Raw genomic sequence first — 42,091 nt, forward strand, 5'->3', positions numbered from 1 at the left:
ACCATGTTGCGTGAACGGAACCAAACGACTACGGCAAGACAACGCTGCTGATCACTTTCCTTGGGTTGCACCAGCGGGCCGCTGGTGCCTGTTTGGTCGACGGCGTGTTCGCGGCTGGCCGCGACGGCTGGGCACGACGACGCCGCGAGGTGGCCTGGGTGCCGCAGCGGCTCACCCCGGGGCATTTCCCGCTGCTGGTCCAGGAACTGCTGGCCAGCGGCGGCGCACCGGCAGCCGCCGCCGACGCGGCCGACGCCCTCGGTGTCGGCGGTCTCGACGACCGGCCACTGCACACGCTCTCCGGCGGGCAACTGCAGCGGGTGTTCCTGGCCCGGGCCTTCGGCGCGGTCGCCGCTGGGGCCCGTGCGCTGCTCGCCGACGAACCGACCGCCGCGCTCGACTTCGGCGGTCAGGAACAGGTCGCCGGGCTGCTGGCCGGGCTGCCGGTCACCGTCATCGTCGTCTCACATGACCGGGCGATGTCCCGTGCCTGCGACCGGGTCGCCGAGATGGCCGCCGGCACGTTACGGGTGGTCTGACCAGGTGGAGCACTTCCTCGAGCTGCTGGCCCTGCCGGCGGTCCAGCGGTCGGCGATCGGGTTGGCCGTCGCCGCCGTCGGGTTGCCGATCGTCGGGGTGTTCATCGTCGGTCTGGACATCATCGCCGTCCGGTTCGCGATCATGCACGTGGCGTTGCTCGGCATCGCCGTCGGTCTGCTCGTCGGGCTCGACCCGATGCTGTGCGGGCTGGTGGCCTGCGGGTTGGCCGGTGCCGGAGTCGCCCCGCTGGCCCGCCGGCCGGCCGGGCTGCCCGGCGCGATGGGCCTGCTGATGACCTTCGCGATCGCCACCGCGCTGCTGGTGCTGTCGGTGTCCGGGGTGAACGCCACCGGTGCGTTCGAGCTTCTGTGGGGGTCGATCCTGGCCACCCGCGACGTCGACCTGGTCGTGCTGACGGTCCTCGCCGTCGCCGTGCACCTGTTGTTCTGGCGATACCGGCGGCAGCTGGCACTGCTGCTGTTCGACCGCGAACTGGCGCTGTGCTCCGGTGTGGCCGCCGGCGGCCTGATGCTCGCGCTGCTCATCGTCGTGGCGGTCGCGATCGGAGCCTCCATCCGGCTCACCGGCGCGCTGCTAGTCGACGCGCTGACCATCCTGCCGGCCCTGGCCGCCCGCAACCTCGGTCGGTCGCTGACCTCGATGGCCGCCTGGGCGGTCGCCTTCGGCGTACTCGGCAACGCGGTCGGCTTCACCGCCGCGCTGCTGCTCGACCAGCCACCCGGCCCCGTCCTGGTCCTGGTGGCCGGCACCCTGACCCTGCTCACCTATCTCATCCCTGAAGGAGCACTGCATGCGCTGGTCACGAACCGTCGTCGCGTTGACCGCGACGACCACACTCGCCCTGTCGGCGACCGGGTGTGGCAGCACTGACGCCGGCCAGACCGCGCCGGACGCCGACGGCCCCCCGGCCGGCGGGCCGGCGATCGTCGCCTCCACCACCTGGGTCGGCGCGCTGGCCAGGGCCGCCGGGGTCGCCGACATCACGGTGATCGCCCCGGCCAACGTGCAGCATCCGCCGGACTACGACCCGAAGCCCAGTGACCTGGCCGCCGTCGCCGACGCCGACTACGTGCTGTATGCCGAGTTCGACGGATTCGCCGACCGGCTGACCGAAGCTGCCGGCGGCGACGCGGAGCTGATCGCCGTACAGTTGGAGAACACTCCCGCTGCGATCACCGCCGAAGTGAACCGGCTCGGTGCGCTGTTCGGCACCGCCGACGCGGCCACCGCCTGGCTCGCCGAGTTCGACAGCACCTACGCGGAGCTGTCCGAGCAGGTCAAGACGGCCGCGCCGGAGCCGGGAACGGCGGTGGCCCAGCTGTTCATCGCGTACTGGGCGGAGTTCGCCGGTCTGCAGGTCGCCGGTACCTACGGCCCGCAGCCGGTCACCGCGAGCCAACTGGCCGAACTGACTGCGGCAGAGCCGACCGTGGTGCTGGCCAACGCGCACCTGCCCGGAGCCAACCCAGACGTCGAAGGGGCCGCCAGGGTCGACATCATCAATTACCCCGGTGACGACCTGGACCTGCTGACGGTGTTCCGCACCAACGCGGAGAACATCAGCGCCGCCCTCGCCTGATCCCGAGCCACCGGGCGGGCGGACCGTTTCCGGTCCGACCGCCCGGTCACGCCGATCGCGAGTCGATCGGGTCTGTCAGTCGGCGTCGTCTGCGCTCGCGGCGGCGCCGCGGGCCGGCAACGCAACGGTACGCGGCAGCAACTGCGCGGTGAGCAGGGTGGACAGTGCCGAGACGTCCCCGCCGCCGGTACCGTCGGTGCGTACCACCACCGGCTGCGGGGCCTTGCCGGCGAGCGCAGCGCCCACCTCCAGCCGGCGCAGCGCCAGCTCGTACTGCAGGACCGCCCGGTTGTCCCGGTACGCCTGGGCCAGCCGGCGTTGCGCCTTGGCCTCGTTCTCGGCGGCGATCAGCCCACTGCGGCCCCGGGTCTCGATCTCGAACCGGACCCGCTGCGCGTTGGTCTCCTGCTCCTCCAACAGCTGCGCGACCTGCTCACGGGCCTTGTTCAGGGCCGCCTTGACCTCGACGAACCGGGCGTCACGCACCTTCTTGGCCCGCTCGATGTCCATCTGCAGGCTGTCGATGCGCCGCTTGCGGGTCAGCCCCCACTCCTGCTCGTACGCGGCGTGCTCCTTGGCGACCCGCTCCCGGGTGGCCAGGTGCTGCTGGTACTGGGTGGGCAGCTGCACGTCGGGGATGTTGCAGCCGGTGATCCGCACGCCGTAGCGGGACAGCTGCCGGTTGAGCAGCTCCTGCATGTCGGCGACGTCGGAGCCACGCAGGTCGTACGCCCGTTCGGTCTGCACCTGGCGGGCCCGCTGCCGGATGGCGTCCTGCACGGCGCTGGACAGCACCAGGTCGAAGTTGCCGGCGCCGATGGCCCGGACGAACAGCACCGCGTCGGTGATCCGCAGCTTCATGAAGAACTCGATCGAGCGCAGCGGCACGTTCTCCCGGGTCGGGCAGGCCATCACCGGCGCCGAGTACGGAATCTCGGTGGCCACGTCGACGACGAAGTCGACCCGAGACCAGGGATGCCACAGGTAGTGCCGGCCCGGTTCCAGGGTGCGCACGACCGCACCGTAGCGGGTCAGCACCCCATGAGTGCCCTGTTCAATCTCCACGATGGACGACCGCCACCACCAGAGCGCGCCGAGCAGCAGCAGCGCCACGCCAGCGAGATAGCTGGCTGTGGCGAGGGCGCCGTACGCGGCGCCGACCAGCCCGTCGGCCCCGTTCAGGGTGAACATCACGCCGGACAGCAGGGCGAGCAGACCGAGCCAGAGCGGCACCATCCAGCCGAGCCGGCGCCGGTGCTTGGGGATCACCACCGGTACGAGGCTGCCCGCGTCACCGCCGCGCAGCAGCTGGGCGAGCTCGCTCCACGGTGCCACCGCCTCGGAGATGACCGACCTGCCGCCGCTGAGTTTGCTCATCACCGCTGTGCCTCCGTCTCGTCGTCGGTCGGCTCCGGCGCACCGGGGGCCAGGGAAACGCCGGCGTCGGTGCCCGGAACGGTCGGTTGGTCGGCCTCGCGCAGTGCGGCGATCTCCGGCTCGCGTTCGGCGATCCGGGCGGCGACCTCGGTCAGCCGGGTGCGCATCGTGGCCATGTCGGTCTCGCTGAACAGTTCGGCACCTCGTTCGCCGACCAGTTCGCGGGCCAGTTTCAGCAGGTCCACGCCCACCGCGCCGTCCGGGTCGGTGGAGCCGCCGATGCGCACCAGCCGGGGCAGGTGGTCGGCGACCTCCTCCAGGGTGTCGAGCACCTCCCGCTGGTAGCGGTAGTCGAGGATCTCCGGTGCTTCGGCGGCGGTGACCGCCCGGATGTCCAGGGCCTGCGCCTCCAGCAGGGCGGCGTTGGCCCGTGCCTCGGACTCGGCCAGCACGTACCGCTGGCGGGCGAGCGCCTCGGCGCGGTTGGTCTCCCGCTCGACCGCGGTGTCCATCTGCGCCTGGTACTGGGCGATCTCGGCCTGGATGCCGGACAGGGTTTCGTGCAGGGTGGCCAGCTCCTTGGTCAGGTCGCCCTCGTCCTGCTCCTTGCGCAGCTGCAACGCGTACTGGTGGGTGTAGGCGTCCTTGGCGACCCGCACCATCTCGGGCGCGGCGAGGTCCATCCGGTACTCCCGGTCGGACGGCTCGGCGTGGGTGATGTTGGCGTTGGTCAGCTCGACCGCCGGGAGGAACTGCTGGTTGAGTTGCTCCAGCAGGCGGCCGGTGTCCTCGCCGACCATGTTGTAGATGTCGGCGGCCTGCTGTTCGTAGATCAGGCTGCGGATGGTTTCGCTGACCGCGTTGCTGAGCTTCTCCTCGAAGCCGCGGACCGCACCGAGGGTGTAGACGAACTCCACCGGGTCACTGATCCGGAACTGGATGAACAGGTCGATGGACGCCTTCACGCCGCCCTTGGTCGGGGCCTCGCGCACCGGCGCGTTGAACGGGTATTCGCGGGTGGTGTTGACGATGTACGACACCCGCTTCCACGGGTTCAGCAGGATCACCCGGCCGGGGCCGACGACCTGCTCCAGCTTGCCGAACCGGGTGATCAGCGCGGCGCAGCCGTCCGGCACCATCACCATGCCCTGGCGCCACCAGACGAAGCCGACGGCGAACAGCGACAGCACCCAGTAGTGGATACCGAACAGCGGGTTGAGTAACAGGTTGCCGCCGGCGACCGCGACCACCGCGGAGCCGAGTACGCCGAGCACCAGCAGCAGCGACACCGGCAGCATGGTGAGCAGCGAACGACCGCGCGGAATCACCATCGGGCAGATGACGTGCGCCGCCCCGCCCTCGCCGCGCCGCTGCTCACTGCGGTTGAGCACCTCACCCGCGTCGTCCAGCGGCACCCGGCGCTGCTCCATGACGGTGTCGATGCTGCCCCCGAGGTCGCGGGCCGCCGGGAAGTCGACCGGGTCCATCCCGTCCTCGACCGGCTGACCGCCGCCAGCCCCACCGGCCCCACCGGTCACGGCACCGCCACGGCGGCGCAGCTCGGCCATGGCCATCTGGCGAGGATCGTTACCTTCAGCTATCGCGTAGGCGGCGTTGCGTATACCTTGTTGGACCCGTGACACGGTTCCCCTTCCGCAGATCTCAGTCGGCGCCCGGCTCGGCCAGCTCGGCGCACCGGTCCCGCGAAATGCTAGCCACCCAGGTCAACCGGGGTGACGGCTACGCCGGGTCGGGCACCGACGCCGGGCGTACCGACAGCAGCAGGTCGGCGACGGGCAGCCGGTGCCGGGCGGCGCGCTCCCTCGTGGCGAGCGGCTCGTCGAGCTCGATGGTGGCCGCCCGGCGGCCGACGGCGACGACGACCAGCGGGTTGAGCGCCGCCGTGGGCAGCAGCGCCGCGACCCGTTCGGCGTCGAAGCCGCCGAGCTGGTGCACGGCGAGCCCTTCGTGCTGGGCCTGGATCGACAGGTGCGCGACCGCCTGCCCGGTGTCGTAGGCGGCCCACGGGCGGGTCGCGCCGCTGTCGGCGACGGTCTGCGCGGCCACCACGATCAACGCGGCGGCGGCATGCGCCCAGACCCGGTTTCCCGGGTCGAGCGCGTCGAGCAGGCTGGCGTGGCCGGCATCGCCACGGCGGACCACGCCGAACCGCCAGGGTTGGCTGTTTCCGCAGCTGGGCGCCCAGCGGGCGGCTTCCAGCAGCGCGGTCAGCTGCCGGTCGGTGAGCCGGTGCTCGGGATCGAAGGCGCGCGGGCTCCACCGGTCGGCGAGCAGCGGGTGCAGTGGCTCGGCCGTGGTCGCGGTCTTCGGGACGTCGGACACCGGGTGCTCCTGTCGGGGTCGGGGTCGGGGTCGGGGTCGGGGTCGACAACAGAGTGTCGAGTATCCAGTGTGTCGGTGCTCAGTGCTCGGTACGACGGTACGACGATCCACAGGTGACCGGCGAGCCATGCCATCGATTCATATCGCTTTTACGCCTAGTCTGGATCGACACACGTGGTGCCGTACGTCCGCGACGCCACATCCGGCCACCCCGAAGGAGGCAGCCGATGCCTGCCGCACCCCGCCCCGGGGAACACCCCCGCCGTTGGCGGCGGCGCCTGGTCCGCACCGCCTGCGCCGCCCTGTCCGTCCCGCTCATGCTGGTCGCCGCGCTCGCGCTCGCCGCCGCACCGGCCGCCGCCGCACCGGTCACCGTCACCAATGCCACCCAGTTCACCGACACCACCGGCGCCGGCGTCCACGCCCACGGCGGCGGCATGATCAAGGTGGGCGGGTACTACTACTGGTTCGGTGAGAACCGCCACGACGACCACACCTTCCGGTACGTCTCCGTCTACCGGTCAACCGACCTGCGCACCTGGGAGTTGCGCAACCACGTGCTGCGACAGTCCAGCAGCCCGGAGCTCGCCGTCGCCAACATCGAGCGCCCCAAGATCCTCTACAACCCGGCCACCGGCAAGTACGTGCTCTGGATGCACTGGGAGAACGGCGTCGACTACGGCCAGGCCCGGGTGGCGGTGGCCACCTCCGACACCGTCGACGGCGACTACACGTACCTGGGCAGTTTCCGGCCGCTCGGGTACGACTCGCGGGACATGACCGTGTTCCGCGACGACGACGGCACCGCGTACCTGATCTCCTCGACCCGGGTCAACGCGGACCTGAACATCTACCGGCTGACCCCCGACTACACCGGCGTCGCCGCCCTGGTGCAGACCCTGTGGCCGGGCAACTACCGGGAGGCGCCGGCCATGTTCAAACGTAACGGCGTCTACTTCCTGGTCACCTCCGGCGCCACCGGCTGGCAGCCCAACCAGGCCCGGTACGCCACCGCCTACAGCATCACCGGCACCTGGACCGCCCCGACCACGTTCGGTGACAGCATCACCTACGGCTCGCAGCCGGCCTACGTCCTGCCGGTGCAGGGCACCGCCACCACCTCGTACCTGTACCTCGGTGACCGCTGGGCCAGCGCCTGGGGCGGCCGGGTCAACGAGTCCCGCTACGTCTGGCTACCGCTGACCTTCCCGTCGAACACGTCGCTGAGCATGGCCTGGCATCCACAGATCAGTATCGACACCGCGACCGGGCAGGTCACCGGCGTCGGCGGCGGGTACGCCTACGAGACGCTGCGGGCCCGGCACAGCGGCAAGTGCCTCGACGTGCTCAACGAGTCCACTACGGACGGCGCCGGCGTCGCCCAGTACGGCTGCCACAACGGCGGCAACCAGCACTGGCTACTACGTGACCTGGGTACCGGCTACCACCAGCTGGTGGCCCGACACAGCGACCGCTGCCTGACGGTGTCGAACGGCTCCACCGCCGACCACGCCGCCGTCGCCCAGTACGCCTGCCAGCCGGGCCGCACCGACCAGCAGTGGCAACTGGTCGACGCGGGCTCCGGCTACCAGCGGATCGTGGCCCGGCACAGCGGCAAGTGTCTCGACGTCGCCGGGTACTCCACCGCCGACAGCGCCCGGGTGATCCAGTACACCTGCGGCACCGGCGGCAACCAGCAGTGGCAGCGGATCGGGGTCTCCTGAATCTGCGCCGTGTCCGCTGCGGGACCGGACGGCGCGGTCACGCCGTCCGGTCCCCCGGCGGTACGGGTCAGTCCCGCAGCGGGTACGGAATGAAGGTGCTGCGGTTCTCGTCGACGTCGAGCCGCCGGCTGATCGGCGGGGCGGCCCGCTGCGGGCAGGTCATCCGTTCGCAGGTCTTGCAGCCGGGGCCGATCGGGGTGGCGGCGTCGGCGGCGTGCAGGTCCATCCCGGCCGAGTAGACCAGCCGACCGGCATGACGGGTCTCGCAGCCGAGTCCGATCGCGTACACCTTGCCGGGTTGACCGTAGCCGCCGTGGTGGCGGATGACGGTCCGGGCGATCCACAGGTAGCGCTGGCCGTCCGGCATCGCGGCGACCTGGGTGACCACCCGGCCCGGCGAGCCGAACGCCTCGTAGACGTTCCACAGTGGGCAGGTGCCGCCGGTACGGGAGAACGGGAACCCGGTCGCCGACTGGCGCTTGGACATGTTGCCGGCCCGGTCGACCCGGACGAACGAGAACGGTACCCCGCGCGAGCGGGGCCGTTGCAGGGTGCTCAGCCGGTGGCAGACCGTTTCCCAGCCCATCGCGAAGTGCTCGGCGAGCAGGTCGATGTCGTAGCGACGGGTCTCGGCGGCGGTGAGGAACCGCTCGTACGGCAGGATCAGCGCGGCGGCGAAGTAGTTCGCCAGGCCGACCCGGGTGAGGATCTGGGTCTGGACGTCATCGAACCTCTCCTCCTCGATGATCTCGTCGATCACGTCGGCGTACTCCAGCAGGGCGATCTGCGCGGCCATCCGGATCGCCTCCTGTCCGGGTCGCAGCGAGGTGGACAGGTGCAGGGTGCGGGTCTGCGGCCGGTAGCGGTGCAGCTCGCCGCCGAGGGAGTCGGCGTCGTCGCGGGAGATCCGTACGCCGTGTCGCTGCGCCAGCCGGTCCCGCAGCGCCGCCCGCGCCTCGCCCCGGCGGATGCCGATCTGATCGGACAGCCGCTCGGCGGCCTCGTCGACCGCCGGGACGTAGTTCTGCCGCCGGTAGAAAAACTCGGTGACCTGGTCGTGCGGGCTGTGGCCAACCCGCTCCCGGTCACCGACGAGCTCGGAGAGCTGCTCGTCGGCCTGCTGGTAACGACGGTGCAGGTCGAGCACCGCCTCGGCCACCTCGGGCAGCCGGGAGGCGAACTCGGTCAGGTCGCCGATGCCAGTGCGGGAGCCGAGCGCCTCGCGCAGCCCGGCGACGAGTCGCGGGGTGTCGTGCGGGGCGAAGCTGGTCGGGTCGACGCCGAAGACCTCGGTGATCCGCATCAGCACCGCGACGGTCAACGGCCGGGAATCGTGCTCGATCTGGTTGAGATAGCTCGCTGAAATGTTGAGCTGCCGGGCCAACTCGGTCTGACTGATTCCCCGGTCCTCACGCATCCGGCGCAGTCTGGCACCGGCGAAGGTCTTGGCGATCGCCCTCACCTCCACGCTCGTCCCGGCTGCGATCCGCCAACGTTAACACGCGCCCGGCCAGCATTAGCAGGGCTGCGAAGAGATGCTTTTGCAAGTTGGCAAAATGGGCCGACGACTTTTCAGTAATTGGCTACTTCCGTCTCTCGACCAGTCGCCGGCGTCGTGTGACCGTTGGTCGCACGCCACCCGAAGGAGACGACGATGCACACCGCAGTGGAGACCGTGCAGAGCGCAGTGGATCAGTTGCGACACGAATGGGACACCGACCCGCGCTGGCACGGGGTGCGGCGCAGCTACCGCCCCGCCGACGTGGTGCGGCTGCGCGGCGCCATCACCGAGGAGCACACCCTGGCCCGGCACGGCGCCCGGCGGCTGTGGCAGCTGCTGCACAGCGAGGACCACGTCCACGCCCTCGGCGCGCTCACCGGCAACCAGGCGGTGCAGATGGTCCGGGCCGGGCTGAAGGCGATCTACCTGTCCGGCTGGCAGGTGGCCGCCGACGCCAACCTTGCCGGGCACACCTACCCCGACCAGAGCCTCTACCCGGCGAACTCGGTGCCGGCGGTGGTCCGCCGGATCAACAACGCGCTGCTACGGGCAGCGCAGATCAGCACCGCCGAGAGCGGTGCGGACGGCGCCGGACCCGACAGTGCCGGGCCGGGCGGCGGGGACGGCCCGGCGACCGACTGGCTGGCCCCGATCGTCGCCGACGCCGAGGCCGGCTTCGGCGGCGTGCTCAACGCGTACGAGCTGATGACCGCGATGATCGCGGCCGGCGCGGCCGGGGTGCACTGGGAGGACCAGCTGGCCGCCGAGAAGAAGTGCGGCCACCTGGGCGGCAAGGTGCTGATCCCGACCGGCGCGCACATCCGTACCCTCGAAGCCGCCCGGCTGGCCGCCGACGTGGCCGGCGTGCCGAGCGTGGTCATCGCCCGCACCGACGCGCAGGCCGCCACCCTGCTCACCACCGATATCGACGAGCGGGACCGGCCGTTCGTCACCGGCGAGCGCACCGCCGAAGGCTTCTACCGGGTGCGCAACGGTATCGAACCGTGCATCGCCCGAGGCCTGGCCTACGCGCCGCACGCCGACCTGCTGTGGATGGAGACCAGCACCCCGGACCTGGAGGTCGCCCGCCGGTACGCCGAGGCGATCAAGCGCGAGTACCCGGACCAGCTGCTGGCGTACAACTGCTCGCCGTCGTTCAACTGGCGCAAGCACCTCGACGACGCGACCATCGGCAAGTTCCAGCGGGAGCTGGGCCACATGGGGTACAAGTTCCAGTTCATCACCCTGGCCGGCTTCCACGCGCTGAACTACTCGATGTTCGACCTGGCGCGCGGCTACGCCAGTGACGGGATGAGCGCGTACGTGTCGCTGCAGGAGCGCGAGTTCGCCGCCGAACCGGCCGGCTACACGGCGGTGAAACACCAGCGGGAAGTGGGTACCGGCTACTTCGACCTGATCTCGACGGTGCTCAACCCGGCCGGCGAGACCACCGCGCTGCGCGGCTCGACCGAGGAGGAGCAGTTCGCGTGAGGTACGAGATTCTCGGTCCGATGGCCGACCGGTTCGACGAGGTGCTCTCCGCCGAGGCGCTGGAGTTCCTGATCGCCCTGGACGGCGAGTTCGCCGCCCGGCGGGTGGCGCTGCTGGACACCCGCCGCGCCCGGCGGGCCCGGTACGCCTCCGGCCAGCTGCCCGACTTCCTGCCGGAGACCGAACACATCCGCACCGACCCGACCTGGCGGGTCGCCCCGCCCGCACCCGGGCTGGTCGACCGGCGGGTGGAGATCACCGGACCGACCGACCGGAAGATGACCGTCAACGCGCTGAACTCGGGCGCGAAGGTGTGGCTGGCCGACTTCGAGGACGCCACCAGCCCGACCTGGCGCAACGTGATCGGTGGGCAGCTGAACCTGATGGACGCCCTCGACCGGCGGATCGACTTCACCGACGAGCGCGGCAAGCGGTACGCCCTCGGCGAGGAGCCGGCCACGATCGTGGTCCGTCCACGCGGCTGGCACCTGGTGGAGAAGGGCATCGTGGTGGACGGGCGGCCGATCTCGGCAAGCCTGGTCGACTTCGGGCTGTACTTCTTCCACTGCGCCCACCGGCAGCTCGACGCCGGCGCCGGGCCGTACTTCTACCTGCCGAAGTTGGAGAGCCACCGCGAGGCGCGGCTGTGGAACGACGTGTTCGTCCTCGCCCAGCGCCGGCTCGGCCTGCCGCAGGGCACCATCCGGGCGACCACGCTGATCGAGACGATCACCGCCGCGTTCGAGATGGAGGAGATCCTGTACGAGCTGCGGGAGCACTCGGCCGGGTTGAACGCCGGCCGGTGGGACTACATCTTCAGCATCATCAAGAACTTCGGGCAGTGGCCGGACTTCGTGCTGCCGGACCGCGCCGAGGTGACCATGACGGTGCCGTTCATGCGGGCGTACACCGAACTGCTGGTGCGGACCTGTCACCGACGCGGCGCGCATGCCGTCGGCGGGATGGCCGCCTTCATCCCCAGCCGGGACCCGCAGGTCAACGAGGCCGCGCTGGGCAAGGTGCGGGCGGACAAGCAACGCGAGGCCGGCGACGGCTTCGACGGCTCCTGGGTGGCCCACCCGGGCCTGGTGCCGACCTGCCGGGAGGTCTTCGACGCGGTGCTCGGCGACCGTCCGCACCAGGTCGACCGGTTGCGCGAGGAGGTGGCGGTGACCGCGACCGACCTGCTGGCCGTGGACAAGACGCCCGGCCAGGTGACGGCGGCCGGGGTCCGCGCCAACGTCGCGGTGGCGCTGCGGTACGTCGATGCCTGGCTGGGCGGTGCCGGCGCAGTGGCCCTGTGGAACCTGATGGAGGACGCGGCGACCGCCGAGATCGCCCGCTGTCAGGTCTGGCAGTGGCTGCACCACGGCACCCCGTTGGCCGACGGTGGATGCGTCACCGAGGACCTAGTCCGGTCGGTCCTGGCCGGGGAGCTGGTTGCGCTGGTCGACGGGCGGGACGGTCCGGACCGCGACCGCGCCGAGGCGGCGGCCCGGATCGTCGAGGAGACGGCGCTCGGCGAGGACCTGCCGGCGTTCTTCACCACCGAGGCGTACGCCCGGCACCTGTCCCCCGCCGGCGCGGTGGACCGGCGCTGACGCCACCCCCGCGGTCGTCGCGGGTCACCGACGCGCCGCCGGGCTCACGGCGGCGGACCGGCAGCCGGTACGGGCTCAACGACGCGCCCGTACCGGCTGCCGTCGGTCATTGATGGCCACCGAGGAGGCTCAGTGCCCACCTTCGGCGATCTCCTCGACGAGCTTGGCGCTGAACGCTGGCAGGTCGTCCGGTTTGCGACTGGTGACCAGACCGTTGTCCACCTGGCATTCGGTGTCCACCCAGGTCGCCCCGGCGTTGGTCAGGTCGGTACGCAGACTCGGCCAGGAGGTGATGGTGCGGCCCCGCACCACCCCGGCCTCGATCATCGTCCACGGCGCATGGCAGATCGCCCCGACCGGCTTGCCTGCGGTGAAGAACGCCCGGACGAAGCCGACCGCGTCCGGGTCGGTACGCAGAAGGTCCGGGTTCGCCACCCCGCCGGGCAGCACCAACGCGTCGTAGGCATCCGGATCCGCCTTGTCCGCGGTGAGGTCCACCGGGTACGTCCGGGACTTGTCCAGGTGGTTGAAGGCCCGGATCTCGCCCGGCTGGACCGACACCAGTTCGACGGCGGCACCGGCCGCCTCGACCGCTTCGCGTGGCTGGGTGTACTCGACCTCCTCCACCCCGTCGGCGGCCAGAAAGGCGACCCGTTTGCCCTGCAGTGTCGTCGCCATCTGCGGCTCCTCTCACTCGCGTACGGTGTCCAGTCGGTTGATCTGCCCCAGGACCGCCCGCTCAAACCCGCCGTTACGGTGAAGTGCGTGACGCGCGACGTGACGGGTCGCGCGACAACGGCGGTGAGACCTGGACCATCAGAGTATTCTTCACGAAGGGGACGCCGAATTCGAAGATCAATTCCAGGGCGTCCTCACCTCGTCTCCGGCATCTGCGAATACTCGCGTTTGCCGAACAGATCCACCTACTGGCAACATCGATAGAGTGAACGGGATCTGCTCCCACTGGCGCTGCTGTGCCTGCTGGTCTGGCACGGCGAGGCGATCCGCTTCGACGACGACACCGGCTGGGGTCGCTACCGGCCCTGGGCGCGCCCGGTCCTGCTGCTGACGCGGGACCGGCCGGCCGACGCGGCGACGGCGCTGCGGCAGACCCCGGACCCAGCGCGCGACCCGTTGGCCGAGGCGTTGTGGTGCCTCACCGCACAGGCCGCGATCGCCCTCGACGACCGTACGGTGCTGCGCCGCGCCCGGACCGCGCTCACACCGGCCGTCGACGAGCTGGCCGGGGCCGGCAGACATGATCGGCGCGGGACGGGCGGGCGGAGCGGGATCAGCAGGCACCAACCCGTTTCCAGGGGCCCCACCCGGAGGCGGCAGGTTGCTGGTCCCGCGTCCACCACTGTGCGGTCCACAGCTGCCCGTCATGCTCGACGGTCTCGCCGCCGGTGTAGATCCACGACGACGTCCACTCCGGGTAGAAATCGCTGCCGCAGTGCTGGTAGGCACCGAGCTCGGCCCAGGCACCCCGCTGCGTGGCACCCGGTACCTGGTTCCTCGTCCACCACTGGGCCTGGTACGCACGGCCGGCGTGGTACACGAGATCACCCTCGGTGTAAACCTGCGACGGCTCCCAGGTGGGTACCACCGGCGTCCAATGGGCGTACAGCGTCGCCGCGGTTTGGGCCAGGGCCGACACCTCGGTCGCGGCGGTCACCGTGGTGCCGCTGCCGTCGGCGGCAGTGTTCCAACCGGCGAACTCGAACGCGGGCCTGCGCAGACCGGTGCCCGGCGCGTCCAGACCAGCATCGGTCCGCAACAAACCATTGCGCGCCTCGGGTGCCGTGCCGATGCCGCCGTTGACGTCGTACGACACGGAGTAGACCCCCTCGACCGCAGCGGCCCACGACAGCATCGGCGACTGGTTGTTGGTCGCCCGCAGCCGGATGGTCACCGGTCCGGCCGCGGCCAGGTCGATGTCGTAGCTCAACACCCTCGACGGCGTGGCGGTGTCGAGGGTGACCTGCGCTCCGACCTGGTGCGCAGCACCGTCATAGTCCAGGAACACGTCGTAGCCGCGACTGTTGCCGGGCCACCAGGAGTGGCTGCCCGCCACGATCGTGTGGCGACCCGCCGGCAGGGTGAAGGTGTAGCTGAGGATCGCCCCCACCTGGTTGGCCGTGTACACCCCCGTGGTGGTCGTCTTGCTGTAGTCACCAGCGACGATCCCCTTGTACCGGATGTCACGGTCGCCGGCGGCGTTGTACGCCCCGAGGCCCCAGGTCGCATCGCCTTCGAGGACCTGGTCGGGTGCGCCGTTGCGCAGATCGTCGCCCAGCAGTTCGGCGACCGCCGCGTGGGCCGGCGAGTTGTAGCCCAGGGTGCCGGTTGCGGTCCCGTTGACGTCCGCGAAGTACCTCAGCCCTGGCGGCACGACCTCGACCCAGGCGGTCGTGGTGGCACCACCGTGGCTGCCCCGGACGGCGACCGTCGTCCACGCCTGGCTGACGTCGAGTCCGTCGAGATCCCAGGTCACCGCGAGATCCCGGGTGGTGCCGTCGGTGAGCGCGGCGGGCAGCGTCGCCGGCAGGTCGCCCGGCGCCTGGCCGAGGAAGGTCGCCCGCCAGACCTGCGGCAGCGCGGCCACCCGATTGGCCAGCGGGTAGCTGGCCGCCTGAAGCCGGGAGACGATCTGCCGGGCGCCCTCCCCGTCGAGCCGATAACCCGCCGGGTCAGCCACCGCACGACCGGCCATCGCGATGGTGGACTGCAGCAGCGCCCAGTCCCGGTCGGTGAAGTCCTCGGTCCGCTCGATCCGCGAGGCTACCGCCAACGCCTGGCTGACAGCATCGCTCGACGCCGGCTCGGTTGCCGGCGTCCCCAGGACACCGACCGAGTCGACCACCAGCGTCCCGGCGATCACCTCAAAGGTCACAGTGTGCCGACCCCACGGCAGTCCTCGCACGGCCACGGTCTGCTGGAAGTTGGTGACGGACCTGGTCGGCAGGTTCGTCGCGACGAGTTCGCCGTCGACCCGCACGTCGAGCCGGGCGCTGCCGTCGTTGACTCCCATGACGTCGATCCCGGAACCGGTGAACGTGTACGCGAGGGAGGCACCGGGCCCCCGACTGGTCGACGACGAGCGATGATACTCGTACATGCTGCCGCCGTTGGCGTGCCGCCAGTCTCCGCTGTAGGCGAGCCGGGCGGCCGGCGGGTCGGCCAGGTCGTTCATCTCCAGGTTGTCGAGGAGTTCGCGGTAGTACGGCAGGTAGCCCGGCACCCGCTCGATCGTCAGGTTGTCGAACCGGGTGTGGTGGAAGCCGCTGGCGAGGTCGACGCGACCGGACAGGTACGGCAGGTCGTCGGTCCAGCTGAACACCTGGTCGCCGTTGACGAAGCCGGTGATCTGGTGACCGGCGACCCGGATCGCCAACCGGTGCCAGGCGGTGGCGTCGAATCCGGCGACGGTCCCGCCGGAGATCGTCCTACCGGTACGGCGGAACTGCCAGGTCCCGTCGGAGGCCAGCAGCAACGCATAGGGTGTGCCGCTCAGACTGTGTGAGCTGCCGCCGCCGGTCGAACGCGCGCCGATGGCCGCGTAGTTGTCCGACGCCGGGCCCCGGTCGAACCGCACGTCGACGCCCGCCTGGTAGTTGGTCCAGCGCAGATCACCGACGCCGGTGACGGGATCGGCGCTGTTCCAGGCACCGCCGACACCGGTCGTCGCCCGGTCGATCTGCTGGCGCAGCACGTTGTTCCCGTCGCCGGTCCGCACCGTCTCGAAGGCACCGTTCCGGTCCCAGGTGTACAGCGGGATGGCGCCCGTGTCGCCGCCACGGGAGTCGATGAAGCTCTCGGTCTGGCTCGTGACGACGCCACCCGGACCGATCACCGGCACGGTCCGGCCGACGTAGTCGAAGTCGTCGGCCCACAGCACGCCGTGCTCCGGGTCGGCGTCGAGCACCGTGCGCTCGCCCTCGACCGGAAGCGGCGTGGCCCACTCCGGATCTGCGGTGACGTCGAGCGAGGTGACGGTGACGATGGAGTATGGTTCGACGCTGACCTGGTAGCCGCCGGTGACGCCGGGTACCGCATCGGCGACGTGGCGCTTGTAGTTGGCGTCGAACGCCTCGCCGCCGCCGGTAGCCCGGGTCTGCCAGACGGCGAGTTTCGGGTCGACCCCTAGATCGAAGCCGACCGGCGTGATCTCATAGGTCCGTGCGTACTCGGAGTCGTTGACGATCACGGTCGAGAAGTCCGACCGGTCCGGCGCGGCCATGGTGAGGTAGTTGGGCTGACCGTTGCGCCCGACGACCGGGTTGGTGCCGGTGGCGGTGGAGGCGCTGGCCTGCGGGACAGCCCGCCAGACCCCGGCGGTGTTGGAGTCGTTCTCCCAACCGGTCTGCGCGAAGCTGGTGAAGTGCTGCAGCACGGCGAGTCCCGCGTCGTAGTGAATCCACCCTGACCACGGGTCGCGGGCGGACACGAGCTCCTTGAAGGAGTACTGACCGCCTTCGAAGAACGAGCCGATGGCGGGTTGGTAGACGAAGTGCGTCCGCCGCGACATCACGAAGCCCTTGACGATGGTGTTGGCCATCTCCAGCGCGCTGCCCGTGCCGCCGATGCCGGTGCCCGGCACGGTCGGGTCTGCCGTGTTGTTGTTCTGTCGGAAGGACGAGTTGCTGAAGGTGGCCTGCGCTTCGCTGTTCCAGATTTCCTTGTCGAACTGCTCGGCAAGCCGGGTGAAGTTCTGCTGACCGTCGTCGTTCGTGTTGTAGTGGTAGCCGGCCACCGCGACTGCGTCGCGCAGCTCGGCGTCGCCGACCATCGCGCCGCCGAAGCTGCCGATGCCGACCTCGTCGGAGATGACGACCTGGATCTGGTGGTAGAGCTGCGCCTCGCCGGGACGGAAGCCGGCCAGTGCGGGATCGTCGCTGACGTAGCCGGTGGTGTCGCTGCGCACCTGGTTCGCGTACTGCTTGGTCCAGGTGAGATCGGCCGTGTGCTCGTTCACCCCGGGGTTGACGTAGTCGACCATGAAGCCGTACTCGCGGTAGGCCGCCAGGATGGTGTTCTTGTACCAGGTGTAGATCTTGTCGTTGGTGTTCGCCCACGCCGGCGCGTTCCACCGCAGGATGCTGACCTTGACGTCGGGGTTGACCTTCCTGGCGTCGGCGGCCAGTTGGAAGCCCGGGTGCCGGGCCACGTTCGCCGGCTCCGTCTCCCGGCGCATGGTGGCCGGGTCGGGTCCGGTCGAGTTGTTCCGGTCGTTGCCCATCTCGATCTTGACGTGGCTCATGACGGGTCGGTCGCCCCCGAAGAGAACCCGCAGCAGCCGCGCGTAGGTCTCGGGGTGCTGGGCCTTGTAGTCCATCAGCACGGCGCTGGTGCTGTTCGCGCTCAGCACACCGAAGCCCTTGAAGGTCAGGCCGTTGACGTTGTCGGCCGCGACGAGGCTCGCGTCCACGGTGATGTCGACGGTCGCCGCAGCCGCAGGTGCAGCCACAGCGGTAGACGTACCACCGACCAGTTGAGCTGGCGCGATCATCCCGAGCACGAGCAGGGCTGCGACGGCCGATCCACGTCCCATGAATGTCTCCTTCTGCCGACCGCATGTTTCTGTCCGATGCACGGCTGGTCTCGCGACAGTAAATCGATCGAAAGACACCAGTCAATAACAGGAATGAACAGACTCGATCGCGTCCGATCACAATCGACCACACCGCACGGGCCAGGTGCGCCCTCAGGTAGTCCCGGTTGGCATCGTGGTGCCAGTAACCGCAGCCGGCCGCCCTGCGCGGCGGCGCAAGGTGGTCACAAAGAAACAGAACCGATCACGAAGCTTCAGTCGGCGGGAACGCGGTCGGCCAGACAGCAGGCGACGACGCGAAAAAGCTCTGGCACACTACGGGCATGGACCGGCCCACGGCGCACACCACGGCGCCCCGTCACCTGCCCGCCGCCGAGCTCACCGCCGGGCTCACGGAGGTGGCCCGCTCCCCACGCGGCTCCGGCAGGTTGGACCTCGTGGTCCGCCGGCCAGCCGTCGACGAGCGGGAGCTGCTGGCCGAAGGGACGCTCGACATCACCGACGGGCTGGTGGGCGACAGCTGGGCGCAGCGCGGCAGCTCGAAGACCAGTGACGGGTCGGCGCACCCGGATCGGCAGCTCACCGTGATGAACTCCCGGCTCGTCCGGCTGGTCGCCGGCGACGACCCGCAGCACTGGGGGCTGGCCGGCGACCAGCTCTTCGCCGATCTCGACCTGCACACCGACGCACTGCCCGCCGGCACCCGGCTGGCGGTCGGCGACGAGGCGGTCATCGAGGTGACGGCCGAACCGCACAACGGGTGTGCGAAGTTCGCCAACCGCTACGGGCGGGACGCGCACAAGCTGGTCTGGAGTGAGCAGGGTCGCCAGGCCCGGCTGCGTGGCCTCTACGCCCGCGTCGTGGTCGGTGGCGTCATCCGGCCCGGCGACCAGATCCGCGTACTCGGCACGGCGGCCGACGCCACCGAGGGAACCGCCATGACCCTCAACCCGCCGGTTCAAGGGGCATAGCGGTTCCCTCGTCGTGAGGCGCCGGTCGTCAGCCCGGTCGCCGTCGCCAGCCGGGCAACGCCGGCAGTGTCCGGCCCGCACCGGGCAATCTCCGCCACGAGGGTACGGGCGGAGGGCCGGCAGCGGATCTCAGCCGGTACGACGCGGTCCGCCTCGACCAACTACCGTCCCCCCGCTTTGAAGTCGACGGCGGCCGGTCCGAAACTCGCCTGCAGGTAGTTCGGGCCGTCCCCGATCTGCCTGGTGACCTCATCAGCCTGTGCGATCAGCTCGTCGACGCTGCAGGTTTCACCGCAGCCGGCGGCGGCCAACCCGGCCTGCAGCAGCAACGTCCCGTACACCTCCCGGACCTGCGGCGACGCGGCTCCGCCGCTCGACCCGGCACCGGATACACCACATCCACCGGCACATCCGCACGCTGAAACCACTTCCCGTACACGACACCCCCTCACCGACCCGAGCAGGCCGCCAGTGCGATGCGATCCGCTGTGGATGGATGATTCAAGTCCCAGCGCAGCCGCGCCTACTACAGCGTCCGCCTCGGCCTCTTGTTGCTGGTCGAAGGTAACCAGACTGATGCCTGCCAGGTCGTTGCCACGGCACTGCCGCTGTTCACGTCCGTCCGCTCCAGCCGACCTGCCTCACTATCGCCCGCATCTCGTAGACCTCTAGAGGAGTCCTCCCGGCCCGGCTTCTCCACCATCGTCGTGGAGATCAGCACCGACGTAGTCGGCTATGCATACGGGCACACCTTCGCCCCTGACGCGTGGTGGCCAGAAGCAGATCACGAACCCTCAGGGACGACGGGACTCGATGAACTCGCCGTCCTCGAACTGGGGCCGGCAACCCGTCGCGGTCGCCTACCCACCGGGGGCGAAGTCCAGTGTGTCCGGCCGGGTCCAGCGGCACACCGGCCACGAGCACGCCTACATCATGGAGGGTGAGCTGACCTTGCCAGGTCGGCTTCCAGGAGGTCGTGCTCGGCGCCGGGGACAGCATGGTGTTCGACTCGTCCCGCCCGCACCTGCTGGAGAGCCGCAGCGACCGGGCCGTGCACGCGATCTGGTTCATCGTGCGCCTGAACCCGACTCGGGACCGTGAACGTCGACTATTCGGGGTCGGTCACGCCGCTGCGGCTTCGATCCGCGCCACCGCGCTCGCGACGCCGTCCTCGGCCGTGAGCCGCCGCCCCAACCCGGCCGCCGCATCCCGGACATCGACGTCGGTGCTGACCTGGCGGATCGCGGCCGCGAGCCGCTGCGCGGTGATCGTCGACTGCGGAACCGGGGCGCTGCCCGCGCCGAGCGCCGCCACTCGCCGACCCCAGAAGAACTGGTCCAGGATGAACGGGCAGATCACCGAGGGCCGGCCGGCGCGCAGCGCGGCGGCGGTGGTGCCGGCACCGCCGTGATGCACCACGGCGGACACCCGGGGAAACAACCAGTCGTGCGGTGCCTGGGTGATGGGCAGGACGTTGCCCGGCAGGCCAGCCGCGTCCAGCCCGCCCCAGCCGGTGGCGACGATGCCGCGTACGCCGGCCAGGCGCAGCGCTTCGGCGACGACGCGGGTGAGGCGCTGCGGATCCCGCCCGGCCATGCTGCCGAAGCCGACGTACACCGGTGGGTCGCCGGCGTCGAGGAAGTCGACCAGTTCGGCCGGTGGCTGCCAGCCGGTGGCATCGTCGAGGAACCAGTATCCGGTGAGCTGGGCGTGCCCGGGCCAGTCGGCCGGGCGCGGCAGCACATGACCGCTGACCGCGTGCAGCACCGGGATCGGCCGCCCGTCGGGCAGCCGGGTGGCCAGGGCCGCACCCCTACGTCGGGCCAGGCACAACGTCTCCTGGCGGAAGGTGTTCACCATGCCGTCGTACATCCGGTAGCCGGCACCGACGAGCCGGTAGGTGAGCCGGTTGTACGCGCGGCCGAGCGGCAGCGCAGGTGCGCCGATCAGCGGGAAGTCGCCGGTCGCCACGGACATCGGAACGGGGACCGCCTGCACCGCCGGCGCGCCGAGTTTCTCGGCGACGTGCGGGCCGGCCAGCGCCTTGGGGTGATAGACGATCACCTGCGGGTCGGCCTGGCGGGCCGCCTGCCAGACATCGGCCAGCAGGCCCCGGTTGATCGGGTTGGCCCGCCGGGCCAGCCGGATGTTGGTCTTGACCGAGCCGAGAAGTCCGGTGGTGTCCTCCATCGCGGCGCGACCCGCCGCCGAGTCGAGCAGTTGCAGGATCTCGTCGCCGAGGTGGCCGTACGCCAGGCCGTGGTCGGTGACGAAGGACCGGAATCGGGCGCAGGTGGCCAGGGTGACGTCGTGACCGGCCGCCCGCAGCCCGGTGCCGAGCGCCAGGTACGGCTGGACGTCACCGCGAGACCCGACGGTGACGATCAGGACCCGCACCGTCACACGTCCCGTTTGGTCTGGCGCCGGAACTCCTCCATCAGCGCGGGCGTCCGTTCGATCATGAAGGTGTAGAAGTCGCGGGTGTGCCGGAGCCGGTCCGCCTCCGGGGCGTCCGCGTCGCCGACGAGATCGATGCCACGCTGCATCAGGTCGATGAAGGTGCGCATCTTGTCGGTCGGGTCGATCGCCCGGGCGAAGGCGTCCGGGTGCATCTCGTACGCGTGGCCCCGGCCGCTGGTCGGCACCCGGCGCACCATGCCGGACTGCTCCAGCGCCCGCATCCCGGCCGAGACGGATGCCTTGGACAGCCCGACCGCCTCGCACAGTTGCGCGGTGGTCTGGCCCGGCGGGTCGCAGATCAGCAGCCAGCCGAGCAACTTGCCGAACGCAGGGGTGGTGCCCATCTGGGCGAGGGCGACACCGACCTCTTCGGCGTACCGCCGCCCGGCGTCCGGATCCACGTGCATCTCCTTCCTCGCCGAGAACGCCCCATCATGAGGACCGCCACCATCGAAGAACGCCATTATCACGAATGTTCAGGACTTCCCGAACATCAACCGTAACATGGCAGCTGGTGAGGCGACCCGGACCGGCCCCACCCGACTCAACGGCGGGCGAGCGCCTGGTCGATCAGTTGCTCGCTGTCGTCCCAGAGCCGCCGCGCCCGGGCGACGTCGTATGACTCGGGTGACGACGGGGCGACCTTCGGACCCTCCAGGTACGCACCGGTGGTGCCGTCGAACCGGGCGTCGCTGACCAGGTCGGCCAGGTGCCGGGCGGAGGCCCGGGAGCTGCGCGCGCCGGGCAGCAGCGCGCTGATCAGCGGGGCGGCCATCCGAAAACCGGTCCGGACGAGCGTCGGATAGTCGCGGGAGAGGCTGGTGTCGGGCATCAGCCCCGGGTCGTACGCGTTGACGCTGATCGGCCGCCCGTCCAGTCGGCGGGCGAGCTCGTAGACGAAGTAGATGTTCGCCAACTTCGAGGTGGAGTAGCGGACCCGGCCCGCCGTCGGGGTCGCGTCGGCGTCGGACGGGTCGGCGAGTTCGCGGGCGCTCGTCCAACGCGGCTCCGGGAAGCCCATGCTCTTCTCCCGCCAGTGGGTGCCACTGCTGACGATCGCAATCCGGGCCCCGGCGGCCAGGTCGTCGAGCAGTCCGGTGACGAGCAGGTGATGACCGAGGTGGTTGGTCGCGAAGGTGAGCTCGTAGCCGTCGGCGGACCGGCGTACCCCGTCGATGACCTGAACGCCGGCGTTGCCGACGATGGCATGCAGCGGCGGACGCTGCCCGGACCGGCGCAGTTCCCCGGCCGCGTCCGCGACCGATCGCAGGTCGGCCAGGTCGATCCGGAGCAGTTCGAGGCTCGCCGCAGGGGTCCGGCGACGGATCTGCCGGGCCGCCGCTTCTCCCCGGCTCTCTGCCCGGTGACCGAGCACGACGTGCCAGCCCTGGGCGGCGAGCCGCCCGGCGACGCGCAGCCCGAGGCCGGTGGTGGCCCCGGTGATGACGACGGTTCTCATCAGAGTGAACCCTTCGACAGGTTGACGTTGTCAACCTGACCTTACGTCGCCCAGGTTGACAGCGTCAACCTGATCTAGGATCGGACGATGAGCACCCGGGACGACCTCGTCGCCGCAGCGACCGCACTGCTCGACGAGGGCGGCCCGGAGCGGGTCACCCTGCGGGAGGTTGGACGTCGGGCCGGGGTGTCACACAACGCGCCGTACAAGCACTTCACCGACAAGCAGGCGCTGTTGGAGGCCGTCGCCATCCAGGAATTCGACCGGCTCGAACGGGTCATGACGGCGACACCGACGCCACGGACCGAGGCCGCCGCGCTGCTGCGACACGTCCTGCTCGACTACGTACGCTGGGCACAGCACCATCCGCGACGGTTCGCGCTGGTCTACGGGTGGTCGATGCACGCCTCCGCCGACCTGCACGAGCGGGCCGGCGCCACCTGGCGGCGACTCGTCGAGCTGACCGCCGAGGCCCAGGCGGCCGGGGCCCTGCCCGCAGGTGACCCGGAACGGGCCGCCGCTCTGGTCCGCGCGCTGGCGCACGGCGCCGCCGATCTGTCCATCAGCGGCCACCTGGCGGCCGACGGAAAGGGCCGCGCCAGCGCCGAGAACCTGGTCGAGGACCTGCTCCGGGTGCTACGTCAGGCCGAACGGTCGAGCTGACGTCGTTCGCTCAGGATCGGTTCGCCGCGTACAAGCGATCCAGGTCGACGAGCTGGACGCCGGGGTCCGTGGCCGCCACGGCGCGAAGGTCGTCGGCGAAGCCGCCGCCGCTGAACAGCAGCAGCCGGCACCGGTCGGCCCGGACCCCGTCGCGACCGGCCAACAGGCTACGGATGTGTACCAGGCGTCGCAGGTGACCGGTCCCGACGGCCTCCTGCCACTTGGCCTCGCCGATCGCGCGGAGTTCCTCATGGCCCTGCTCGTCACGGCTGAATACCGCCACGTCCACCTCGTGCCGCGTGCGGGCGGCGGGGTCGTTGACGACACCGGCAGCCACCCGGGTCGGAACACCGCCAAGAACGTCCGGATCGGCTTCCCACCGGGCCCATTCGCGGCAGATCGTTTCGAAGTGCGGCCCGACGACCTTGCTCAGGAACGTGCGCTGCAGCCGGGGCCAGACCTGCCGGGACCGACCCGAGCGCTCCAGGTCGCCCCACGCCGGCCGCATTACGGCGTGGTAGAAGACGAGCAGTGGCTCGGCAATCCGGTAGACGCCCCGGTTGCTCTTGAACGCGTCGGTCTCCCGCACGACCAGGCCGACGTCCTTTAGTACACCCAGCGGCTGGGCCAGGTCGGACGGCTGCCGACCCAGGAAGTTGGCGATCTCCCCACGCCGGGTACGACCGTCCGCGATCGCCGCCAGCACCGAGTGGTACAACGCGGGGTCGCGGATGTCCGGCTCCTCCGCCAACAGGTAGCGGGCCTCCCGGAACAGCGGGCGGGCCGGGTTCAACACGGCACGCACCACCCAGTCGTCGAAATCGTCCGGCCCGGCCGGTGAGTCGTCCTGCGTGAACTCGTGCCGATAGGCGGGGGTGCCGCCGACGATCGCGTTGACCTGTAGGGCGGTGCGTGGGTCGGCGATCCCCCAGAACCGGGCCGCAGACCGGTAGTCCAGAGTCCGGACCACCAACTCCAGGCCGGCCCGTCCACGCAGCGGCGCGGCGCCGGACAACAGGTTGCCCATGAACGACAGCGCCGAACCGCACAACAGCAGCCGTACCTGGGTGTTCGACCGCTGTCCCGCCGGGTCGAGCGCCCGCTGGATGATCGAGGGCAGCGCCGGACTGACGCGGGCCAGGAACGGAAACTCGTCGATCACCACCGGCAGTGGCCCGGCAGGGGCGAGTGTCATCGTCCGGGTGACCGCCTCGTCCCAGTCCGCAAACCGCAGCGGCGTCGCCTCACCCAGATAGTCACCGAGCGCCTCACCGTACTGGCGCAGCGCGTCAGCCTCGGACGACTCGGTAGCCGTGAACAAGAACCCGCCAGCCGCCCGTACCAGCGCGTCGAGCAGGAACGTCTTGCCCTGACGACGACGACCGGAGACCACTCCCAGCGTGGCCCCGCCCTGCGGCAGGCGCGCGAACCGGACCAGCTCGTCCCACTCGACCTCACGGTCGAAAATCTCCGCCGGCTTCTCCACCGCGCTGGCGACCGAACGTGCGCGTACCGAGGCATGGATCAGCGCTTTCCACCTCGCCGAGGAACGCGGTGACGCAGCCCACCCGGCTGACGCCGACGAGGGAACCTGCATTGTCGAAGAACTGGCGGGTTGAGGGTCATACAGGTTCCCTCGTCACGAAACGCCGGTCGTCAGCCCGAGCGCCGTCGCCAGCCGGGCGACGCCGGCCGTGTCCGGCCCGCACCGGGCAATCTCAGCCACGACCGTACGGGCGGAGGGCCGGCAGCGGATCTCAGCCGGTGCGACGCGGTCCGCCTCGACGAGCCACCGTCCCGCCGCCGCGAAGTCACCGACGCCGAGGTGTGCCCGCGCGGCATCCACCAGGTACGCCGCCCGATGCTCGGCCGGCAGCCCACGCCATGTCAGCTGCCGGGTGGCAGTCTCGTGCCGGCGTACCGCCTGCCGGGCGTCGCCCGACTCCACGGCCGCCACGACGTGCGCCAGCTCGACGGCCGCCGGGCCGAAGCTCGCAGTACGGTAGTCCAGCCCGTCACCGATTCGGCCAGCGACGTCAGCGGCCCGGCCGAGCAGCTCGTCGACGCTGCGGGTTTCGCCGCAGCCGGCAGCGGCCAACCCGGCCTGCAGCAGCAACGTCCCGTACACCGGGCCGCACTCGACCGATGCCGTCGCGATGCGGTCGGCGGCGGCGACCGTCGTCGTCATCGCCAACCGGTCCTGGCCCAACCCGCGCAGCGCCTGCCCGAGCGGCACCGCCGCCGACCCGGCCAGCACCGGATCACCGCCGGCCACGGCAAGCGCCCGATCGGCCGCCAACCAGGCCAGCTCAGGTTCACCGACCTTGACCAGCACGAGCGCGATGATCCGGTACGCGCGCACCAACAACTCCGCCCCAGGCCCAGGCCGGGTGGCGTGCAGCCGCCGGGCGGCGTCCAGCAGCTCCGGTGTCATCCGCAGCAGCCGGGGATAGTCGCCGTGCTGGTACGTCGACCAGGCGTGCTCGACCCGCTGCGTTGCCTCGCGTTCCACGGCCGGGCCGCTGTCGGCGGCGGTGAACACCTCGTAGCTGGCCAGCGCCGCCCGGACCGCCGCCACCCCGTCGACCGCCCCGCCATGCTCCGATGGCCGGGCCGGGCCGATCAACTCCGCCAGGTCGACCCGCAGCACCTCGGCGACCTGCCGGATCAACGAGAACCGGTCCAACCGCCGGACACCACGCTCGACCTTCTCCACCCAGCTCTTCGACCGGCCGATCCGGTCGGCGAGCACCTGCTGGGTCATCTGCCGGCGGACCCGCCACAAGGCGACCCGACGCCCGACGGCCACGCTCATCGCCTGCCACCCGCGTCGATCCAGGTCCACGACACGAAGCGTTCGTACAACTCGGCCGGGTCGGTGATCCTGGCCTCCTCGGCGGCGACGGTCAGCAGCTCACCGACGTCAATCGACAGCGCCAGCGGCTCACCGACGTACGCCTCCGCCAACTGCGTCCGACCCGGCGGACACGGCCACGGCGTCCCGTCCGGACAGACCGCGCAGCACCACGACGGACGCACCGGCTCGTGCACCGGCCCTTTGCCGGTTCCGGGTGTCCTCATCGCAGGTAGTGCCGGCCGGCGTTACCACCCCGGCGCTGCGCCCGATCGGTACGGGTCGCCGGCCGACGGTCCGGCGGCGGCACCGTACGGTCGGCGTACCGCTGGCGGCCCGGCACCGGATAAACCACATCCACCGGCACGTCCGCACGCTGAAACCACTTCCCGAACACGCTGCCCCCTCAACGAGAGTTGGAAGGGCGGCGACCCGAGGTGGCTCTCCACGTCAACCCCGAGCCGCCGCCCGGCACCCGCCGCCGCAGCTCAAAGGCGTGCACGGCGGCGGGGCCACATGTCCAGGTTGGCCGGTTGAACCCTCAGCGGAAATGTCCGCACGGTGCACTGACGGTGCACGTCCGTGAACCTACGTACGGTTACGATCAGCGGCACGCACCTGAGCCTTGCCCGTCGAAAGGACGTGCAGATGACGACCGTGAGTGCCTGGACCGGTTGGGAAGCGAACGCGCTACGCAAGGCACTACGAATGAGTGTGACCGACTTCGCCGAGCATCTCGGGGCAGCGCGACGTACCGTGGCGAAGTGGAGCAGTCGAGGCCGTGACATCCAGTTGCGTGCCGAGATGCAGGCGGCGCTGGACACCGTCCTGGCCCAAGCGTCGGCGGAGGCTCGTCAGCGTTTCGCACAGCTCTGCGATGCGAGCACCAGCGGTGCACCCACGGGTCAGTCAGCTGCCCTCGTCGCACTCCACGCCGGTTGTCTGGCTCATACTGACGGCGGAGGCAATCCCGATCTTGACCAGGATGAGAACGTGCGGCGCAGAGATTTTCTGACCGATACGGCTGTCAAAGGCGCCGCCGCGATCCCGACCGTGGCGCACCTGCTCGACGTGCTGTTGTCTCCCGGCCGTGATGCTGCCGGACCTGGTTCACCCAACTCCGCGCAGGACCTCGCCGCCCAGGTCGCTCAGGTCAAGGGTGACTACCAGGCATGCCACTACGGGCGCACCCTCGACCGGCTCGTGACCCTCCTCCCAGCCTTCACCGCAGCGAGATCGCAGCAGGCAAGCGAGCGTTCCGTACTCGATGCACTCGCCGCCGACCTCTACCACGTCGTCGGTAGCCTGCTGCTGAAGCACGGCGACACCTCGATGGCGCTTGTGGCAGCCGAGCGCAGCACCCGATACGGACTCGACAGCGGCGATCCTCTCGCGATCGGCACCAGTGCACGGATAATGACCCACGCGCTGATGAGCAACGGCCACACCCGACAAGCTGTCACCTTCGCGCAGGTATCCGCCACTACCGTCAGTGACGTCACCGGGCTCGACTCCAAACACGCCCTCGCCGTCTACGGCGCGCTCCTGCTCTGTGGCTCGATCGCCGCTGCAAGGATCGAAGACCGCGACGTTGCCGCCACCATGCTGGACGAGGCGACTCAGGCCGCCAACCGGCTGGGGCACGACGGCAACGACCGGTGGACCGGCTTCGGCCCTACCAACGTGCTGCAGCACCGGGTCAACGTTGCACTCGCCCTCGGCGACGCCGGCACCGCCATCACCTACGCTCGCCAGGTACAGATCGACAAGATCATCCTCAAGGAACGCAAAGCAGCCTTGTTGGTCGACGTCGCACAGGCGTACGCCCAGTGGGGACGTCATGAGCAGGGGCTGTCAGCGCTACGGACCGCCTTCGGGATCGCGCCGGAGGAGATCTGTGCCCGCCCGGCGGTGCACCGCATCGTCGAGAACCTCGCCGCTCTGTCACGCGGGCACCTACGAAGCCACGTCACCGAGTTCGCCGCCAATGCAGGGATTCGGCTGTGACCTCAGGACACCTCCGGATTGTTGTGTGCGGTGCTGGGCCCGCCGCCGATGTTCTCCGACTCGTTGAAGCGGCACAGGAGCAGTCGTGGGCGACGACGGTCGTCGCAACCACCAGTGCACTCGACTTCATCGACGCCTCCGCCGTCACCGGGCTGACCGGCAACCCCGTACGCAGCACCTACCAGACCCCGGACGTCGGCGGCCGGCGGACCTTGCCACCGGTGGACGCGGTGATCATCGCACCCGCGACGTACAACACAGTCAACAAGCTCGCCTGCGGCGTCGCCGACACCTACCCGCTCACCTCAACCGCCGAACTGATCGGACGCGGTGTCCCCACCGTCATCGTGCCGTTCGTCAACGCCGCACTGGCCGCCCGTGCACCCTTCCAACGCTCCATCGCCGACCTACGGGCCGAAGGCGTCCGGGTCATCTCCGGCCCGGACGACGACTGGACACCACACCCACCAGGCACCGGCACCGACCGACGTGCCGCGTTCCCGTGGAGGAAGGCGTTTCAGCTCGCCGTCGAGCCGGACCAGCATCGTGCTCGCCCGTAGCGAAACTCGGCAGTGACGAGGAGACACGTGACCCGTCATTCACCTGCCGGGAGCACCTGTATGACCAAACAGGTGCTGTCGTCAGTGCAGGCGATCTCCGAGCCGCCGGAAGGTGTCCTCGATCGCCGCGCGGTCCAGGAGCGGATCAGCGGCGCTCACGCGACGTTCAATTCCTGCGGCGATACGTAGACTCCGCGACGGCGGAACGCCGCCGGGGCGTGCACCACGGCGTCGACCCGGGCGGCCCGGGTGTTGAACGGGAACCAGAACCGGCGCAGTGATCGTGCCTCGACCCATGCCGGTGCCCCGCGACCATCCTTGGTCGCCAGGTGTTCCGTCAACGCGGCCAGGAACACGTCCCAGTGTTCGTCGCCGGTGACAGCCGGCTCCTGCTCCAGCAAAGCGGCCCGCTCCTGCGCCGGCTCCCAGCGGTGCTCCTCAAGGAACTCCGCCACCAACCGCCACCGTCGCGCCTCGTCAGCGCCGACGAGCAGCGCGCCCAGCCCCGCCACCGTCAGCGGCTCGTAGCTCTCATCGTTACTCCGCACGCCCTCGACGCTATTACGTCCGAGGCGATTCAAGGGGCAGGGCATCGGACAGTGCGGCGCGGCTGTTGACCCAGACGACCAGCAGCGCACAGCCGGGCAGCGTCGCCAGCGCCAGCAGCGGCGCCTGGTTGACCGACAGCAGGGCGGCCAGCAGCACGACCAGGCTGAGCAGGCCCAGCGGCGCCCGGCGTACCGCCGTCCAGGCCGCGGCCCGGACGGCCGCGCGCACGCCCAGGTCCGGGGCCAGCTCGACCAGGGCCAGCAGCAGGACCGTCGTGGCGGCCACCAGCACGGTCAGCACCACCAGCAGCGGTACGAGCACCGCCGCAGCGCCGGCGTCGTGCAGCCAGACGATGTCGGTCACCAGGACCGCCACCAGCACCGTCGCCGCCGCCCAGCGCCGCGTCGCTGCGGCGAAGTTCCGCCGGTACGCGCGGAAGTACTCACGTACGGGTGCCCGGTCGTCGTCCTCGGCCTGCCGCAGGTAGCCGAACGCTGCGGCGACCGCCGGCCCGATGCTGACCGACAGCAGCCCGAAGAAGACCGGGTAGCGCCACGGCTGGGCGACCACGGCCAGCGCGACCAGCAGCGGCAGGTTGGTGATGGCCAGCCCGAGGTTGACCACCAGCACCCGGTGCACCAGTGACCAGATCGTTGACCAGGTGTCCGCGCCGACGTTGACCCGCGCGGCCAGCGAGGGCCGCAGCGGTTGCCGGACGGGTTGCCGCACCCCGGCCGCCGTCATTTCAACCCACTCGTGGCGATGCCCTGCACGAAGTAGCGCTGGCCGAACAGGAAGACGAGCAGGATCGGCAGGATCGACAGCACCGAACCGGTCATGATCATGGCGTACTCGGCCTCGTAGAGCCCGATGAAGGTCCGCAGCCCGATCTGTACGGTCCACAGGTCGTTGCTGGTCAGGTAGATGAACGGTCCCATGTAGTCGTTCCAGGTGTTGACGAAGGTGAGCAGCGCCAGGCTGGCCAGCGCCGGCTTGGACAACGGCAGCACGATCCGCGCCCAGATGCCGTACTCGTTGAGGCCGTCGATGCGGGCGGCCTCGGTCAGCTCGTCGGGGATGGTCAGGTAGTACTGCCGCATCAGGAACACGCCGAACGCCCCGAACGCCTGCAGCAGGATCAGCGACAGGTGGGTGTTCACCAGGCCGAGCCGCTCCATGATGATGTACTGCGGCACCATGTACGCCTGCCACGGCACGGCGATCGTGGCGATGTAGGCGAGGAACAGCAGGTCTCGGCCCGGGAAGCTGATCTTCGCGAAGCCGTACGCGGCGAAGCTGCCGGTGAGCACCTGAAGGAAGGTGATGGTGACGCTGAGGAACATCGAGTTGTACAGGTAGGTGCCGAGCGGGATCCGGTCCCAGATGCGGACGTAGTTGTCGAAGTGGAACTCCTGCGGAATCCACTGGATCGGCACGGTGAGCACCTGCGAGTCCAGCTTGACCGAGGAGACCAGCATCCAGGCGAACGGCACCAGCACGGCCAGGCCGAGGACGGTGAGCAGCACCTGCAGGACGGCCCGGCGCAGCACGGCGAGGCTCATCGTTCCCCCCTCCGTTGCAGCTGGAACTGGACCACGGTGATCACCAGGACGACCACGAACAGCACCATGGCGATCGCCGACGAGTAGCCGAACCGGCCCTGGGTGATCCCCTCCCGGAAGATCAGCTGCGACAGCACCAGCGTGGCGCGGCCCGGACCGCCCTCGGTCATCACCTGGATCAGGTCGAACACCTTGAAGCTGGAGATGGTCAGCATGATCAGCACGAAGAAGGTGGTGGGCCGCAGCGACGGCACGGTGATGTGTCGGAACCGCTGCCAGGCCGACGCCCCGTCGGTGCGGGCCGCCTCGTACAGCTCGGCCGGGATGGTCTGCAGCCCGGCCAGGTAGAGCACCATGTAGTAGCCCATGTCCCGCCAGACGCTGGTGATGATGACCGCCGGCATCGCCCAGGTCGTCGAGGTGGTCCAGCCCGGCGGGTTGTCGACGCCGATCGCCCGCAGCAGCTGGTTGACCGGCCCGGCGTCGGGGTTGAACAGCATGTTCCACACCACGGCCACCGCGACCAGCGCGGTGATGTAGGGGAAGAACAACGCGGTACGGAAGAACCGTACGCCGCGCAGCGCCCGGTTGAGCAGTACGGCGAAGCCGAGCGCGGCGACCAGGGTCAACGGGATGTGGCCGAGCGCGTAGTAGGTGGTGTTGTACAGCGCGGTCCAGAAGGTCTCGCTGCCCACCATCCGGCGGAAGTTGTCCAGCCCGACCCATTCCGGGGTGCTGTAGGAGTTCCACTCCATGAAGGCCAGCGCCAGCGCGGCGACGACGGGCACCAGGGTGAGCGCGGCGAAGCCGACGAAGTTCGGCAGGATGAAGCTCCAGCCGGCCAGGGTGTTGCGTCGGCGCAGCCGACGTGCCGCACCGGGACCCGGCGGCGGACCGCCGGGTGCCGGTGTGCGTACGGTGTCGATCGGGGTGTGGATCGCCATGGTGCGGGTCAGTCGACCTCGGAGGTGACCCGCTCGCCCATCTCGGCGAGCCCGTCGTCGACGGACCGCTCGCCGATCATGATCAGCTCGTGCTCCTCGGTGAGGATGACATCCACATCGGAGGATTTCTCGCTGACCGGCATCTCCAGCATCACCTCGTCGGGCTGGAACGCCGCCTGGGCGACCTCGTCGTTGGTCATGCCGTCGACACCGAAGTAGGTCTCGGTGATCGTCTCGTCGGAGTAGGCCGGGTAGACGCCGATGCTGGCGATCGCCGCCGCGCCCTCGGGGCCGGCGGCCCAGGCGACGAAGGTCCGGGCGGCCTCGGAGTTGCGGGCCTTGTTGTTGACCGCGAACGCGGTCGGCGAGCCGAAGGTGGTGACCGGGCCGCCCTCGGTGACCTGCGGCAGCGGGGCGATGCCCCAGTCGACGTCGATGTCGCCGGCCTTCTTCTCCTCGATCAACCGGGCGGCGTACCAGGTGCCCATCGGCAGCATCGCGGCCTGCCCGGTGGAGAACATCGTGTGGTACTGGACCTTCTGCGTCGACGCGGTCGCCCACGGCAGTGTGGCACCGGCGTCCTGCAGGTCGAGCACCATCTGGTAGCGGTCCTTGAGGAAGCCGTACTCGCCGCCGACGAGGTCGCCGCCGCTCTGCGCCGCCGCCGTCGAGTGGATGATGGAGCGCCAGGTGTGGTGGTAGGTGCCGTAGACGGTGTCCTGGCCGCTGCCGCTGGTCAGCTGCTTGGCCAGGTCGGCGTACTCGGCCCAGGTGAGGCTGGTCAGGTCGGCGCCGGTGTCGGCGAGCATGGCCTTGTTGTAGTACAGCACCCAGAAGTCCTGCCGGTACGGCAGCGCGAAGTAGTCCCCGTCGAGGTCGAACGGCTCCAGGCCGAGATACTTGCTCTGGTCGAGGTCGGCCGCCTCGTCGGCGACCGACGCCAACTGGCCACGCAGCGCGTAGCGGGAGTAGTCGGTGACGTTCTTCATGGTGAGCACGTCGGTCTGGTCACCGCCGGCCAGCATGGTGGTGACCTTCTCGGAGTAGTCGTCGGCGAGGATGTCGACCGGCTGCACATCGATGTCCGGGTGGGCGGCCTCGAACCCGTCGATCAGGGCCGCGAACTCGGGGGTGCTGTCGTAGTTCCACAGGGCGATGGTGAGGATCTCGCGGCCGTCGTCGCCGACGGCCGGCTCGTCGCCACCGCCGCAGCCGGCGGTGACGAGAACCAGTGCGGTGGCGGCGGCCACCGCCCTGCCGATGTGTCGGTTCATCCTGCCGGTGTGTCGGTTCATCAGGTGACTCCTTTTGCGGAGGGTGCGGGGTTTCGTGGGGGTACGGAGCCCGGCCGGTCAGGCGTGCAACGTGAACGCGTCCGGGGTGACTTCGGCATGCAGCGGTTCCCCGACGGTCCAGCGGACGAGTTCGTCGAGGGTGTGGTCGGTAAGCCGGTGGATCTCGGTGCCGAGGGAACCGGCCAGGTGCGGGCTTACCATGACGTTCGGGCTGCCGCGCAGGGCGGCGTCGACGGGTAGCGGTTCGGGGTCGGTGACGTCGAGGATCGCGTACAGCCGGCCGGAGCGGCACTCGGCGGCGAGCGCCGCCGGGTCGACCAGGCTGCCCCGGGCCGTGTTGATCACGGTCGCGTGGTCGGGCAGCAGCGCGAGTTCGGCCGCGCCGATCATGCGGTGCGTGCTGGGCAGCTCGGGCGCGTGCAGGGTGAGGATGTCGCTGTGCGGCAGCAGCTCGGCCAGCTCGACCAGGGTCGCGCCGGCTGCGGCGACCTCGGCCGGGTCGGCGTACGGGTCGGCGACCAGGCAGCGGGCCGAGTCGAGGCAGCCGATCAGGTCGACGACCCGCCGGCCGATCCGGGAGAAGCCGACGACGCCGATGGTCCGGCGGTAGTTGGACAGGTCGCCGTGCCCGTGGTGGTGGCTCCATCCCCGGTACGCCCGGTCGGGGTCGGCGGCGATGAACGGCACCTTCTTGCCGGCGAAGATGATCGCGGCCAGGGTGTACTCGGCGACCGGCACGGCGTTGGCGTCGGCGGCGGTGCTGACCTGGATGCCGCGCCGCCACACCTCGTCGGTCACCAGGGAGCGGACGCTGCCGGCGGCGTGGAAGACGGCGCGCAGGGCCGGCGCGGTGTCCAGCCGCTGCCTGGTCAGCGGGGGTGCTCCCCAGGACGTCACCAGCGTCTCGACCGTGGCCAGTCGGGCGCGCACGGCAGGCGAGTCGAGTTCGTCGGCCCAGACCGGATCGGCCAGGACGACGACGCGGCCGAGGCGCTCCAGCCGAGCCTCGTCGAAGTGGGCCCGGTAGGAGTCCCGGTCCATCACGACGAGCGCCTGCGGCGGGGTGTGCACCGTCAACGTGTCTCCTCGGGTGGCGAATCTCCGGCCGACGTCCGACGTCGTGGGGACCTGCTGGATTCGCCGATGTGACATGGTTAACCTTCGGTGAACATGCTCGCTACCAGCCGATCTCATTCGGTCGGAAACGTTCGCGAACGAACATGGACGGGAGTGCCCATGCCGGCGGATCGGATGTTCAACCTGCAGCGCCGGGAGCGGCTGCTGGAGGAGTTGCGCCGACACGGCTCGGTACGAGTGGCCGACCTCGCCCCGCTGCTCGGGGTCAGCGAGCTGACCGTCCGGCGCGACATCGCCGCCCTGGCCGAGAGCAACCTGCTGACCAGGGTGCACGGTGGCGCCACGCTGCCCACCCAGCTCGGGCCCGCACCGCGACGGCCCCGGGTGGCACCGACCCGGTTCACCATCGGCATGGTCGTGCCGTCACTGGACTACTACTGGCCGCAGATCGTCACCGGCGCCCGCAGCGCCGCCGCCTCGCTCGGCGTGCACATCCAGCTGCGCGGGTCGAGCTACGACCCGACCGAGGACCGCCGGCAGATCACCCGGCTGATCGACGCGCAGCAGGTGCAGGGTCTGCTGCTGGCACCCAGCCTCGACACCGACGGCACCGCCGACATGATCGCCTGGATCGGCAACCTGCCGGTGCCGACGATCCTGGTGGAACGGCAGGCCCCCCGGTGGACCCCGACCCTGCGCCAGCTCGAATGGGTCCGCAGCGACCACGCCCTCGGCCTGGAGATGGCCGTACGGCACCTGCACGAACACGGTCACCGCCGGATCGGGCTGGTGCTGTCCAAGGGCAGCCCCACCTCCGCCCACCTCGCCCAGGGCTGGGCGCTGGCCTGTGCGGACCTCGGCCTGCCCGCCGACCTGGTCATCCGGGAGGCGGTCGCGTTGGACTCCCCGGGGCACCGGGGGATCATCGGCGACGTGCTGCGGCGGTGCCGCCGCGAAGGCGTCACCGCGCTGATCGTGCACGGCGACCCGGACGCCATGTCGGTCGCGCAGTACTGCGCCGAGCAGGGCGTGCCGATCCCCGACCAGCTCGCCCTGGTCTCCTACGACGACGAGGTGGCGCACCTGGCCGAGCCGGCGCTCAGTTCCGTCCGCCCACCGAAGAGCCAGGTGGGCCGGGTGGCGGTCGAGCTGATGGTGGCCCGGCTGGTCGAGGGCCGACGCCGCCCCGTGCAACGGGTGCTGATCACCCCCGAACTGGTGATCCGTGACTCGTCCACGCCCCGGCCGACCCGCTGAGCTCACCCCGGCGCGGCCGGCAGCAGCAGCGTCGAGGTGTGACCGTCCGGCCAGCGGATGTCGACCGAGTCGCCCGCGCCGCCGGCCGTCACCGTCACCACCGGCACCGCCGCGTCGGCCGGGTCTCCCCCGGCGCCGGTCAGGGTCACGGCGGCGACGTACACCCGGCCGGGTGTCGGCGCGGCGGCGGTCCGCAACACCGGCACCGCCACCTGATCACCCAGCGGCGAGGTACCCCGCTCGCGGCGTACCAGCGCATGCTCGAAGCCGGTCAGGCCGACCAGCCGGGACGTCACCGCGGCACCGGCCACGACGGACACCGGCGGGTCGTCGCCGGTACGCGCCGGCGGCGGTACGTCACCGGCGACCGGCCAGCCGCTGAACTCCAGCCCGGTGCCGCCGTCGAGACCGTCGGCGGAGTCGGCCCGGGCCAGCCGCACCTCGGTCGGGCCGCGCACCGCCGAGGCCACCGTCACCACCGGGCCCCGGCGCAGCCGGCCCCGCCGGCCGGACCCGTGGTCCGGGCCGGCGTCATCGTCGGTGTCGACCCAGTGGGCGTCGGCCCGCGACACCGCCCAACCGACCCCGTCGACCAGCCGGCAGTCGACCGTCACGAACCCGTTGCGGTGACTGCGCCGGCCCGTCGCGTCGACGACGGCGACCGAATTGTCCGACGGGTCGCCAACGGTGGCCCCGGTCAGCGGCGGCATCGTCGCCGTCGAATAGCCGAGCCGGGCGTACAGCGGCGAGTCGGCGCGCTCGTCGCCGGGCACCGAGTGGTCGGTGCCGTGGTTGACCACCCGGACCACACCGTCACGGCGGGTGCCGGTGACCAGCCAGCCCGGCGTCGGCACCGCCACCAGCAGGTCCGCCCGCTCGACCGGCAACGGCTGTTCGGTCGCCGTCCACACCGGATGATCGGCCGGCAGGGCCAGCCCCAGCATCCCCTTCGCCGCCCAGTACGGCGACCCGGGCCCCGAGTACGACTGGGCCATCGCCGGCCATTCATGGTGCCAGCCGATGGGCAGCAGGCCACGCCGGTCCGGTGCCCCGTGGTCGTGAAAGTGACGCAGCATCCCGCTCGCCGCCCGGCGCAACACCCCCGGCGCCACCTCGGTCGCGCCGGTCATCGCCCCGACCCACAGCGGTGCGGCCGCCGCGAACCGGTACGCCAGGCTGCGGCCCTGCATCAGCGGCGACCCGTCGGCCCCGATCAGCCGGACCGCGTCGTCGAGGAACGCCGCGAGCCGCTGACGCCACGCCTGACGCAGCCCGTCGGGGCACAGCTCACCGGCCTGGTCGGCCCAGAGCAGCGGATAGACGTGCAACGCCCAGCCGACGTAGTGGTCGTAGGACCGCTCCGGTCCGTCGGAGTACCAGCCGTCGGCCCGGTACAGCGACTCGTGCACCCGCAGCCCGGATTCGATGTCCTCAGTCGACCAGGGGCCGCCGACCGAGCGCAGGAAGGTCTCCACGACGATCTGGAACCACACCCAGTTGATCGGCGGGTACCGCTGCCCGACGACGCTGCCGAGCCAGTCGACGGTCCGCTGCCGGGTCGCCTCGTCGAGCCGGTCCCACAGCCAGGGGCGGGTCAGGTGCAGACCGAGCGCGATCGAGCAGGCTTCGACCTTGGCCTGGTCCAGTCGGTCCGGGCGGGGCCAGGCGGTCGGCGAGATCGGGTCGGTGCCGGCGCGCAGCCCGGCGGCGTACCAGTCGGCCAGCCCGTGCGGGTCGGCGCCGGCCTCGCCGCGTAGCCGGACCGCCGCCAGCAGGAACGACCGGGCGAACGCCTCCAGCGAGTCGCTGTCCGGTCCGTAGGCGCTCGGCCGGCCGGGCAGGCCGATCCGGGCGTGGTCGGGCGAGGCGTACGGACGCAGCGCCAGCAGCATCCGGTCGGCGGCCGCCCCCCAGTGCGCGCGGGTGTAACCGGTGTACGGGGACAGCCGCCGGTCGTCGGCGATCTGCTCCTCGGCAGCCTGGTCATCGGCGTTCATTCGGGACCTCCGGAGACGGTCACGGTGACGGAGCCGGTCCGCTGGGCCGGCAGGGTGAGCACCAGCCGGTGCACGGCGTCGCCCCAGACGTCGCGCAGCAGCGGGTCGTCGACCGGCTGCCGGTCCAGCCGACCGGCACCGAGCTGCGGTTCCCAGGTCAGCACGAGGATCCCGCCGGCCAGGGCCCGTACGGCGAGCCGCCCGGCGACGTGGGCCAGCGGCTCGCCGGCGAGGACGTGGTGCAGCCGCAGCCCGGTCGGGTCGTCGACGCGCCACCGCTCGGTGACGGTCACCGTCGACCGGCGTCGGTCCAGCCGCACCTGCCGCCGCCAGGACCGACAGCCGGCCTCCGGCGGGTAGGCACCAGCCAGGTCGAGGCGCAGCGCGTCGGCGTCGGCACCGGTGTCGACGGCGACCGCCGACGCCCGGAAGTCGCGGCCCACGGCCTGACCGTGACCGCCGACGACCGGCAGGTTGTGCCACTGGCTGCGGGTGACCCACTGTTCGTACCGGCGGTCGGTGAACGAGATCGCGGTGTAGGTGGGCTGGCCGAGGTCGACCAGCACCGGGCACCCGTCCAGGGCGACGAGGTACGAGCCGACGTCGTTGTGGTTGTGGTTCTCGTCGTTGTGCCCACCCTTGACCGCGACGGTCAGCCCGGCCGAGCTGCCGGCCCGTTCCCGGCTGACCAGTAGTTGCAGGTCGGGCAGCCAGGTGGTGACCGGCAGCGGCGGAGCGGTCGGTGGTTGGGTGAACCACCGCGAATCCGTCAGCCCGCGTACCGCCCGGCCCAGCCCGGCGGCGACCGTCACGGCCGGTTCGCCCAGGGTACGGTGACTGGCCGCGAAGTCGATCACCTGCCGGTCGCCGGTGGCCCGGCCCCAGCGGTGCAGGACCTGCCACGGCTGCGCGTCGCTCGGCCGGGCCGGGCCGTCGCCGACGTTGACGTACCAGCCGCCGCCGAGGGCCATCCGGTGCGGGTAGCGGGCCAGCTGCGGCAGCGGCGCCCACCGCCACGGATCCAACCGCCCGTCGAGGACCCGGTTGAGCAGGTCGAGCGCTTCGGCCAGCCGGGCCGGGCCGTTCCACCAGTACGCGTACCCCTCGTCGCAGCCGCCGTCGGCGGGCAGCGAGCCGAGGTAGCGGTCGAGCCCGTCGACGACAAGGTCGACCACCTGGGTCCGAATGTCCGCGTCGTCGACCAGGAACAACGCGGCGGCCAGCAGATGGCCGTGGATCCACGGGTTCCAGTTGTGCAGGTGCCCGTCCAGGCCGAGCCAGTGCCAGTCACGGCTGCCCAGGAACGGCTCGATCACCCGGGCGCGGGTCTCCCGGCGGATCCGCTGGCGCAGCCCCGGGGTGCGCTCGTCGAGCGTCGCGCCGAGGATCAGGTCGGCCCAGGCAAGCACGGCCACCGTCTCGGCGGCCCCGAGGTCCAGAAACGGCCGGTCGACGTCGGGCACCACCCGACCAGCCTCGGCGGCGAACCGCTCGTGCGCGGCCCAGCACCAGGTGCTCTGCTCGCAGAGCTGCAGCAGGCCGTCGGCGGCCTCGTCAAGGTAGGGCTGGCCGTGCAGCGCGGCGGCCAGCGCGGCTGTGGCGGTACGCCGCCGCAGCCCACCGGCGGGCTGCTCGTACGCTGTCCGGACCCCGTCGCGCCAGTAGCGGGCGTAGTCGGACAGCAGCAGTCGGGGCCAGGCGGTGCCCCGGTCGGCCTCGGCGGCGGCCACGATGGCCCGCTCGGTGACCTCGTCGACGTGCGGCCAGGCCGCCCGGCCGGTGCCGCCGATGTCGTACACCTGCCGTGCCCGGCCGAGCGCTGCCGTCCGCAGCTGCGGGTCCAGCGCCGCCCACCGACGGGCGAGCGGCCCGGGCCCGGCCGTTGCCGCTGCTGCCGCCGGGTCTGGCTCAGCCGGCACGACGGTCCGTTGTGATCAGCCGGGTCAGCGTTGCCGCTTCGATCGCGACCCGGCCGGGATCGTCGTCGATCACGAACTCCAGCAGGGTGTCAAAGTCGCGGCCGGTACCGCGCAGCTCGGCGAGAACGTCGCGCCAGAGTCGATCGCGGGCGGTCAACGGCAGCCGCTGGTAGCCGGGCCACCAGGAGAAGACATGCACCGCGTCGACCCAGGGCATCACCTGCCGCAGGTCGTCGACGGCGGCGGCGTCGGGCAGGTCGAGCGGCGGCTGCCAGTACGTGCGTACCGCCGGATGGTCGACGTCGGCGAGCAGCCGCAGCGTCGACTCGGCGGTGTCGGTCAACGTACCGGAGTGGTATTCGAAGGCGAGGGTGACGCCGGCGTCGGCGGCCCGCTGCGCGGCGGCCCGGGTGGCGGTCACGACCGCGCGGCGCTCGTCGGCGCTGGCCTGCGCCGAGCCGAGGGTGCCGGCCCAGATCCGGATCCGGGGTGCGCCGAGCGCGACCGCTGCCGCCAGTACGGCCGGAAAGTCCTCGTCCGGGTCGGAGCCGGCCCGGAAGTAGGAGCCGTAGGAGGCGACCCCGACGCCCCGGTCCAGGCCGGCGTCGCGCACCGAGGTCGCGGTGCGGGTGTCACCCGGCGGTACGTGCACGTCGGCGCCCCATTCGACGCGACGCAGGCCGGCCCGTGCGGCGACGTCCAGCACTGCCGAAGCCGGCTGCTGCCGCAGGGTGACGGAACACATGCCGCTGTGGATCTTCGGACTGGTCGCCGGCACGCGCCCTCCTCGCTGGGTCGGCAAGCGCTTTCCGCGCGACCCTAGAGCAGCAGTCCGGACGAGTGCAACAGCCTCACCGGGTCAGCCCGAGCGTCGCGGCCAACCCGGCCACACCGCCCGACCGATCGTGCCACCACGTAGCACCTGGTGCCACATCATGTTAGGGTCCGGGTATGGCAGCGGAACTGACGCAGCGGGATCTTCGGGCAAGATCCGGACAAATCATGGACGCCGTCGCGCATGGCGAGTCGTTCGTCGTCACCCGCAACGGCACCCCGATTGGGGAGCTGATCCCACTGCGTCGGCATCGAGTGGTGACGCGGGAGCAGTTCGCGGGGGTGTCTGCGAACGCGCCGGTCATCGACGCGGCGCGGTTCCGAAGTGATCTGGACAGCGCAATGGAAAACGAGCTTCAGGACCCTTATGAACTCTGAAGTCCACGGGCTGCTCGACACCAACATACTGATCTTGCGCCGACAAATCGACCATGCCCGACTTCCGGATACGATGTCGATCAGCGCAGTCACCCTCGCCGAGTTGTCCGCAGGCCCACATCACACCGACGACCCAGTAGAGCGTGCGCGCCGGTTGGACGTGCTCCAGCGGGCCGAGTCGGAGTTCGACCCGCTTCCGTTCGATGCTGAGGCGGCCTGGGCGTTCGGCAGAGTTGTCGCAGCCGTACTGGCCGCAGGGCGCAAGCCGAGAGCACGTACGGCAGATCTCATGATCGCGAGTATTGCCATTGGCAACCGCCTACCGATCTACACCACAAACCCCGACGACTTCGCCGGCTTGGAGGGTCTGGTGACCGTGGTAGCGGTGCCAGTGCCGAACTGAACGGCAGCCGCCGCTGGTCCGCTGCTCCTTGATCCGGGCTGGTCACCAGCAACTCAGTCTTACCGGGTCAGCCCGAGCGTCGCGGCCAGTCCGGCCACGCCGGCAGCCGGCGGCGCGCACCGGGCGACCTCGGCTACCACCGTACGGGCGGACGGCCGCAGCCGGACCTCGGCGGACGCGACCCGGTCGGCGTCGACCAGCGACCGGCCCGCCATGATCAGGTCCCCGGACTGCAGTGCCGCCCGCGCTACGTCGACCAGGTACGCCGCCCGGTACTCGGCCGGCAACCCGCGCCAGCCGGAACGCCGCACCAGCACATCGTGTCGGCGTACGGCTTCTTCCGCCTCGCCGAGGTCGGCGGCCGCCACCACCCGAGCCAGCTCGACCGCCGTCGACCCGAAACCGCTCCGCTGGTGGTCGTGGCCGTCGCCGACCCGGTCAGCGACGTCTCCGGCCTGGCCGGTCAGCTCCCGCACGGCGGCGCCGCCGCATTCGGCGGCGGCCAACGCGGCCTGCAGCAGCAGCGTGCCGTACACCGACAGCAGCTGCGGTGGAACACCGTCAGCCGGACCGACAGGGTCGAGTCGGTGCGCGGCGGCGGCCGTCGTCGACATCGCCAACCTGCCCTGGCCCACCGCCCGCAGCGTCTGCCCCAGCGGCACCGCCGCCGTCGCCGCCGCCAGCAGCGGATCACCGGCGGTCGACGCGACCGTCATCGCCCGGTCGGCCGCCAACCAGGCCAGATCGGTTCGTCGAGCTTGACCAGCACCGACGACGCGACCCGGTACACCTGCACCAGCGGCGGCGCGCCGCCGGCAGGGTCGGCCGCGTGCAGTCGCCGCGCGGCGGTGAGCAGGTTGGGCAGCATCCGCAGCAGCTGCGGGTAGTGGGCGTGCCGGTACGCCAGCCAGGCGTGCTCGGCCTGCCGGGTCACCGCCTCTCTGGCCGGCGGCACGATGCCCGCGTCGGCGCCCGCGTCGACGCCCGCGTCGGTCTCGGCGCATCCGTCGAGGATGTCGAAGCAGGCGAGGGCAGCGCGTACCGCCGACACGCCGGGCACCGCCGGACCGGTCCCCACCGGAGTGGGGGGGGGGGGGGGGGGGGGAGGAGGAGGAGGGGGGGGGGGGGGGGAAGCGGGGGGGGGGGGGGGGGGGGAGGGGAACGGATGCAAGCA

General features: G+C 70.9%; 36 protein-coding genes and 2 pseudogenes. 13 read left to right on the forward strand and 25 right to left on the reverse strand.

All coding sequences use genetic code 11. From position 1 onward, the window contains the following. Positions 1-35: 35 nt before the first annotated feature. The 3 genes and pseudogenes from ACXAHD_RS12730 to ACXAHD_RS12740 form a co-directional block, all read left to right on the forward strand. Positions 36-539, forward strand: a pseudogene (locus ACXAHD_RS12730) (ATP-binding cassette domain-containing protein); the annotation flags it as partial. Positions 540-543: 4 nt separating this feature from the next. Next, on the forward strand, positions 544-1,431 hold the full coding sequence (locus ACXAHD_RS12735; RefSeq protein WP_281554263.1) for a metal ABC transporter permease: 888 nt from the start codon (positions 544-546) through the stop codon (positions 1,429-1,431). Further along, positions 1,352-2,140 (forward strand): metal ABC transporter solute-binding protein, Zn/Mn family, encoded by a 789-nt coding sequence (locus ACXAHD_RS12740; RefSeq protein WP_281554262.1) that lies wholly within the window; start codon positions 1,352-1,354, stop codon positions 2,138-2,140. The genes ACXAHD_RS12735 and ACXAHD_RS12740 overlap by 80 nt, the downstream gene beginning before the upstream one ends. 75 nt (positions 2,141-2,215) lie before the next feature. On the opposite strand, the gene ACXAHD_RS12745 is transcribed toward ACXAHD_RS12740, so the two are convergent. From ACXAHD_RS12745 to ACXAHD_RS12755, 3 genes are all read right to left on the reverse strand, one after another. Next, entirely contained in the window at positions 2,216-3,517 is a 1,302-nt protein-coding gene (locus ACXAHD_RS12745; protein WP_281554261.1) for an SPFH domain-containing protein, read from the reverse strand. Continuing rightward, positions 3,517-5,091, reverse strand: a complete 1,575-nt coding sequence (locus ACXAHD_RS12750) for an SPFH domain-containing protein (protein WP_281554260.1) — start codon at positions 5,089-5,091, stop codon at positions 3,517-3,519. Before ACXAHD_RS12750 ends, ACXAHD_RS12745 begins: the two co-directional genes overlap by 1 nt. A gap of 166 nt (positions 5,092-5,257) precedes the next feature. Next, positions 5,258-5,860 carry a nitroreductase family protein gene (locus tag ACXAHD_RS12755; RefSeq protein ID WP_281554259.1) on the reverse strand — a complete coding sequence of 201 codons (603 nt, stop codon included), beginning with the start codon at positions 5,858-5,860 and terminating at the stop codon, positions 5,258-5,260. Positions 5,861-6,087: 227 nt separating this feature from the next. Here ACXAHD_RS12755 and ACXAHD_RS12760 point away from each other — a divergent pair, with 227 nt between their 5' ends. Further along, complete coding sequence (locus ACXAHD_RS12760) at positions 6,088-7,584, forward strand: RICIN domain-containing protein (RefSeq protein ID WP_281554258.1); 1,497 nt, start codon at positions 6,088-6,090, stop codon at positions 7,582-7,584. Between the two features lie 67 nt (positions 7,585-7,651). On the opposite strand, the gene ACXAHD_RS12765 is transcribed toward ACXAHD_RS12760, so the two are convergent. Continuing rightward, positions 7,652-9,046 (reverse strand): short-chain fatty acyl-CoA regulator family protein, encoded by a 1,395-nt coding sequence (locus ACXAHD_RS12765; RefSeq protein ID WP_281554257.1) that lies wholly within the window; start codon positions 9,044-9,046, stop codon positions 7,652-7,654. Between the two features lie 192 nt (positions 9,047-9,238). On the opposite strand from ACXAHD_RS12765, the gene aceA reads away from it, so the two are divergent. Further along, positions 9,239-10,576 (forward strand): isocitrate lyase, encoded by a 1,338-nt coding sequence (aceA, locus tag ACXAHD_RS12770; protein WP_281554256.1) that lies wholly within the window; start codon positions 9,239-9,241, stop codon positions 10,574-10,576. Further along, entirely contained in the window at positions 10,573-12,177 is a 1,605-nt protein-coding gene (gene aceB, locus ACXAHD_RS12775) for a malate synthase A (RefSeq protein ID WP_475050704.1), read from the forward strand. Before aceA ends, aceB begins: the two co-directional genes overlap by 4 nt. A gap of 129 nt (positions 12,178-12,306) precedes the next feature. On the opposite strand, the gene ACXAHD_RS12780 is transcribed toward aceB, so the two are convergent. Then, a complete protein-coding gene (locus ACXAHD_RS12780; protein WP_289212601.1) occupies positions 12,307-12,855 on the reverse strand; it encodes a type 1 glutamine amidotransferase domain-containing protein in 549 nt (182 codons plus the stop codon). A 613-nt stretch (positions 12,856-13,468) separates the two neighbouring features. After that, the gene (locus tag ACXAHD_RS12785; protein WP_475050708.1) at positions 13,469-17,728 is read right to left on the reverse strand and encodes a carbohydrate-binding protein; all 4,260 of its coding nucleotides are present in this window, start codon (positions 17,726-17,728) and stop codon (positions 13,469-13,471) included. A gap of 323 nt (positions 17,729-18,051) precedes the next feature. Between ACXAHD_RS12785 and ACXAHD_RS12790 the strand changes: the two genes are divergently transcribed. Beyond that, complete coding sequence (locus tag ACXAHD_RS12790) at positions 18,052-18,699, forward strand: MOSC domain-containing protein (protein WP_281554251.1); 648 nt, start codon at positions 18,052-18,054, stop codon at positions 18,697-18,699. Between the two features lie 161 nt (positions 18,700-18,860). Here the strand turns inward: ACXAHD_RS12790 and ACXAHD_RS12795 are convergent, their stop codons facing one another. The 4 genes from ACXAHD_RS12795 to ACXAHD_RS12810 form a co-directional block, all read right to left on the reverse strand. Beyond that, complete coding sequence (locus tag ACXAHD_RS12795) at positions 18,861-19,040, reverse strand: hypothetical protein (RefSeq protein ID WP_281554250.1); 180 nt, start codon at positions 19,038-19,040, stop codon at positions 18,861-18,863. A gap of 781 nt (positions 19,041-19,821) precedes the next feature. Then, entirely contained in the window at positions 19,822-21,102 is a 1,281-nt protein-coding gene (locus ACXAHD_RS12800; RefSeq protein WP_281554249.1) for a glycosyltransferase, read from the reverse strand. Next, the gene (locus ACXAHD_RS12805) at positions 21,099-21,560 is read right to left on the reverse strand and encodes a GbsR/MarR family transcriptional regulator (protein ID WP_281554248.1); all 462 of its coding nucleotides are present in this window, start codon (positions 21,558-21,560) and stop codon (positions 21,099-21,101) included. Before ACXAHD_RS12805 ends, ACXAHD_RS12800 begins: the two co-directional genes overlap by 4 nt. Positions 21,561-21,703: 143 nt before the next feature. Continuing rightward, positions 21,704-22,618 carry an SDR family NAD(P)-dependent oxidoreductase gene (locus ACXAHD_RS12810; protein ID WP_475050718.1) on the reverse strand — a complete coding sequence of 305 codons (915 nt, stop codon included), beginning with the start codon at positions 22,616-22,618 and terminating at the stop codon, positions 21,704-21,706. An 87-nt stretch (positions 22,619-22,705) separates the two neighbouring features. Between ACXAHD_RS12810 and ACXAHD_RS12815 the strand changes: the two genes are divergently transcribed. Beyond that, positions 22,706-23,281 carry a TetR/AcrR family transcriptional regulator gene (locus ACXAHD_RS12815; protein WP_475050724.1) on the forward strand — a complete coding sequence of 192 codons (576 nt, stop codon included), beginning with the start codon at positions 22,706-22,708 and terminating at the stop codon, positions 23,279-23,281. Positions 23,282-23,291: 10 nt separating this feature from the next. Here the strand turns inward: ACXAHD_RS12815 and ACXAHD_RS12820 are convergent, their stop codons facing one another. From ACXAHD_RS12820 to ACXAHD_RS12835, 4 genes are all read right to left on the reverse strand, one after another. After that, positions 23,292-24,767, reverse strand: coding sequence for an AAA family ATPase (locus ACXAHD_RS12820; RefSeq protein ID WP_281554245.1), 1,476 nt, complete (start codon positions 24,765-24,767; stop codon positions 23,292-23,294). A gap of 153 nt (positions 24,768-24,920) precedes the next feature. Then, on the reverse strand, positions 24,921-26,096 hold the full coding sequence (locus tag ACXAHD_RS12825; protein ID WP_475050731.1) for a helix-turn-helix domain-containing protein: 1,176 nt from the start codon (positions 26,094-26,096) through the stop codon (positions 24,921-24,923). Next, positions 26,093-26,362, reverse strand: a complete 270-nt coding sequence (locus ACXAHD_RS12830; protein WP_281554243.1) for a hypothetical protein — start codon at positions 26,360-26,362, stop codon at positions 26,093-26,095. Before ACXAHD_RS12830 ends, ACXAHD_RS12825 begins: the two co-directional genes overlap by 4 nt. Further along, complete coding sequence (locus ACXAHD_RS12835) at positions 26,359-26,502, reverse strand: hypothetical protein (protein ID WP_281554242.1); 144 nt, start codon at positions 26,500-26,502, stop codon at positions 26,359-26,361. The genes ACXAHD_RS12830 and ACXAHD_RS12835 overlap by 4 nt, the downstream gene beginning before the upstream one ends. A gap of 281 nt (positions 26,503-26,783) precedes the next feature. Here ACXAHD_RS12835 and ACXAHD_RS12840 point away from each other — a divergent pair, with 281 nt between their 5' ends. Continuing rightward, positions 26,784-28,142 (forward strand): helix-turn-helix domain-containing protein, encoded by a 1,359-nt coding sequence (locus ACXAHD_RS12840; RefSeq protein ID WP_475050765.1) that lies wholly within the window; start codon positions 26,784-26,786, stop codon positions 28,140-28,142. Further along, a complete protein-coding gene (locus ACXAHD_RS12845; protein ID WP_281554241.1) occupies positions 28,139-28,702 on the forward strand; it encodes a flavoprotein in 564 nt (187 codons plus the stop codon). The genes ACXAHD_RS12840 and ACXAHD_RS12845 overlap by 4 nt, the downstream gene beginning before the upstream one ends. Positions 28,703-28,857: 155 nt before the next feature. Here ACXAHD_RS12845 and ACXAHD_RS12850 read toward each other — a convergent pair whose 3' ends face one another. From ACXAHD_RS12850 to ACXAHD_RS12875, 6 genes are read right to left on the reverse strand one after another with little or no spacing between them, the layout of a single operon-like run. Next, the gene (locus tag ACXAHD_RS12850; protein WP_281554240.1) at positions 28,858-29,250 is read right to left on the reverse strand and encodes a hypothetical protein; all 393 of its coding nucleotides are present in this window, start codon (positions 29,248-29,250) and stop codon (positions 28,858-28,860) included. Between the two features lie 13 nt (positions 29,251-29,263). Beyond that, positions 29,264-29,980 carry a DUF624 domain-containing protein gene (locus ACXAHD_RS12855; RefSeq protein WP_475050735.1) on the reverse strand — a complete coding sequence of 239 codons (717 nt, stop codon included), beginning with the start codon at positions 29,978-29,980 and terminating at the stop codon, positions 29,264-29,266. Positions 29,981-29,991: 11 nt separating this feature from the next. After that, the gene (locus tag ACXAHD_RS12860) at positions 29,992-30,813 is read right to left on the reverse strand and encodes a carbohydrate ABC transporter permease (RefSeq protein ID WP_281554238.1); all 822 of its coding nucleotides are present in this window, start codon (positions 30,811-30,813) and stop codon (positions 29,992-29,994) included. Further along, positions 30,810-31,757, reverse strand: a complete 948-nt coding sequence (locus tag ACXAHD_RS12865; RefSeq protein ID WP_475050744.1) for a carbohydrate ABC transporter permease — start codon at positions 31,755-31,757, stop codon at positions 30,810-30,812. The genes ACXAHD_RS12860 and ACXAHD_RS12865 overlap by 4 nt, the downstream gene beginning before the upstream one ends. An 8-nt stretch (positions 31,758-31,765) precedes the next feature. Further along, positions 31,766-33,052 carry an ABC transporter substrate-binding protein gene (locus ACXAHD_RS12870; protein ID WP_289212588.1) on the reverse strand — a complete coding sequence of 429 codons (1,287 nt, stop codon included), beginning with the start codon at positions 33,050-33,052 and terminating at the stop codon, positions 31,766-31,768. Between the two features lie 57 nt (positions 33,053-33,109). Further along, positions 33,110-34,123, reverse strand: coding sequence for a hydroxyacid dehydrogenase (locus ACXAHD_RS12875; RefSeq protein WP_281555535.1), 1,014 nt, complete (start codon positions 34,121-34,123; stop codon positions 33,110-33,112). A gap of 165 nt (positions 34,124-34,288) precedes the next feature. Between ACXAHD_RS12875 and ACXAHD_RS12880 the strand changes: the two genes are divergently transcribed. After that, positions 34,289-35,386, forward strand: a complete 1,098-nt coding sequence (locus tag ACXAHD_RS12880) for a LacI family DNA-binding transcriptional regulator (RefSeq protein WP_281554235.1) — start codon at positions 34,289-34,291, stop codon at positions 35,384-35,386. Positions 35,387-35,388: 2 nt separating this feature from the next. On the opposite strand, the gene ACXAHD_RS12885 is transcribed toward ACXAHD_RS12880, so the two are convergent. Genes ACXAHD_RS12885 through ACXAHD_RS12895 form a run of 3 tightly spaced genes read right to left on the reverse strand, consistent with a single transcriptional unit; the run spans position 35,389 to position 40,080 of the window. Next, positions 35,389-37,383: a DUF2264 domain-containing protein gene (locus tag ACXAHD_RS12885; RefSeq protein WP_475050751.1), complete on the reverse strand. Its 1,995-nt coding sequence runs from the start codon at positions 37,381-37,383 to the stop codon at positions 35,389-35,391. Then, positions 37,380-39,302 carry a heparinase II/III domain-containing protein gene (locus ACXAHD_RS12890; RefSeq protein WP_475050754.1) on the reverse strand — a complete coding sequence of 641 codons (1,923 nt, stop codon included), beginning with the start codon at positions 39,300-39,302 and terminating at the stop codon, positions 37,380-37,382. Before ACXAHD_RS12890 ends, ACXAHD_RS12885 begins: the two co-directional genes overlap by 4 nt. Next, positions 39,292-40,080: a sugar phosphate isomerase/epimerase family protein gene (locus ACXAHD_RS12895; protein ID WP_475050757.1), complete on the reverse strand. Its 789-nt coding sequence runs from the start codon at positions 40,078-40,080 to the stop codon at positions 39,292-39,294. Before ACXAHD_RS12895 ends, ACXAHD_RS12890 begins: the two co-directional genes overlap by 11 nt. Positions 40,081-40,253: 173 nt before the next feature. Here ACXAHD_RS12895 and ACXAHD_RS12900 point away from each other — a divergent pair, with 173 nt between their 5' ends. Continuing rightward, positions 40,254-40,514 (forward strand): type II toxin-antitoxin system Phd/YefM family antitoxin, encoded by a 261-nt coding sequence (locus tag ACXAHD_RS12900; protein ID WP_281554231.1) that lies wholly within the window; start codon positions 40,254-40,256, stop codon positions 40,512-40,514. Next, a complete protein-coding gene (locus ACXAHD_RS12905) occupies positions 40,504-40,917 on the forward strand; it encodes a PIN domain-containing protein (RefSeq protein WP_475050760.1) in 414 nt (137 codons plus the stop codon). Before ACXAHD_RS12900 ends, ACXAHD_RS12905 begins: the two co-directional genes overlap by 11 nt. Before the next feature lie 59 nt (positions 40,918-40,976). On the opposite strand, the gene ACXAHD_RS12910 is transcribed toward ACXAHD_RS12905, so the two are convergent. After that, a complete protein-coding gene (locus ACXAHD_RS12910; protein WP_475050763.1) occupies positions 40,977-41,633 on the reverse strand; it encodes a hypothetical protein in 657 nt (218 codons plus the stop codon). Continuing rightward, a pseudogene (locus ACXAHD_RS12915) lies at positions 41,630-42,091 on the reverse strand (hypothetical protein); the annotation flags it as partial. The pseudogene ACXAHD_RS12915 and the gene ACXAHD_RS12910, both read right to left, overlap by 4 nt.

It is taken from the genome of Micromonospora sp. ABR4_055, from assembly GCF_056160425.1.

Coding starts and splice junctions, on each gene's coding strand:
- ACXAHD_RS12740 (WP_281554262.1), top strand. CDS start 1,352: ATGCGCTGGTCACGAACCGTCGTCGCGTTGACCGCGACGACCACACTC.
- ACXAHD_RS12745 (WP_281554261.1), bottom strand. CDS start 3,517: ATGAGCAAACTCAGCGGCGGCAGGTCGGTCATCTCCGAGGCGGTGGCA.
- ACXAHD_RS12750 (WP_281554260.1), bottom strand. CDS start 5,091: ATGGCCATGGCCGAGCTGCGCCGCCGTGGCGGTGCCGTGACCGGTGGG.
- ACXAHD_RS12760 (WP_281554258.1), top strand. CDS start 6,088: ATGCCTGCCGCACCCCGCCCCGGGGAACACCCCCGCCGTTGGCGGCGG.
- aceA (WP_281554256.1), top strand. CDS start 9,239: ATGCACACCGCAGTGGAGACCGTGCAGAGCGCAGTGGATCAGTTGCGA.
- ACXAHD_RS12780 (WP_289212601.1), bottom strand. CDS start 12,855: ATGGCGACGACACTGCAGGGCAAACGGGTCGCCTTTCTGGCCGCCGAC.
- ACXAHD_RS12785 (WP_475050708.1), bottom strand. CDS start 17,728: ATGGGACGTGGATCGGCCGTCGCAGCCCTGCTCGTGCTCGGGATGATC.
- ACXAHD_RS12790 (WP_281554251.1), top strand. CDS start 18,052: ATGGACCGGCCCACGGCGCACACCACGGCGCCCCGTCACCTGCCCGCC.
- ACXAHD_RS12810 (WP_475050718.1), bottom strand. CDS start 22,618: ATGAGAACCGTCGTCATCACCGGGGCCACCACCGGCCTCGGGCTGCGC.
- ACXAHD_RS12815 (WP_475050724.1), top strand. CDS start 22,706: ATGAGCACCCGGGACGACCTCGTCGCCGCAGCGACCGCACTGCTCGAC.
- ACXAHD_RS12825 (WP_475050731.1), bottom strand. CDS start 26,096: ATGAGCGTGGCCGTCGGGCGTCGGGTCGCCTTGTGGCGGGTCCGCCGG.
- ACXAHD_RS12830 (WP_281554243.1), bottom strand. CDS start 26,362: ATGAGGACACCCGGAACCGGCAAAGGGCCGGTGCACGAGCCGGTGCGT.
- ACXAHD_RS12840 (WP_475050765.1), top strand. CDS start 26,784: ATGACGACCGTGAGTGCCTGGACCGGTTGGGAAGCGAACGCGCTACGC.
- ACXAHD_RS12860 (WP_281554238.1), bottom strand. CDS start 30,813: ATGAGCCTCGCCGTGCTGCGCCGGGCCGTCCTGCAGGTGCTGCTCACC.
- ACXAHD_RS12865 (WP_475050744.1), bottom strand. CDS start 31,757: ATGGCGATCCACACCCCGATCGACACCGTACGCACACCGGCACCCGGC.
- ACXAHD_RS12870 (WP_289212588.1), bottom strand. CDS start 33,052: ATGAACCGACACACCGGCAGGATGAACCGACACATCGGCAGGGCGGTG.
- ACXAHD_RS12880 (WP_281554235.1), top strand. CDS start 34,289: ATGCCGGCGGATCGGATGTTCAACCTGCAGCGCCGGGAGCGGCTGCTG.
- ACXAHD_RS12885 (WP_475050751.1), bottom strand. CDS start 37,383: ATGAACGCCGATGACCAGGCTGCCGAGGAGCAGATCGCCGACGACCGG.
- ACXAHD_RS12900 (WP_281554231.1), top strand. CDS start 40,254: ATGGCAGCGGAACTGACGCAGCGGGATCTTCGGGCAAGATCCGGACAA.
- ACXAHD_RS12905 (WP_475050760.1), top strand. CDS start 40,504: ATGAACTCTGAAGTCCACGGGCTGCTCGACACCAACATACTGATCTTG.
- ACXAHD_RS12910 (WP_475050763.1), bottom strand. CDS start 41,633: ATGACGGTCGCGTCGACCGCCGGTGATCCGCTGCTGGCGGCGGCGACG.